This is a genomic window from Pseudolabrys sp. FHR47 (assembly GCF_005153485.1).
In the GTDB taxonomy this organism is placed as follows: domain Bacteria; phylum Pseudomonadota; class Alphaproteobacteria; order Rhizobiales; family Xanthobacteraceae; genus Pseudolabrys.
In genome coordinates this window covers 4373049-4428835 of record NZ_CP039740.1, presented here as the reverse complement: position 1 = coordinate 4428835, position 55787 = coordinate 4373049, and the positions used below count along the sequence as shown (strand labels likewise).

General features: G+C 63.2%; 58 protein-coding genes and 1 tRNA gene (2 of these 59 cut by a window edge). 28 read left to right on the top strand and 31 right to left on the bottom strand.

Annotated features, from left to right (window positions below):
• Positions 1 to 326, bottom strand: partial view of an efflux RND transporter periplasmic adaptor subunit gene (locus tag E8Q40_RS21430; protein ID WP_137046434.1) — the 5' portion only. The gene continues 955 nt to the left of window position 1, outside the view; only the first 326 of its 1281 coding nucleotides appear in the window; it begins with the start codon at positions 324 to 326; its stop codon lies beyond the left edge, outside the window.
• Positions 327 to 595: 269 nt separating this feature from the next.
• Between E8Q40_RS21430 and E8Q40_RS22140 the strand changes: the two genes are divergently transcribed.
• Positions 596 to 1180 carry a BA14K family protein gene (locus E8Q40_RS22140; protein WP_246662953.1) on the top strand — a complete coding sequence of 195 codons (585 nt, stop codon included), beginning with the start codon at positions 596 to 598 and terminating at the stop codon, positions 1178 to 1180.
• Positions 1181 to 1195: 15 nt separating this feature from the next.
• Here the strand turns inward: E8Q40_RS22140 and E8Q40_RS21420 are convergent, their stop codons facing one another.
• The 4 genes from E8Q40_RS21420 to E8Q40_RS21405 all read right to left on the bottom strand — a co-directional run bounded on the left by E8Q40_RS21420 (position 1196) and on the right by E8Q40_RS21405 (position 5827).
• The gene (locus tag E8Q40_RS21420; protein ID WP_370455271.1) at positions 1196 to 2251 is read right to left on the bottom strand and encodes an alpha/beta fold hydrolase; all 1056 of its coding nucleotides are present in this window, start codon (positions 2249 to 2251) and stop codon (positions 1196 to 1198) included.
• Between the two features lie 97 nt (positions 2252 to 2348).
• A complete protein-coding gene (locus E8Q40_RS21415) occupies positions 2349 to 3380 on the bottom strand; it encodes a lytic transglycosylase domain-containing protein (protein ID WP_137046432.1) in 1032 nt (343 codons plus the stop codon).
• Positions 3381 to 3643: 263 nt separating this feature from the next.
• The gene (locus tag E8Q40_RS21410; RefSeq protein ID WP_137046431.1) at positions 3644 to 4756 is read right to left on the bottom strand and encodes an S-(hydroxymethyl)glutathione dehydrogenase/class III alcohol dehydrogenase; all 1113 of its coding nucleotides are present in this window, start codon (positions 4754 to 4756) and stop codon (positions 3644 to 3646) included.
• Between the two features lie 159 nt (positions 4757 to 4915).
• On the bottom strand, positions 4916 to 5827 hold the full coding sequence (locus tag E8Q40_RS21405; RefSeq protein ID WP_137046430.1) for a LysR family transcriptional regulator: 912 nt from the start codon (positions 5825 to 5827) through the stop codon (positions 4916 to 4918).
• A 117-nt stretch (positions 5828 to 5944) separates the two neighbouring features.
• Here E8Q40_RS21405 and E8Q40_RS21400 point away from each other — a divergent pair, with 117 nt between their 5' ends.
• On the top strand, positions 5945 to 6682 hold the full coding sequence (locus tag E8Q40_RS21400; protein ID WP_137046429.1) for an SDR family oxidoreductase: 738 nt from the start codon (positions 5945 to 5947) through the stop codon (positions 6680 to 6682).
• A 77-nt stretch (positions 6683 to 6759) separates the two neighbouring features.
• Here E8Q40_RS21400 and E8Q40_RS21395 read toward each other — a convergent pair whose 3' ends face one another.
• Complete coding sequence (locus E8Q40_RS21395) at positions 6760 to 7779, bottom strand: DUF3313 domain-containing protein (protein WP_246662952.1); 1020 nt, start codon at positions 7777 to 7779, stop codon at positions 6760 to 6762.
• A 9-nt stretch (positions 7780 to 7788) separates the two neighbouring features.
• Entirely contained in the window at positions 7789 to 8826 is a 1038-nt protein-coding gene (gene obgE, locus E8Q40_RS21390; protein ID WP_137046872.1) for a GTPase ObgE, read from the bottom strand.
• 127 nt (positions 8827 to 8953) lie between these two features.
• Between obgE and E8Q40_RS21385 the strand changes: the two genes are divergently transcribed.
• Positions 8954 to 9892, top strand: coding sequence for a DMT family transporter (locus E8Q40_RS21385; protein ID WP_246662951.1), 939 nt, complete (start codon positions 8954 to 8956; stop codon positions 9890 to 9892).
• On the opposite strand, the gene E8Q40_RS21380 is transcribed toward E8Q40_RS21385, so the two are convergent.
• The 5 genes from E8Q40_RS21380 to rplU form a co-directional block, all read right to left on the bottom strand.
• Positions 9889 to 10284, bottom strand: coding sequence for a RidA family protein (locus E8Q40_RS21380; RefSeq protein ID WP_137046428.1), 396 nt, complete (start codon positions 10282 to 10284; stop codon positions 9889 to 9891). The genes E8Q40_RS21385 and E8Q40_RS21380 overlap by 4 nt on opposite strands.
• Positions 10285 to 10382: 98 nt before the next feature.
• On the bottom strand, positions 10383 to 11024 hold the full coding sequence (locus tag E8Q40_RS21375; protein ID WP_137046427.1) for an FMN-binding negative transcriptional regulator: 642 nt from the start codon (positions 11022 to 11024) through the stop codon (positions 10383 to 10385).
• An 18-nt stretch (positions 11025 to 11042) separates the two neighbouring features.
• Positions 11043 to 11633: a GNAT family N-acetyltransferase gene (locus tag E8Q40_RS21370; protein ID WP_168197971.1), complete on the bottom strand. Its 591-nt coding sequence runs from the start codon at positions 11631 to 11633 to the stop codon at positions 11043 to 11045.
• 155 nt (positions 11634 to 11788) lie between these two features.
• Complete coding sequence (gene rpmA, locus E8Q40_RS21365; protein WP_056913254.1) at positions 11789 to 12061, bottom strand: 50S ribosomal protein L27; 273 nt, start codon at positions 12059 to 12061, stop codon at positions 11789 to 11791.
• Between the two features lie 91 nt (positions 12062 to 12152).
• Positions 12153 to 12605 (bottom strand): 50S ribosomal protein L21, encoded by a 453-nt coding sequence (rplU, locus tag E8Q40_RS21360; RefSeq protein ID WP_137046425.1) that lies wholly within the window; start codon positions 12603 to 12605, stop codon positions 12153 to 12155.
• A gap of 305 nt (positions 12606 to 12910) precedes the next feature.
• Between rplU and E8Q40_RS21355 the strand changes: the two genes are divergently transcribed.
• Together E8Q40_RS21355 and E8Q40_RS21350 are read left to right on the top strand one after the other, a co-directional pair.
• Positions 12911 to 13213 carry a DUF1778 domain-containing protein gene (locus E8Q40_RS21355; RefSeq protein WP_137046424.1) on the top strand — a complete coding sequence of 101 codons (303 nt, stop codon included), beginning with the start codon at positions 12911 to 12913 and terminating at the stop codon, positions 13211 to 13213.
• Positions 13210 to 13740, top strand: a complete 531-nt coding sequence (locus tag E8Q40_RS21350) for a GNAT family N-acetyltransferase (protein ID WP_137046423.1) — start codon at positions 13210 to 13212, stop codon at positions 13738 to 13740. The genes E8Q40_RS21355 and E8Q40_RS21350 overlap by 4 nt, the downstream gene beginning before the upstream one ends.
• 66 nt (positions 13741 to 13806) lie before the next feature.
• Here E8Q40_RS21350 and E8Q40_RS21345 read toward each other — a convergent pair whose 3' ends face one another.
• Together E8Q40_RS21345 and E8Q40_RS21340 are read right to left on the bottom strand one after the other, a co-directional pair.
• Positions 13807 to 14541, bottom strand: coding sequence for a response regulator (locus tag E8Q40_RS21345; protein ID WP_137046422.1), 735 nt, complete (start codon positions 14539 to 14541; stop codon positions 13807 to 13809).
• Positions 14534 to 16228 (bottom strand): DUF4118 domain-containing protein, encoded by a 1695-nt coding sequence (locus tag E8Q40_RS21340; protein WP_137046421.1) that lies wholly within the window; start codon positions 16226 to 16228, stop codon positions 14534 to 14536. Before E8Q40_RS21340 ends, E8Q40_RS21345 begins: the two co-directional genes overlap by 8 nt.
• Before the next feature lie 19 nt (positions 16229 to 16247).
• Here E8Q40_RS21340 and E8Q40_RS21335 point away from each other — a divergent pair.
• Positions 16248 to 16337, top strand: a tRNA-Ser gene (locus E8Q40_RS21335).
• A gap of 366 nt (positions 16338 to 16703) precedes the next feature.
• Here E8Q40_RS21335 and E8Q40_RS21330 read toward each other — a convergent pair.
• Complete coding sequence (locus E8Q40_RS21330; protein WP_137046420.1) at positions 16704 to 18122, bottom strand: hypothetical protein; 1419 nt, start codon at positions 18120 to 18122, stop codon at positions 16704 to 16706.
• A complete protein-coding gene (locus tag E8Q40_RS21325; RefSeq protein WP_137046419.1) occupies positions 18119 to 20602 on the bottom strand; it encodes an HAD family hydrolase in 2484 nt (827 codons plus the stop codon). The genes E8Q40_RS21330 and E8Q40_RS21325 overlap by 4 nt, the downstream gene beginning before the upstream one ends.
• Positions 20603 to 20962: 360 nt before the next feature.
• On the opposite strand from E8Q40_RS21325, the gene E8Q40_RS21320 reads away from it, so the two are divergent.
• Positions 20963 to 21544: an RNA polymerase sigma factor gene (locus E8Q40_RS21320; RefSeq protein WP_246662950.1), complete on the top strand. Its 582-nt coding sequence runs from the start codon at positions 20963 to 20965 to the stop codon at positions 21542 to 21544.
• Between the two features lie 141 nt (positions 21545 to 21685).
• Positions 21686 to 22510, top strand: a complete 825-nt coding sequence (locus E8Q40_RS21315; protein WP_137046417.1) for a flagellin — start codon at positions 21686 to 21688, stop codon at positions 22508 to 22510.
• A 42-nt stretch (positions 22511 to 22552) separates the two neighbouring features.
• Here E8Q40_RS21315 and E8Q40_RS22370 read toward each other — a convergent pair whose 3' ends face one another.
• Positions 22553 to 22675 (bottom strand): hypothetical protein, encoded by a 123-nt coding sequence (locus E8Q40_RS22370; RefSeq protein ID WP_255473859.1) that lies wholly within the window; start codon positions 22673 to 22675, stop codon positions 22553 to 22555.
• On the opposite strand from E8Q40_RS22370, the gene fliD reads away from it, so the two are divergent.
• The 10 genes from fliD to E8Q40_RS21265 all read left to right on the top strand — a co-directional run bounded on the left by fliD (position 22674) and on the right by E8Q40_RS21265 (position 31357).
• Positions 22674 to 24251, top strand: coding sequence for a flagellar filament capping protein FliD (fliD, locus tag E8Q40_RS21310; protein WP_205995622.1), 1578 nt, complete (start codon positions 22674 to 22676; stop codon positions 24249 to 24251). The two genes, E8Q40_RS22370 and fliD, sit on opposite strands and share 2 nt — an antisense overlap.
• Before the next feature lie 11 nt (positions 24252 to 24262).
• A complete protein-coding gene (fliS, locus tag E8Q40_RS21305) occupies positions 24263 to 24673 on the top strand; it encodes a flagellar export chaperone FliS (protein ID WP_137046415.1) in 411 nt (136 codons plus the stop codon).
• Between the two features lie 106 nt (positions 24674 to 24779).
• On the top strand, positions 24780 to 25241 hold the full coding sequence (locus E8Q40_RS21300) for a hypothetical protein (RefSeq protein ID WP_137046414.1): 462 nt from the start codon (positions 24780 to 24782) through the stop codon (positions 25239 to 25241).
• 17 nt (positions 25242 to 25258) lie between these two features.
• Positions 25259 to 25717 carry a periplasmic heavy metal sensor gene (locus E8Q40_RS21295; protein WP_137046413.1) on the top strand — a complete coding sequence of 153 codons (459 nt, stop codon included), beginning with the start codon at positions 25259 to 25261 and terminating at the stop codon, positions 25715 to 25717.
• 197 nt (positions 25718 to 25914) lie between these two features.
• Positions 25915 to 26568, top strand: coding sequence for a flagellar hook assembly protein FlgD (locus tag E8Q40_RS21290; RefSeq protein WP_137046412.1), 654 nt, complete (start codon positions 25915 to 25917; stop codon positions 26566 to 26568).
• Positions 26569 to 26597: 29 nt separating this feature from the next.
• Complete coding sequence (gene flgE / locus E8Q40_RS21285; protein ID WP_137046411.1) at positions 26598 to 27836, top strand: flagellar hook protein FlgE; 1239 nt, start codon at positions 26598 to 26600, stop codon at positions 27834 to 27836.
• Positions 27836 to 28168, top strand: a complete 333-nt coding sequence (locus E8Q40_RS21280; RefSeq protein WP_137046410.1) for a hypothetical protein — start codon at positions 27836 to 27838, stop codon at positions 28166 to 28168. Before flgE ends, E8Q40_RS21280 begins: the two co-directional genes overlap by 1 nt.
• Positions 28169 to 28184: 16 nt before the next feature.
• Positions 28185 to 28652, top strand: a complete 468-nt coding sequence (locus tag E8Q40_RS21275; protein WP_137046409.1) for a flagellar protein FlgN — start codon at positions 28185 to 28187, stop codon at positions 28650 to 28652.
• Positions 28653 to 28670: 18 nt separating this feature from the next.
• Entirely contained in the window at positions 28671 to 30431 is a 1761-nt protein-coding gene (gene flgK / locus E8Q40_RS21270) for a flagellar hook-associated protein FlgK (RefSeq protein WP_137046408.1), read from the top strand.
• A 20-nt stretch (positions 30432 to 30451) separates the two neighbouring features.
• Positions 30452 to 31357 (top strand): flagellin, encoded by a 906-nt coding sequence (locus E8Q40_RS21265; protein ID WP_137046407.1) that lies wholly within the window; start codon positions 30452 to 30454, stop codon positions 31355 to 31357.
• 22 nt (positions 31358 to 31379) lie between these two features.
• Here the strand turns inward: E8Q40_RS21265 and E8Q40_RS21260 are convergent, their stop codons facing one another.
• Both E8Q40_RS21260 and E8Q40_RS21255 read right to left on the bottom strand, forming a co-directional pair.
• Positions 31380 to 32990 carry a GMC family oxidoreductase gene (locus E8Q40_RS21260; RefSeq protein ID WP_137046406.1) on the bottom strand — a complete coding sequence of 537 codons (1611 nt, stop codon included), beginning with the start codon at positions 32988 to 32990 and terminating at the stop codon, positions 31380 to 31382.
• Positions 32991 to 33088: 98 nt separating this feature from the next.
• Positions 33089 to 34591 (bottom strand): PLP-dependent aminotransferase family protein, encoded by a 1503-nt coding sequence (locus tag E8Q40_RS21255; protein WP_246662949.1) that lies wholly within the window; start codon positions 34589 to 34591, stop codon positions 33089 to 33091.
• A gap of 180 nt (positions 34592 to 34771) precedes the next feature.
• Between E8Q40_RS21255 and E8Q40_RS21250 the strand changes: the two genes are divergently transcribed.
• The 7 genes from E8Q40_RS21250 (at position 34772) to E8Q40_RS21220 (ending at position 42811) form a co-directional block, all read left to right on the top strand.
• Positions 34772 to 35875 carry a mandelate racemase/muconate lactonizing enzyme family protein gene (locus tag E8Q40_RS21250; RefSeq protein ID WP_137046405.1) on the top strand — a complete coding sequence of 368 codons (1104 nt, stop codon included), beginning with the start codon at positions 34772 to 34774 and terminating at the stop codon, positions 35873 to 35875.
• A gap of 113 nt (positions 35876 to 35988) precedes the next feature.
• Complete coding sequence (locus E8Q40_RS22320) at positions 35989 to 37359, top strand: aldehyde dehydrogenase family protein (RefSeq protein WP_246662948.1); 1371 nt, start codon at positions 35989 to 35991, stop codon at positions 37357 to 37359.
• A gap of 20 nt (positions 37360 to 37379) precedes the next feature.
• The gene (locus tag E8Q40_RS21240; RefSeq protein ID WP_168197698.1) at positions 37380 to 38675 is read left to right on the top strand and encodes an FAD-binding oxidoreductase; all 1296 of its coding nucleotides are present in this window, start codon (positions 37380 to 37382) and stop codon (positions 38673 to 38675) included.
• 188 nt (positions 38676 to 38863) lie between these two features.
• The gene (locus E8Q40_RS21235) at positions 38864 to 39922 is read left to right on the top strand and encodes an ABC transporter substrate-binding protein (protein WP_137046402.1); all 1059 of its coding nucleotides are present in this window, start codon (positions 38864 to 38866) and stop codon (positions 39920 to 39922) included.
• 74 nt (positions 39923 to 39996) lie between these two features.
• Positions 39997 to 41076, top strand: a complete 1080-nt coding sequence (locus E8Q40_RS21230) for an ABC transporter ATP-binding protein (RefSeq protein WP_137046401.1) — start codon at positions 39997 to 39999, stop codon at positions 41074 to 41076.
• A 6-nt stretch (positions 41077 to 41082) separates the two neighbouring features.
• Entirely contained in the window at positions 41083 to 41991 is a 909-nt protein-coding gene (locus tag E8Q40_RS21225; RefSeq protein ID WP_137046400.1) for an ABC transporter permease, read from the top strand.
• Between the two features lies 1 nt (position 41992).
• Entirely contained in the window at positions 41993 to 42811 is an 819-nt protein-coding gene (locus E8Q40_RS21220; RefSeq protein WP_137046399.1) for an ABC transporter permease, read from the top strand.
• A 109-nt stretch (positions 42812 to 42920) separates the two neighbouring features.
• On the opposite strand, the gene E8Q40_RS21215 is transcribed toward E8Q40_RS21220, so the two are convergent.
• From E8Q40_RS21215 to phnG, 12 genes are all read right to left on the bottom strand, one after another.
• Entirely contained in the window at positions 42921 to 44084 is a 1164-nt protein-coding gene (locus E8Q40_RS21215) for an iron-containing alcohol dehydrogenase (RefSeq protein WP_137046398.1), read from the bottom strand.
• 38 nt (positions 44085 to 44122) lie between these two features.
• Positions 44123 to 45508 (bottom strand): aldehyde dehydrogenase family protein, encoded by a 1386-nt coding sequence (locus tag E8Q40_RS21210; protein ID WP_137046397.1) that lies wholly within the window; start codon positions 45506 to 45508, stop codon positions 44123 to 44125.
• A 54-nt stretch (positions 45509 to 45562) separates the two neighbouring features.
• Complete coding sequence (locus E8Q40_RS21205) at positions 45563 to 46936, bottom strand: glutamine synthetase family protein (protein WP_137046396.1); 1374 nt, start codon at positions 46934 to 46936, stop codon at positions 45563 to 45565.
• Between the two features lie 261 nt (positions 46937 to 47197).
• Entirely contained in the window at positions 47198 to 47554 is a 357-nt protein-coding gene (locus E8Q40_RS21200; protein WP_137046395.1) for a hypothetical protein, read from the bottom strand.
• 151 nt (positions 47555 to 47705) lie between these two features.
• Complete coding sequence (locus E8Q40_RS21195) at positions 47706 to 48845, bottom strand: alpha-D-ribose 1-methylphosphonate 5-triphosphate diphosphatase (protein WP_137046394.1); 1140 nt, start codon at positions 48843 to 48845, stop codon at positions 47706 to 47708.
• A gap of 7 nt (positions 48846 to 48852) precedes the next feature.
• Entirely contained in the window at positions 48853 to 49548 is a 696-nt protein-coding gene (gene phnL / locus E8Q40_RS21190) for a phosphonate C-P lyase system protein PhnL (protein WP_137046393.1), read from the bottom strand.
• A gap of 9 nt (positions 49549 to 49557) precedes the next feature.
• On the bottom strand, positions 49558 to 50346 hold the full coding sequence (phnK, locus tag E8Q40_RS21185; RefSeq protein WP_137046392.1) for a phosphonate C-P lyase system protein PhnK: 789 nt from the start codon (positions 50344 to 50346) through the stop codon (positions 49558 to 49560).
• Positions 50343 to 50813 (bottom strand): GNAT family N-acetyltransferase, encoded by a 471-nt coding sequence (locus E8Q40_RS21180; protein WP_137046391.1) that lies wholly within the window; start codon positions 50811 to 50813, stop codon positions 50343 to 50345. The genes phnK and E8Q40_RS21180 overlap by 4 nt, the downstream gene beginning before the upstream one ends.
• Positions 50806 to 51699 (bottom strand): alpha-D-ribose 1-methylphosphonate 5-phosphate C-P-lyase PhnJ, encoded by an 894-nt coding sequence (locus E8Q40_RS21175; RefSeq protein WP_137046390.1) that lies wholly within the window; start codon positions 51697 to 51699, stop codon positions 50806 to 50808. Before E8Q40_RS21175 ends, E8Q40_RS21180 begins: the two co-directional genes overlap by 8 nt.
• The gene (locus tag E8Q40_RS21170; protein WP_137046389.1) at positions 51696 to 52799 is read right to left on the bottom strand and encodes a carbon-phosphorus lyase complex subunit PhnI; all 1104 of its coding nucleotides are present in this window, start codon (positions 52797 to 52799) and stop codon (positions 51696 to 51698) included. The genes E8Q40_RS21175 and E8Q40_RS21170 overlap by 4 nt, the downstream gene beginning before the upstream one ends.
• 3 nt (positions 52800 to 52802) lie before the next feature.
• On the bottom strand, positions 52803 to 53396 hold the full coding sequence (gene phnH / locus E8Q40_RS21165; protein ID WP_137046388.1) for a phosphonate C-P lyase system protein PhnH: 594 nt from the start codon (positions 53394 to 53396) through the stop codon (positions 52803 to 52805).
• Position 53397: 1 nt separating this feature from the next.
• Positions 53398 to 53880, bottom strand: a complete 483-nt coding sequence (gene phnG / locus E8Q40_RS21160) for a phosphonate C-P lyase system protein PhnG (RefSeq protein WP_137046387.1) — start codon at positions 53878 to 53880, stop codon at positions 53398 to 53400.
• 128 nt (positions 53881 to 54008) lie between these two features.
• On the opposite strand from phnG, the gene phnF reads away from it, so the two are divergent.
• The 3 genes in view from phnF to E8Q40_RS21145 are tightly spaced (at most 50 nt apart) and all read left to right on the top strand, a layout consistent with a single transcriptional unit that may run on beyond the window.
• Positions 54009 to 54776, top strand: coding sequence for a phosphonate metabolism transcriptional regulator PhnF (phnF, locus tag E8Q40_RS21155; protein WP_137046386.1), 768 nt, complete (start codon positions 54009 to 54011; stop codon positions 54774 to 54776).
• A 50-nt stretch (positions 54777 to 54826) separates the two neighbouring features.
• Positions 54827 to 55468, top strand: coding sequence for a DapH/DapD/GlmU-related protein (locus E8Q40_RS21150; RefSeq protein WP_137046385.1), 642 nt, complete (start codon positions 54827 to 54829; stop codon positions 55466 to 55468).
• Between the two features lie 8 nt (positions 55469 to 55476).
• Positions 55477 to 55787 carry the beginning of an alpha-D-ribose 1-methylphosphonate 5-triphosphate diphosphatase gene (locus E8Q40_RS21145; protein ID WP_137046384.1) on the top strand. The gene runs 829 nt beyond the window's last position, so the window shows 311 of its 1140 coding nt (coding positions 1–311); its start codon is at positions 55477 to 55479; its stop codon lies off the right edge, out of view.

Below are 55787 nucleotides of genomic sequence, written 5' to 3'. Positions count from 1 at the left end.
TTCACCGGCGAATTGTAGTCGACCAAGACGTTGCGGATTGTGCCGGACAGTTCGCTTGAAACGTCGACCTTCTTGGTCGGCTGCACCGATCCGGTGGCGGTGACGATGACCGTCAGGTTGCCGCGCGTGACCGGTTCGGTGACGTAAGTCACACCGCTGTCGTTTCCGCCGAACATCCAATACGCCCCCAGAAGCGCGAGCGCGGCGAGGCCGGCCGCTGTCAGCAGCGGCTTGCGATACTTCGCCCAGCGTGACGCGGGCGCGGAATCGAGGCCGAGCACGGCCTGGATATCGAGGTGTTCCTTGGGATCGAGGGGCTTGGTCATCGGGGTGTTTGTCGTTCGGGCCAATGCCATTGTTTATTGTGTTCGATCGCGGTTGGAGTGTGTTGATATTGGTCAACGGCATGGCGACTGCGTAACAGTCTGTATCCTGGTTTATACGGCTCGCCGTTCCGCGCCAGGCGCCCAAGTTCCCGCAAAAGCCACTGATTTTCTTAGGAAATCACCTCTTTCAACCAGGCCCCGGTCTCACTATATTTCAGAAACAATTCCATCCTGGCCCGGTTGGGCGCGGCGGCTCTATGAAGTATCTCGTGGCATTCATCGTTCTCGCGATCTCGGCGGGCAGCGTCGTGTTCGGCGTCGAGTGGATGTCGGCGCCGATGACGCCGATGCCGGCGAGTCCATACCAGTTGCGCGCGGCCGCCCCGCCGGCCGTGCAGCAGGCCGTGACTAAACCGGTGGACGTCGTCACACCGGCGAGCCCGCCGGCCGAGACAGCGGGCAAGGCTGTGTCGTCTGCACCGGTCGCCGCCGCGCCGACGCCACCTGTTCAGCCGACTCCGGTTGTTGCCGCCGTCGCGCCAGAACCTACGCCGCTTGTCGTGCCGGAGCCCGTCGCGCCGGCCACGGCGGCCGCGCCGCTGTGCGATATCCAGGCGTGCGAGCGCGCCTATCGTTCGTTCACCGCGTCCGATTGCACCTATCAACCGAGTGACGGGCCGCGCCGGCTCTGCACGCGCGGTACGCCGCCGGCCGCGGCCAGCGCGCCGCGATCGGATATCCGCGCGCAGGCGACCTGCAATATCGCCGCCTGCACCAGCGCTTACATCTCCTTCACCGCGTCCGATTGCACCTACCAGCCGAGTGAAGGCCCGCGCCGCTTGTGCGAGAAGTAAGCGGCGCCGTCGTTCTTACATGCCGCGCTGGGGCGCGGTCTTGAGCAGGTCCGCCACCGCATCCTTGTAGAGCTTGGCCATGCTGCCGGTGGTGCCGTGGCCGCGCGTCTCGGTGCTGGCCGGAATCAGATAGACCTTGCCGTTCTTCACGCGCTTCATGGCCTGATCGAGGATGCCGGTCTCGGCCGGGTTGCGTTCGTCATCGGCCGAGTTGATGACCAGCACCTGCGCTTCGATCTTGTCGAGGTCCTTTGACACGTCGAAGTCCTGTGATGAGCCCCATTGGTAGAGGAAGTCGTTGGCATCGGCCTTCATCGGCGCGGCCAGCGCCTTGTTAACGAACTCCTCGGCCTTGGCGTTGGTCGGCGCCAGTGCCTGATAGCGCAAAGTGCCGCCATTGGTGCCGATGCCGAAGAACACATTGGCGATCTTGAGCATCGGCGGCTGCTCGGTGTAGTCGCCATTCTTGTAGGTCGGGTCAGCCTTGATGGTTTCGATCAGCATGCGCCGCATCATCCAGTTGCGCGACGCCATCGGTGTCGGTTGCGAGGCCATCGGCACTGCCGCATCCATGTAGCCCGGATATTTGGTCGTCCATATCCAGGTGTGCATGCCGCCCATCGAATTGCCGATGACGAGGCGCAGATGCTTGATGCCGAGGCCTTCTTTCAACAACAGATACTGCGCCGTGACCATGTCGTCGTAATTGTAACGCGGGAATTTGGCGCGTAGTCCGTCCGAAGGCTTTGCCGATTTGCCGGCGCCGAGCGCGTCGGGAATGATGATGTAATATTTGCTGGCGTCGAGTGCCTGGCCGGGGCCGAACAGCTCGCCGGCAAATCCGGCGCCGAGCATGCTTTGCGCCGAGCCGCCGGTGCCATGCAGCACCAGGACCGGCTGGCCTTTCGGATCGCCGATGGTGGTGTAAGCGAGCTTCAGTTCCTTCATCACCTCGCCGGTGTGAAACTTGAAGTCCTTGGCGATCCATTCGCCTTGTTTCGGGGCGGGATAGTCGGCGGCAAACGCAGGCGTGATGGCGGCCGCAAAAGCGAGCGCGGCCATGGCTTTCATGAGCTTCATGGGTGTCCTCCCAGACGGCTTCGTTCGTCGCGCTCTGACGGCGCTGAGTACGAAGCCTAGCGCAATGCGGGTCCCGGCCGGAAGGTCTTCAACGTTGTGCGATGCGCTCGCGTTTCGTCGTGGTTGGCTTGGCCGTGGCTGCGGTCGGCGTAGCGTGGTCCTTCTTGGGCTGCCCACGACTTGTCGTGTCCTCGGCCTTTGCGGTCTTTGCTGGCTTCGGCTTCTTGTCGGCGGGTTTATCGTCGGCAACCCGGGTGTTCGCGCGCAGCGGGGACGCCACCGGCAGCGGCAATTCATCTGGGCCGGCCGCGGCCAGCAGGCCGGCGACGTTCTGGCATGGCGCTTCTTCCGGCAGCTTCTGCGCCGGATGACGCGCGCCGGCCGTGCTCCAATGCTCGACCGGCTTGCCGGTGATCGTCTTGACGTAGCCTTGCGTTTCTTCCGGCAGCTTCGATTTGCCCTTGGCGGCCAGCCAGTCGGCGACGCGTTTCGGCCCGGCATTGTAGGCCGCTGCGGCGAGACCGAGATTGCCGAACTGCTTGACGAGATCGCGCAGCAGGCGCGCCGAAGCGGCAATGGCCTGAACCGGATCGTACGGATTATCGAGACCCATTTGATCGGCCGTTTCCGGCATGAACTGCGCGATGCCCTGAGCACCGGCATGGCTGACGACTTCGGGCCGGAAGCGGCTTTCCTGAAACAGCAGGCGGATGAAGAATGGCGCTGGCACATCGTTCTGCTGCGCCGCCGTGGTCAGCGCATGACAGACTTCTTCCTCGCTGCGGTCGACGACTGGCTTCGGCCGTGGCGGCAGCGGAATGCCGATGGGAATGCCATTATTGATCACGACACCCGACGGCACCGGATATTCGGCGGCAAGATCGGGAGCGAGCGCGGTAAGCTCGGTGAGATCCGGCACAGAAGTCTCCGCCGCGGGCGGCTGCGTCTCCTCGCGCGGAATCGCAACGACTGCGCTCGCGGTTTCTTCCGGTGGGATCGCGATGTTTCCGGACACCTGACGCTTGCTGGTGAATTCTTCGAGCGTCAGGCCGGCGTCGGAACTGGTCGCGCCCGACCAAGTTACCAGACAGATGCACGCTGGCAGAAATAGCTGCCGCATGTCGGCTCTTCTCCAATCGTCTCACCGCGACTCTTTCTGGAGGCGCAGTGCGCGCTTTCTTTCTGAAAGAACGAGAATTACCCACCGATGCAACGCTTCATGCGATGCGATCGCGACGATATTGGGATGCGCGCGGGTTTGAAATAAGGCGATGTCTGCCGCGGCTTTGCCGCAGTTCCATCGAAAGCGTTTATCGGTATAAACGAATATTATTTAAGGCGCGGCCATGGGTGAGGCCGCGCGTTCTGTCGTGCTTCAAAAGCTCAGTAAACAACGACGCTTCTGATCGACTTGCCCTCGTGCATCAGGTCGAAGGCGTCATTGATCTTGTCGAGCGGCATGGTGTGGGTGATCAAATCGTCGATATTGATTTTACCTTCCATGTACCAATCGACGATCTTGGGCACATCGGTGCGGCCGCGCGCGCCGCCGAAGGCGGTGCCTTTCCAGACCCGGCCGGTGACGAGCTGGAATGGCCGTGTCGCAATTTCCTGCCCCGCGCCGGCGACGCCGATGATGATCGATTCGCCCCAGCCGCGGTGGCAGCACTCGAGCGCCTGACGCATCACTTGAGTATTGCCGATGCATTCGAACGAGAAGTCGGCGCCGCCGCCGGTCAGATCGACGATCGCCTGCACCACCTTGTCGCGGCCGACTTCGTCGGGATTGATGAAATGCGTCATGCCGAATTTCTTGGCCATGGCGACGCGCTCGGGATTGAGATCGATGCCGATGATCTTGTCGGCGCCGACCATGCGCGCGCCCTGCACGACATTCAGCCCGATGCCGCCGAGGCCGAACACCGCGACATTGGCGCCGGGCCACACCTTCGCGGTGTTGATGACGGCGCCGATGCCGGTCGTGACGCCGCAGCCGATGTAGCAGATCTTGTCGAACGGCGCGTCTTCACGAACTTTTGCCAGCGCGATCTCCGGCAGAACGGTGAAGTTGGCGAAAGTCGAGCAGCCCATGTAGTGGAACACCGGATCGGCGTCGCAGTGGAAGCGCGAGGTGCCGTCCGGCATCAGGCCCTTGCCCTGCGTGGCGCGGATCGCGGTGCAGAGGTTCGAGCGCTGCGACAGGCAGGTTTTGCATTGTCGGCATTCCGGCGTGTAGAGCGGGATGACGTGATCGCCCGGCTTGAGCGACGTCACGCCGGCGCCGACCTCGCGCACGATGCCCGCGCCTTCATGGCCAAGAATGGCAGGGAAGATGCCTTCCGGGTCCGCGCCCGACAGCGTGTAATAGTCGGTATGGCAGACTCCCGTTGCCTTCACCTCGACCAGCACCTCGCCGGCCTTCGGCCCGTCGATGTCGATGGTCTCGATGGTGAGTGGGGCGCCTGCTTTCCAGGCCACGGCAGCGCGGGTTTTCATGGGGGCTCCATTTACTCGTCATGCCCGACCTTGTGCCGGGCATCCACGTCTTCATTGCCATGTATCAAGACGTGTATGGCCGGGACAATAGGTGTTCTGAAAGAACGCCGTTCTTCGAACGGCTATGCCCGGCCATGACTGACGGCCGCCAGCCCGTCGTTAATTATCGACGCGCGAGCGCACCTTGCCCTGCGGAAACAGGCTCACCACCCAGTCGATGAAAACGCGCACGCGCGGCGATAGGCCGCGCGACTGCGGGTAGAGCACCGACAGCGGAGTCGGCGACGGCGGAGTTTTCGGCAGCACTTCGACCAGCCGGCCGGCCTTCAGATCTTGGGTGACGTGGTAGCGCGGTGTCTGCACCAGACCCAATCCAAGGCGTGCCAAAGCCATGGCGGTTTCGCCGCCGGTGACATCGATCGTCGACGGCAGCGTCACCGTCTCGGGCTTGCCCTTGACCATGAATTCGAGCGGCAGAACGTGCCCGGCGGCTGACGAGACGAAACCGATCATGCGGTGGCCGTCGAGATCGCTAAGGTTCCGCGGCGTACCGTGCGCGCGAAGATAGGCGGGGCTGGCGACGGTCACTTCCTCCATCAGCGCGATCTGCCGTGCGACCATGGCCGAGTCGCGCAAGGTTCCGGCGCGGATCACGCAATCGATGCCTTCGCGGACGAGATCGACCAGCCGGTCGCCTTCGCCGATATGCAGGCGCAGATCGGGATAGGTTTTCAGAAAGCGCGGCAGCTCCGGCACCAATACGCGGCGCAGCATCGAGCCGTGCACGTCGATGCGCAGTTCGCCGCGCGGCTTCACGCCGCCAAAGGAGCTCTCGGCGTTCTCGACATCGGCGAGAATGGCGAGGCAGCGGCGATAATAGGCCTCGCCTTCGAGCGTCGGGCTGACATGGCGCGTGGTGCGGGTCAGCAACCGTACACCGAGCCGGGCCTCGATCTCCTTGATCGCATCGGTGACGGTGGAGCGCGGCACGCCGACATCCTGCGCGGCGCCTGTAAAACTGCGCCGTTCGACGACGCGCGTGTAGAGCCGCATGGCGTCCAGCCGGTCCATAACTGTTCGTATAAACCGGATAGTCATGCCGAAACAAGGCAGATTATACGAACAATCCGATGGCCTATCTCCGACGGCATCGGGGCGGTGCGCCCCTTCGCACAAGGAGAACGGCCCATGACACAGACAACGATTAAGACCGCCATCGTCACCGGTGGCTCGCGCGGCATCGGCGCGGCAATTTCCCGGCGGCTGGCCGCGGACGGCTGTGCCGTCGTCATCAACTATGTCGGCAACGCGAAAGCGGCCGACGACGTCGTCAAGGCGATCGAAAAGGCCGGCGGCCGTGCGGTCGCGGTGCAGGGCGATGTCAGCGACCCCGCCGCGATGCGCGCGCTGTTCGATACGGCGGAGCACACTTTCGGCGGGGTCGATGTCCTCGTCACGAGTGCCGGCATCCTGCCGACAGCGCCGATCGGCGAGGCGACGGACGCGGACTTCGACCGCATCGTCGCCGTCAATCTCAAGGGCACCTTCAATGCTCTGCGCGAAGCGACCAAGCACATGCGCGACGGCGGCCGCATGATCACCTTCTCGACCACGGTCGTTGCGACCAAGCTGGAGACCTACGGGCTCTACACCGCGACCAAGGCGGCGGTCGAAGCACTGACCGGTATTCTCGCCAAGGAAATGCGCGGCCGGAACATCGCGGTGAACTCTGTCGCGCCAGGGCCGGTGGGCACCGACCTGCTCGCGGGTCGCTCGCCGGAGGTGCTCGCCATGTTCGCGAAAGCGGCGCCGATGGAACGGCTCGGCACGCCGGACGACATCGCGGGGCTGGTGTCGTTCCTCGCTGGGCCGGATGGCGGCTGGGTCAACGGCCAGACGATCCGCGCCAATGGCGGACTGGCGTAAGGCCCGGCATCAAGATGGACACTGCGACGCCCGGTCTTGTGCCGGGCGTCGATCCGGGTCGCAGATCGCCAATTTACTTATTTGGTTTCCGCCGCGCCGTCGTCGGTCCACTCCGGCGGCATGCCGAGAGCGTTGCCAGCCATGCCCTTGATGCCGGGGCTTCTGCCGAACATTTCACAGACGGAATTCTTTGGTTTCGTGCCTAACGCCGCGCCTATTTTCTGCATGGAGGGCAGCGACACCTCATCGAACGGACTTTTGCCGGTGACGAGAAGCTGGCTGAAATCGCTGCCGAACGACGACGCCAGATTGTAGGCGTCCGCGGCGGTCGATATTTGCGCCCTATCGGTGACCGAATTGGCGCCGCGCGCCCAGATCATGGCCGCCTTCTGCTCGCCGGTCGGGCCTTGCGCCTCCGCTTCCACCGACAGGCTGCCGAGGCCGATGGGAATGCGCGGCACCGGCACCGGCACGCCGACGCTCAAGGCTGCGGGGATGAAACCGACCACCTTGGACGCGCCGGCGGCGACTTTGTCGGTTACTTTTGCGTCGGTGACGACGGCATGCACCGTTAGATCGGCAGGCGCCCATGGCGGCACGATGCTGTAGCGTTCGCTGAGTCCGAGACAGAGCGAGCGGTCGATCGCATTGCCGATCAATTTGCGCTGTTGGTCGGTGAATTTCACCTGCGCCGCAGATTCCGAAAATCGCGTTGGCACGATCTTCGCCGTTTTTGCAGCCAGCACGTCGTCTCGCTCGACACGCAGCATCGACTTGGTGATCTGGCCATTCGCGGGTTTCAGATCAGCGTAGGAGCTGAGCGAGCCGCCCTCCGTCAGCGGCGCCGCCGCGCAGCCGGCCATCAGCAGGCTCAAGACCGCAGGGCGCAGCAGAACGGCGATTGGACGCCGTCGCAGTGTTCCCGGTTGGACGGCTGTGAATTTCAACGGATGTACTTTTACTTTGAACGCGCGGACGCTGCGCCGGGAACCGAAGACTGAGTAGTCCAGTTGCCGGAAGATTAGTACCGGAATTTCTTTTCCGGGTGTTTCTGAATCACCTTGCCGCCACGATTGCGGCGTGAGGCGTGCAGCCATCAAGGACGGTCAAGGCTGCCAGGTCGCGGCGTGCTTTGCCTTTGCGGTTTCCGCCTTGCTCGCTTTGCCAACGATCTTGAACAGTTCGCGCAGGACTTCGGTGACACCGGCGCCGGTCGCCGAGGACAGGACGAACGGCGTCTTGCCGCAGGCCTTTTTCAGTTTCGCCGACTGCTTCTTGATCTGGTCCGGCGTCATCGAATCGGTTTTCGACAGCGCGACGATTTCCGGCTTGTCCTCGAGGCCGTTGCCATAGGCTTCCAGTTCGTCGCGCACGGTCTTGTAGTCGCGGCCGGCATCGTCGGAATTGCCGTCGACCAGATGCAAGAGTACGCGGCAGCGTTCGGTATGGCCGAGAAAGCGGTCGCCGAGCCCGACGCCCTCATGCGCGCCTTCGATGAGGCCGGGCAGGTCGGCGAGTACGAATTCGCGATCGTCGACGCGCACGACGCCGAGCTGCGGATGCAGCGTGGTGAACGGATAATCGGCGATCTTCGGTTTCGCCGCGGTGACGCGGGCGAGGAACGTCGACTTGCCGGCATTGGGCAGACCGACGAGACCGGCGTCGGCGATCAGTTTCAGCCGCAGGCGGATAGTGAGCTCTTCGCCGGGCTGGCCGGGATTGGCATGGCGCGGCGCCTGATTGGTCGAGGATTTGAAATAGGCGTTGCCGAAGCCGCCATTGCCGCCCTTGGCGATGGTGACGCGATCGCCGACCGCGACCAGGTCTGCGATCAAAGTCTCGCCGTCCTCGTCGTAGATCTGGGTGCCGGCCGGCACCTTGAGCACGATGTCCTTGCCGCCGGCGCCGTGGCGGTCCTTGCCCATGCCGTTCTCGCCGCGCCCGGCCTTGAAGTGCTGCTGATAGCGGTAGTCGATGAGCGTGTTCAGGCCATCGACGGCTTCGACAATGACGTCGCCGCCCCGGCCGCCGTCGCCGCCATTGGGGCCGCCGAACTCGATGAACTTCTCGCGCCGGAACGAGATGCAGCCGTTGCCGCCGGCGCCGGACGCGATATAGACCTTGGCTTCGTCGAGGAATTTCATGCCCCCGATATAGGTCATGGCGGGGCCGAAAGCACCTGTTCCTGGGCGAAATCGCCGAATTTGGCCCGAGGGCTTCGCAAAGCGGCTTGCGCCCGTATATACCGGGGCTGCCGGAGACCCATTGGAAATGACCGCCCCGACGACGGACGCGCCCGCGCGTCCCGCCACGACACAGCCCGCCAAAGATCACACCCTCGCCGGCATCGCCTTGATGCTGGTCGGCATCTTCTTCTTCTCGGTCAACGACACGATGGGCAAATATCTGGTCGGCACCTATGCCGTCGGCCAGATCCTGCTGATGCGCAGCGCCGCGGCCCTCGTCTTCCTCGCGCCGTTCATCAGGCGCGAAGGCCTCTCCGCATTCCGCTACGCCCCGCGGCCGGGGCTGCAGATCCTGCGCGCCGTCTTCGCGACGCTCGAGGTATTCTGCTTCTACTGGGCGCTCACCGGCATGTCGCTCGCCGACACCATGACGTTCTATCTCGCCGGCCCGATCTACGTGACGGCGATGTCGCCGTTCCTGCTCGGCGAGCATGTCGGCTGGCGGCGCTGGCTGGCGGTGCTGGCCGGCTTCGTCGGCGTCATGGTCGCGCTCAGCCCGAGCGGCGGCGCGTTTTCGCCGCATGCGCTGGTGGCGATCGCCGGCAGCCTGATGTTCTCGGTCTTCATGGTATGCACGCGGCTGGTGCGCGGCACCTCCGACGTGGTGCTGGTATCGACGCAGGTGGTGGCGGCGCTCATCTTCGGCGCGGTCACGGCGCCATTCACCTGGGTCGCGGTCGGCCTGTTCGATGGCGCGCTGCTGGCGCTGCTCGGCGTCGTGGCGATGATCGCGTTTCTCTGCATCAACCGTTCGCTCAGCGTCGCGCCGGCCTCGGTGGTCGTGCCCTATCAGTACACCGCCATCGTCTGGGCGGTGCTGCTCGGCTTCATCTTCTTCGGCGATATTCCCTCGACGCAGATGCTGATCGGCGCCGGCATCATCATCGCCGCCGGCATCTACATCTTCATTCGCGAGCAGCAACTCGCGAAGCCGCCGGCCTTCACCGAACCGCCGCCGGCTTAGCTTTCGTCAGGCACGATGGCGTCCGCCTCGATCTCGACCAGCCAGCCGGGATCGATAGCCTGCACGATCTGGATCATGGTCGAGGCCGGGCGGATATCGCGGAAGAATTCGCCGTGGGCGCGGCCGGCCTCCTGCCAGTTCGACATCTCCTTGAGAAAGATGCGCGTGCGGATGACGTGCTCGCGCTTGCCGCCGGCGTCGTTGATGGCTTTCTCGATAATCGCGAGACAACGCAAGGTCTGGCCGTAAAGATCGCCGGGGCAGGCAACGCCGCCGCCGGGCGCGATCGGCGCGGTGCCGGACACCGCGATGTGCTGCCCGACGCGCACCGCGCGCGAGAAGCCGATCTGCGTTTCAAAAATGGCGCCGGACGAGACGAGTGTGCGTTGCATGGAATGCCTTCGTTGTTGTTCGTAGCCCGGATGAGCGCAGCGAAATCCGGGTGGTCTGTCCCGGGTTCCGCTGCGCTTCACCCGGGCTACAGGAATTTTTAGATCGCGGCCTTGCCCCGCGCGGCTACTTCGCGGGCCATCAGGTCGGCATCGTCGCCAAGGCCACGAAGCCCATTGATAACGCCGCTTTGATCCACGGCCGGCCGGTTCTGGCTGACCTTCCATTTGCCTTCGAGGCGCGTGATCGGGATTTCGACCCCGACAATGCCTTTGATCTGCGCTGCGATGAAAGCATCCGGCGCGTCGGAAACGTTCCACGGCGCCGCCTGCGGCCGTTCATTATGCCGCGTCAGCGCGTCGATCTGCCGACGGAGCCAGTCGGCATCATCGATCACGCGCGGCGCACCCCAGGCATGCACCGTGATGTAGTTCCAGGTCGGCACGACTTTGCCCGTCTCGCGTTTGGTCGGATAGAGCGACGGGCTGATGTAATGCTGCGGGCCCTGGAACACGGCCAGACATTCGGAAGCCGCGGCGAGCTCGCCAAGCTGCGGGTTCGCGCGCGCTAAGTGCGCACGTAATGTGCCGCGCTCCGACGCCGCGGCATCGATCAGGAAGGGGATCGGATTGGCTTGCAGTCCGCCCGGTCCTGACGTGATCAGGAGGCCGAGCGGGTGCGCCGCGATCAGCGCGTGCTGAACGTCGAGCCGATCCTCGCGAAAGTGGGGAGGCTGATACATGACATCACCTTCCCACCCTCACGAGACGCGCTTCATCGGCGCCCAGCCCTTGAGCGCGGACCAGATGCCGTGATCGAGCCGGAAGCGGTCGATCGGCGCCGACGACTTGATCGAATGGATCCGGTAGAGCCCGACGCCGGTCCACTGAAAGCCGCACTTTTCCAGCACCCGGCGCGAGGCCGGATTGGTCACGCGTGCGCCGGCATGCAGCGCCGTGTGCCCTAGATCGGTGAATGCGTAATCGACGAGCGCGTGCACCGCCTCGGTGGCGTAGCCCTTGCCCCAGTGCTCGACGCCAAGCCAGTAACCGATCTCAATCGCGCCATCCTGCTGCGCGATCCCGCAGGCGCCGATCACCGTCTTGGCGCGGGTAATGAGATAGACGCATTCGCCGCCGGGCTTGTTGGCACCGGTAATGAAATTCTCGGCATCCGCCAGACGGTACGGATGCGGAATACGCGCGGTATTTTCGGCAATACGACGGTCGGCTGCGAGCATCGATACTGCTTTAGCGTCCGCGAGACGCGGCGCGCGCATAGTCAGCCGCTCGGTCTCGAGGACGGGGATACTCGCTTCGCGAAAGCTCTCGCTTGGTATTTCTTCCAGCAGGGTCATGGCTCAGGCTCCAGTTTCGAACCCAGGCCAGCCCCGGGCTCTGAAATGCGAAGAGGGGGAGCCGGTTCACCCGTCTCCCCCTCTCAGAGCCCTATGAGCCCTGCCGGTTTGACTTGGTGACCGGCAGACCTCGATATTTGGTCTACCGTTTATTCAGCCGCTGCTTCCATCGTCGGGACAACCGAAATGTACGTGCGGCCTTTGGCTTTGGTAGCGAACTGAACTTTTCCATCGACGAGTGCGAACAGCGTGTGATCCTTGCCCATGCCTACATTACGGCCGGGATGCCACACGGTGCCGCGCTGACGCGCAATGATGTTGCCGGCGGTCGCGAGCTGACCACCGGACTTCTTCAGACCAAGGCGGCGACCGTCAGAGTCGCGACCGTTGCGGGATGAACCGCCTGCTTTCTTGTGCGCCATAACTAAAGCTCTCTCGAATTCCGTTACTTGCTACACCGATTCCTTGTCGGAATCACGTCACTATTTCTTACCTAAGGCATCAGCCTGCCGCTTACGCGGCAGATTTGGCGGCCTTCTTGCGGGCGGCGGGCTTTTTCGCCGCTTTCTTTTCGCCTTCAGCGCCTTCGGCCGCTTCCGGCTTCGGCTTGGCGACCCGCTTGGGGCGCTCCGGCGGCGTCTTGGACGGCTTCTTGCCGTCGGTCAGGATTTCGGTGATGCGGATCACCGAGAATTCGTGACGGAAGCCGCGCTTGCGGCGCGAATTCTTGCGGCGGCGCTTCTTGAACGCGATGACCTTGTCGCCGCGCTCGTGGCTCAGTACCACGCCGGCCACGGTGGCGCCCGACACGGTCGGCGCGCCGACCTGCGGGTTGTCGCCGCCGACCAGCAAAACTTCGCCAAATTCAATCACATCGCCCGGTTCGCCCGCCTGGCGGTCGATCCGGATCACATCTTCAGCCACAACGCGGTACTGCTTACCGCCGGCCTTGATGACTGCGAACATCGTTTTTTTCCTTCGTGTTCAAACCCGCGCCTCAAGGCCAAGCGGCCCCGGACCGGCTTCTTGTCAGTCTGGTTTGTTGTTTGTAATCAAGGGCTTGTGCCCTCGAACAAAGGTGCGAGCCTAAAAGGCTCGCATTCCGGCGGCTTTATGCCGGGGAAAGCCGGCAAATGTCAAGGAAACAGGCGGGTTTGGGCTTGTTGCCGACGTCGGCAGGGGCGGGCCTGAGCAGTCGAGCATCGTCAAAATCCGGCATCGCGGCTTGATATGTACGGAAATTGCCGTACATTTGACGCAGGAGAAGTCACATGCTGCCGTACAGAGCAGATCAAAGCGTCCGCGGCCTGAAGTCCGCGCGGATGGAGCAGCGGACCACGCAGGAAGCCAAGGACCTCATCGAGAAGGCGGCCAGCCTGCTTGGTGTGAACGCCTCCGAGTTCACGGTGGCAGCGGCAGCGAAGGCGGCGCGGGATACGCTTCGTGATTACGAAGTCACGGCCCTGCAGCCGTCGGCGCACGCCGCTTTCGTCGCAGCTCTGGAAGCAACCGAGCCGAGTGAGAGCCTGACGGACCTGATGACGCTCCATGCCGAGGTCGCGAAGCCGAAATGATCGATCGCGCTTTCCTCGCGCGCATCCGCATCGAGCCGCTCGATCGCAAGAAGCACGATCGGGCGGCTTTTTCGTGCGGCGAGGAGCGCCTCGATAATTTTCTCAAGAGCATGGCGGCGCGGCAACAGGACGATGACCACACTCGGGTCTATGTCGCCTGCCTCGATGCGGGCCCCGGCATAGCCGGCTTTTACGCTCTCAACTCACATGCGATCGACGCCACTACTCTCCCGCCAGATCAGCGCAGGAAGCTGCCGTCCTATCCGACGATCCCGGCAATCTATTTGTCAGTTGTAGCGGTAGCTCGCGACCAGCAGGGCAATGGGCTTGGAAAGCTGTTGCTTGCGGATGCTTTCAAGCGCTGCGTCGTGGTCGCCGATCAGATCGGCGCGCATTTCATTGTGCTCGATGCGCTCAACGAGCGCGCGGCCAAACTGTATCGGGAGCTTGGGTTTGTCGACCTGCCGGGTCACGAGCCGCGCATGCTGATCAAGATGGAGGTCGTGCGGCGGGCGATCAAAACCTGAAGCGCAGCAACGCAAATCCCCGGCGCCTAGACGCTTGAAATAGCACGGTGGGAGTGCGGCTATCTCTCACCCCGCCGTCACCGGGGCCGCCGCTCCGTTCTCCGCCTCGGCGGCATGCGCCAGCCGGTAGCCGACGCCCAGCTCGGTCACCAGGATTTTCGGCGAATCCGGCGTTGGCTCGATCTTCTGCCGCAGCTTGCGCACGAAGATGCGCAGGTAATGTGTGTCCTGAACATGGACCGAGCCCCACACTTCCTTCAGCAGATGCTGATGGGTAACCACGTTACCGGCATGCTGCGCCAGCACCTGGAGCAAGCGATATTCCTTCGGCGTCAGCGTCAGGCGCTGTCCGTTGAGGGTCACGGTGCGCGCAGCGAGATCGATGGTCAGTGGCCCAATTGTCACCGACGGCTCGCCGGACGCCGCGCGTGACTGCCGGCGCAGCGCAACGCGCACGCGGGCGAGCAACTCGGCGATGCCGAAGGGCTTCACCACGTAATCGTCGGCGCCCATTTCGAGGAGTTGCACCTTCTGCGTTTCGGCCGAGCGCACCGACAGCACGATGATCGGCACTGTCGACCAGGAACGCAGGCGTGTGACCACCTCGGCGCCATCCATGTCGGGGAGCCCAAGATCGACGATCACGATATCGATCGGCCGCATCGCCGCGGCGCGGATCGCCTCGGCGCCGGTACCGGACTCGTGTACGACAAAGCCGTTGAGTTCAAAGCCGGTGCGCAGGAAGCGGCGGATCTGAACCTCGTCGTCGACAATCAGTACGATAGGCGAAACTTCACTCATCGCGGTCGCTTTCCGTTGGATAGACGGCGGCCTGAGCCACCGGCAATTCGATCGCCATCGTCGTGCCTCGGCCAAGGCCGTCGCTGACAGCGTTCATTTTACCGCCATTGGCGTCGATAAAGGATCTTGCGATCCAGAGGCCGAGCCCCGAACCGCTGGTCTCCGTTGCTGTCCGCCCGCCGCGCGCGAAGCGATCCCAGATGCGCGGTAGCTCGGCCGCGGTGAGACCCGCGCCTTCGTCGCTGACATTGAGAATCATGCGGCCGTCGCGGGCGCGCGCCGCCACCGTGATGGTCGAACCGGGCGGCGAATATTTCGCGGCATTGTCGAACACTTGCACGAGCGCTTGCTTCACCAGCACCGGGTCGACGTGAATGAGGGGCAGATCCTGCGGCAGGTTGAGCGTGAGTTTGTGCTGGGCCAGCCTTTTCCGGCAACTTTCCAGCGCGGTGTCGAGAATGTCTGCGGGGTCGGCCCATTCCATGCGCGGCTTGACGGTATCGCTGGAAATGCGCGTGGCGTCGATGAGATTCTGGATCTCGCTGTTGAGCCGTTCCGCCTCGGAGCGCACGTCCAGCGCCAACGCCCGCAGTTTCGGCTCGGCGGCCAGCGCCGGGGCGGTGCTCAGAACGGTGGCGGCGCCCAGGATCGAGGCGAGCGGTGTGCGCAGTTCGTGGCTCACCGACCCGATCAGCGCATCGCGCAATTGGTCGGTTTCCGCGCGCATGCGTGCTTCGTTGATCGCCTGAGCGATGCCGAGGCGGTCGAGCGTGGCGGTGGCATCGGCGAGCACGGCGTCGACGCGGACCCGCATGTCATCAATATTGCCCTGAGACGGATGCCCGAGATTGACGGCGACGACGCCGAATTCGGGACTCTTGGGCGAAACCGCCCGTACCAGCCAAATTTCTTCATCGCCGGCCATGACGCTGGCGGCGGCGGGATTCGTTTTGCCTTCGGCATCCGACGCGTCGATGGCCGCGATCCGGGCATAGACATGTTGCGGTACGGTTGCGCCGGCACGTTTTTCGGCGGCGATCGCCGCGTCGCGTGCGCTGGCGAAAAGGAGCACCTCGCGCTGAATGACCGTGGTGAGGTGATCCTCGATTGCTGCCTGGATTTCGGCGACGTCGAAGGCGACGGCGATGCGCCGCGAGAAGTCGTAAAGGTCGCGCAGGTCGATCTCGCGCTGGCGCGAATGCTCGAGTTCCCGTTTGAGGCGGCTCGCGAGCTGGCTCACCGTCACGGCGACGATAGCTTGAATCAGGAGGCTGACGAGGTCATGCGAACTGTCGATTCGGAACGAAAAGAGTGGTGGAAGGACAAGGAAGGCGTTAGCGGCTACGCCGCAGGCCGACGCGAACAGCGCCGCCACCAGGCCCCAGCGAAGAGCCGCGATGAGGACTGGAACAAGGTAGATAATGGAGACGCGGGTCAGCCCGAGGTACCAGATGACGCCGAGGGCGAACACCGTCGCGATGCCGACGAGGCCCAGCGTTAACAGGAGGCTCCGCAATTCCCGGCGCAGGCTGGTTAGCGAAATGGCAGTCGGCATGTCCCTTGCGCGGACGGTTCTCTTAAGCCCCCCTGCCCATATACCCTGCCGCCCCTTGTTTGTCCCGGCCATGTTGGCTAGATAGCCCCGGCCCGGCCGGGCCGTCGTGACGAGGGCGTCAGCCCGATTCATGACCGAAGGTCAGGGTTCCGGAGAGGTGGCTGAGCGGTTGAAAGCACCGCACTCGAAATGCGGCATACGGGCAACCGTATCGGGGGTTCGAATCCCTCCCTCTCCGCCAATTTTACCATTAAGTCATTGTTTTATATAGATATTTTGCCTAAGGATTATTCATCCGCCCGAGCTCTACGCAGGGTTGGGACCTAGGACTCTGCTGACTTTGCCGACGTGCACATTTGAAACATCTAGGGGATTCACGTCTCTTGGCTACGCAAGTTGGCGCGGAAGACAAAGCAGGCAGGGCCCGACGAAAAGGCAGCCTTAAGACCAAGGATATCGCCGAGGCTAAGCTTAAGTTCACTGCTGCTCAGTTCACTGCCCCGCACCTGTCGAAAATCGGTCAGGAGCGGACAGCCCTCCGCCAAACCATGCTTAATGACAGTCTCGATGTCGAGACGGAGACTTAATGCTGCCGGGCCGGGAGACCTTATTTTACCTGCCGAAGCACTTGCTTGGCGACCTTGGCTTTGGTGCCGAAAAAATGCTGCGCGCGGCCGAATGCGATCGTCGATCGCGTCAGGACGATGTCCTGTCCCGTTTGGGTCATCGTCGCCTCGCAAGTTTTCGTGCCGAAGTAAGAGATGCGGTCGCTCGGACCGAAACGCGACAATTGTGCGAATAAGGTCGGCTCGATCGGCGTGTCTGGGCGCGCATGGAGAATAAATGAATCCCCGGCGGCGTTGATGGTCTCCGCCATTTCGCGGATGTCCCGGCAAACAACGGTAGCGAGCGACCCGAAGGCGCCTTGGTCACGATCGAAAGCGTCAAAAACCGCCTCGATCAAGGACGCGATGCTGCGAGCAGGATAACCGTCGGCCACCGTGACAAAGGTCAGCGGAGCGCCGCCGGAAAAGCGGGCCTTGGCGATGCATTGCGGTTCGGGCGCGCCCGCGCGTCCCGCGCGACGGGCGGATCTAAAGCCGGCACTGCGACACTCGACCTCCCCCTGCACGACCAGACTCGGTGCGACTGGCTGCTTGCGTGCTTCCGCCAGCAGCGGTTGGCAATTCCGTGCCGAAAGCCAGCGTGTCACCAGGGGTCTTTGCGCGGAGATCATCGCCCAGGCGGTGTCGAGAACGAAGCTCGTCGGAAGATAGGGAAACTCGGCGCATAACTTATTCCAGTGAACCAGCAAATCGTGCGCTGCCGCCGAACGCCCGAAGTAGAGCATGGCGGTCGAGAAGCCGTGTTCCGGCTCGTAAATCGCGGCAAAGTCAGCGCGGTCGAACGACGGCTCGATCGTCGACAGATCGAAATTGCCGATAGGATCAAGCCAAATCAATGGCTTCTCGCTGGCCTGCCAAGCTCGAAGCAGGCTCTCACTACGGATGACAGAGCGATCGTCGCAATAGACATGCGTTTCGCTGAGATCGAAGCTGTAGGAGACGCCAAGCGTCGCCAGCGCTCTGCAAAGGTCCAGTGCGTTACGCTCCTCATGCGTATGCCGCCGCACGCAGGAGACGATATGGGCGTTGCGCAGCCCGTCGCCGAGTTTGCCTGCCTTCGCTGGCTTTCGTCCGCCCCACCACACCAGGTGCGGAGCATCGACGCCCGATGCGCCGAGCGTGCCATGGCAATGCAGGTGATGCTTGACCGCGTCGAATTGCGGGTTCTCGCCGAACGGAATCACGACGACCGCCTCAGCCGGCAGCGCGCGGAGAAGAAGGTCCACGGCAATTCCGGCAGGTGCCTCATCGAGCAGGACAATGGAGGCTTCGACGAGGCTGGTGCCGGGTGTCCAGCGGGTTGCGGAGCCGTCGCCGATCTGGTTCCTGAGAATATCGATCTGTCCCGTCCCGAGCTTGATGGCGTGCCGGTGGACGAGTTGATAGAGATCATCGGTCATGCGGCGGCGTGTCGATTTGTGTTGGCTTGAGCCGAATCGGCGGTTTCCCCGACGTCAAACTCGATACAAAGAACGCCGACAGGTTGCTGTGACGCCGGCAGGTTGATGATGAGATAGGACCTATCGGGGTCGGCGGCGTTGAAGGCCTTGCCGGCATGCGAGACGCCGGCGAAGCTCAATGCTTCGTCCGGCATGCGCCGCGCATTGGCTGATGCCAACGCGGTGCGTGCATCCTGCCCGGACATGAGCGTAGCGCTCGTCACGGTACCGCTCGCCGCGATCTGGCCGATCGAAATGGCAATGGCCGACAGCGCCATGGTATTCAGCGTCGGCACTTGCAGGCGGACGCGGCCATCGACGCTGCGATAGATGTTGACACGGACTGGCCGTGCGTTCTGGCCGGCAATCAAGGCGACATCGATTTGACCGATGGCCTGACCGGCCAGTAGCGTCGGCGGCAGATGGCCCGCGCCAAACATGCCGTAGAGAATTCCGTTGAGCGGCGAGATATCGGCCATGCTGCCGCCGAGCCACATCGGCAGCTCGGCGAGGCTCATGGCCATGCCGAGCCCGCGTGACGACCTGACGGAGTTTACCAGGGCCGTGTCGGTCATCGGCGCAAGCGCCTGGGTGCCGAGATTGACGTCATGTTTCAGCGCCGCCAGCAACCTCAGCTCTTCCGCGGACGGCAACAGGAGCATGCGGGCGAGTAGAGCAGCGCACCAAGACGACGCGACGAGACCGTCGGCGAATGGATCAAGACGATGGCTATCGAGGGTTTCGGCGAGGCACTGGGCGAATGCGAGGGCGCCCGACTGGATGTCCGCGCATAAGGCAAGGTGCGGCGCAGATCGTGGATCACGTTCATGCTCCACCTTACCGTTCGAATAGTCGCGTACCGAGCCTTCCGGCGCCGCGCACATTTGCTCGAGCACGGCAATATTGCGCAGAAGCGCGCGCTTGGCATGCGGCGTGACGACGAGGTCGGAGATGAAGCCGGTGATGGTGTCGTCGCCGGACGGCGCATCGACCGCGTCATCGAGGGTCAGAAGATAGAGGCCGTGCAGGCGCGTCGTTATCCCGGCGAGATCGAAGACCTGACGCAGACATTTCTGCACCGTCGCCGAATAGCCAAGATCGACCAGCACCAGGTCGGTGACATCATCGAAGTTGGGGATGGCGTGCCGCAGGTAGACGAGCATCTGCTCGCGCATGGCCGCGGCATGCGAGGCGATATCATCCGATCTGAAATGCGCCGCAAGCGCGGCTGAGAAGCGTTTGCCCGTCATTGTCGGCTTGCCGTGCTTCTCGAAGATGCGGTCGATCAGTGCGGGCTTGAACTTGAGCATGGCCTTGGCAGCCGTCGCATTGATCTCCCGGATCGAGGTGAACAACCTCGAAAGCTGATCCGCCGATGTCGCCGAGGCGATCAGGCTCACGCGCCGATTGATCTCGACATAATGCGCATCCAATTCACCGCGTTGGGCCGCGATCCGCCAGGGCAGGAAACCGTCGCGGCCGAGATAGGCGGTGGCGACCTTGCGTCCCTGCTGCTTCGCAAGAGCTTCGATATTTTGGCTGACGAAGCGGTCGAAGCCCGCCATCACCGGGCCTAGCACGCGGCGGCCGTACTCATGATTTACATGAGCGGCGGGCAATCGCTTGTCGACGGCGCGTCGCAGGCTGCGCAAACCGCCATCCAGCCGTGTGCTTTGCCGGTCCTGACCGCAGAAAGTCTTGAACGCAAAGCTTTCGGTGTCGAAACCGGACCGCAAGGTCTCGGATGCCTGAGCGTAGTGCAAGGTTTCGAGGCCGGCGCGCTGTCCGCCTTTGATATCCGAAGCTTCGTTGTCGCCGATATGAAGCGCGGTGGCGGTGTGAACGCCCTCGCCTTTGATAAAGAGAGGGAACAGACGCTCGGCCTTGCCTGTACTGCTTTCGCTCGACACGTAAAGGAAGTCGTAGGCGAGGTCAGGCTGGCAGGAGATCAGAAGCCGATGAATATGATGCTTGTGCCAATAAGTGTCGGAGAGGAAGCCGACCTTGACGCCGGCACGCTTCATCGCGTCGAACAGGCGCAGCATATCGGGGTTGACAAAGCAGAGTGCAAGCTCGGCTTCGAACTCGGCATCGATCAGTGTCCCGATTTCATCGCCGACAAAGCCAAAGAGCCGTACCGGGAAGCGCGCATAGATATCTTCGATGCTGACTTCCGCGGAATCGCGTGCTTCGCCGGCCTCCCGCCGGACTTTGGCCTCTGCAAGAATGCGATGCTGAACGAAAGACTCGACCGGCAGAGCCGTGCTGCGACGGCTGGCGAGCAAACGCGCCGTCAGTTCATAGACTCCTTCCGGAGTCGTCGTGCGGCGAAAAAGGAATGTGTCGAAGATGTCGAACGAGCATGTCGTGAGGCGCGGGATGCGGTCATAGGCGTCATCGAGCGGCCCCCCGGCGGCCGCCGCCGTGAATGCGGTCTGCATGTCTGTTGTACGCGCCGGCCGGCATTCTCAGGCGCGGTAAAAGGATACATCGGAATTCCCGCCGACAGGCGCGGTCGCCGGCAACCGTCCCGGCAAAAAATGCCCAGCTCCAGGCGGCAAAAAATGCCGACTAAGTATATGAAAAATCTTACAAAAATGAAAAATAGGCCGCCTGATCTTTAAAGCCCCTCCGTGTAAGGAATGAAGGCCAGAGTTTGTATCGCGTACAGGCCTTGATCGCAGGCCTCTCCGGAGACGCAGATGAACCAAGTTAGTATAAGCCTCGGATCAGCAGGCGCCCTTGTCGGGGCCGCGGATTTCGGGTCGAGTGCTGCATCGTCGGGGACGGTCGGGCGCGTAATGGAGGGCCCCCTGACGTCAGATTCCGACGATCTCCTGTTGGAGCGGATCGCGGCCAACGACCAGAACGCATTTCGCATGCTGGTCGAGCGTCACATCGACCGCGCCTATGCTCTCGCCCTGCGCATTCTCAACAATCGCGCCGATGCCGAAGACATCGTGCAGGACACGCTGCTGAAGGTCTGGCTGCACCGTGGTCGCTGGGAACCCGGGCGCGCCAAGTTCTCGACCTGGCTGTACCGGGTCGTCACCAATCGCTGCATCGATATCCGCCGCATGCCGCGCAGTGAGGATATCGAGCAGGTGCCGGAAGTGCCGGACGAAAAGCCGTTGCCGCTCGCCGATCTGCAGAAGACCGAAGTCGCCAGCATGCTGGAGACGGCGATGTCGCGTCTGCCCGAGCAGCAGCGCATCGCGCTGATCCTCTCCTACAACGAGGGAATGGGCAACGGCGAGATCGCCGACGTGATGCAAACGACAGTGCAGGCTGTCGAGTCTTTGCTGAAGCGCGGCCGTCAGAAGCTGCGAGACCTCCTGCGCCGGTCCGAGAACGATATTCGTGACTCGTTTACCAACGATTAAACATAAGAAACTCGTTCCGAAAAAACTTCGCCCGTGATTTCGCAATGCGCCGTTCAAGTTTGCAGACGGCGGTCGTTCCGCGTCTGCTCGGTCCTTGCGTAGTGCGGGACGGAGGGCCCTAATAACTCAAGGAGCGCTGCAATGCCTGTCATTTCCACGAACACCGCGGCCGATACCGCCGTTCGTTACCTCAATCAGAACGCCTCGTCGCAGTCGTCGTCTCTCGCCAAGATCGCCAGCGGCTCGCGTATTACCAAGGCGTCGGACGACGCCGCCGGCCTTGCCATCGCCGCGAAGATTTCCTCCGACATCACCTCGCTGCAGCAGGCATCGACCAATGCCACCCAGGCGACCGCAGTGCTGCAGACCGCCGACGGCGGCGCGTCCAACATCAGCGAAATCCTCACGCGTATGAAGTCGCTGGCGTCGCAGTCGTCCTCAGGCACGGTGACCGACACCGAGCGCACCTATCTCAACGACGAATTCGCACAGCTGCAGGACGAAATCGACGGCATCGCGACGGGCACTCGCTACAACGGCGTCAGCCTTCTCGATGGCACCAGCAGCTTCTCCTCCGGCGTGAGTGTACTTGTCGGTACCGACGCGGCGGATACGATCGATATCAAGATCGATAATCTCAGCACCACTTCGCTGGGTGTTGGCTCTCTCGACATCAGCACCCAGAGTGGCGGCGACGCGGCGATCACCGCTATCGATACGGCGGTCAGCACGGTCTCGTCCGCCCGCGCCAAGATCGGTGCGCAGGAGTCGCGGTTCGAATTCCGTTCCAACCAGATATCGACTTCGGAAGAAAATCTGAGTGCGGCGAAGTCGTCAATCTCCGACGTCGACGTTGCGGCTGAGCAGGCGAAGCTGTCGTCGGCGGAAGTGAAGACCCAGGCCGCGGTCGCCGCGGCGGCGTCGGCGAACCAGATGCCGCAGTACCTTCTGAGCCTGCTGCAGTAAGAGTGAAGTGCCGGGTCGGCGTTCGCCGCCGACCCGGACAATTCAGCGGGGCAGCATTATGGCGACCGTGTCGAGCACGACATCGACGACTTCGTACACGACCAGCTCCTCCAGCACGAGCGCGGCCAGTTCGACCGTCGATTGGGACGGTCTGATTGAGGCCATGGTTCAGACCAAGCTGGACAAGGCCGACTCGATCGACACCAAAATAACCAGTAACGAAACGAAAATTTCGAGTTATCAAAGCCTGCAGACTCTGCTGCAGGATCTGACGACCAAGGCCAAGGCGCTCAGTAATCCGTCGGGCATATCGAACCAGAGCGTCAATGTTTTCGCTGCCCGCGCCGGCTATCTGACGGCGAACGGCGACGTTACGGCGAGTTCCGTGGTGTCGGTTGACGTCGACAGCGGCACCCAGACCGGCACCTACGATCTCGAAATCAACCAGGTGGCCACCGCTCAAAAAGTGTCGAGCGGCGCGGTCGCCAGTTCGTCGGACGATCTTGGCTACACCGGGGTCTTCACAATCGGTACCGAGGATGGCACCAGCGCCAGCATCGACGTGACCAGCGATATGTCGCTAAGTGATCTTGCCGACGAGATCAATGACGCGACTTCGACCACCGGCGTGAAAGCGACTCTTCTGAAAGTATCCGACAGCGAGTATCGGCTCGTCTTGTCGACCAGCGATACCGGCAAGACCATCACGACCAGTACAACGTCAGGCGACGACGTTCTCACCAATATCGGCGTGACCGATTCGTCCGGAGCTTTCGCCGATGAAATCCAGGCGTCGCAGAAAGCCATCATCACGCTCGATGGCGTACAAATCACGCGCGACACCAATGACATATCGGATGTGCTCGATGGCGTAACCTTCCATCTTTACGCGACAACTCCGACCGATACGTCGGTATCGGTTCAGGTCGCGGAGAATCTCACCGATATCCAGACCGCGATCAGCGATTTCGTCACATCCTACAATGCGTTGCGCGACTTTGTCGCGACCCAGAGCGCTACCGCGTCGGACGGAACAGCCTCGTCGGATGCAGTTCTGTTCGGCGATGCGACCTTGCGATCGATCGATATTCTGCTTCAGCAGGATCTCAATACGATGATCGACGGAGAGTCGCTCGGCAGCATCGGCATCAGCTTCAATAGCGACAACGAACTCGAAATCGACTCGACGACGTTGCAAAACGCTCTGAACAATAATCTCGCCGACGTGCAGAAGGTCTTTGCCTTCAACATGACGTCGACATCTTCCGACATTTATCTGTTGGCCCGTGGCTCCAAGGCGCCGTCGTCGTTCACGCTCGATGTCAACGTCGATGCGTCGGGTGCCGTCACATCGGCGTCTGTCGGCGGCGACGCGTCGCTCTTCACGATCTCCGGAACGCGCATCGTCGGCAACGCTGGCACGGCCTATGAAGGATTCTCATTTTCATTCTCCGGGAAGTCATCGCAGTCGATCGACATTACGCTCAGCTATGGTCTTGCCGAGAAGGTGCGGGCCGACAGCGACGCCGTCGGCAACGCGACCAGCGGTACCCTGACGTCGACAATCCTCAATATCGAGGAACAGGACACGGATTTGGCAGCTAAAAGCGATCTTATCCGGTCGCAGGCTGAATCCTATCGCACGCAGCTCACGCAGCGTTATGCGAGAATTCAACAGCAGATTCTCGAGGCCAATTCCACGATCAGCTACCTTGAGCTCCTTACCAGCAATTCAGATTAGTAGAAGGTGCCATGAGTCAGAACTTTCAACACGGTCTTGCGCACAATGCCTATCGGTCCGCCGCGATAACGACATCGCCGCTGGCTGCTATCGTTATGCTGTACGACACGGCGATCGCGCGGCTGGGTCGAACGGTTACGTTGATAGAGGACAAGCAGTTCGAGGAGGCCTTCATCAACCTCGAACGGGCGGTCGCGATCCTGCGCGGTCTTTGCCACAATCTCGATTTTGAGAAGGGTGGCGCCTTTGCCGAGCGGATGCGGGATACCTATCTGGCCCTGATCATGTCGGCCCTCGGTGCGTTCCGGAAACCGGATGCGCCAGCGCGCTTCAAACGGCTCATCGAGGCGCTGACCGGTTTGCGCGATGCATGGGCCGATGTCCGGGTGCAGATGGCGCAGAAGAAATTCACAAGTCCTTGAATGTGCGTTGATTCTTCGCCTTGCTGCTGCTGCATTGGGGGGCTATAGGTGCGAATACGCATTACGGGGGCAGCCGTGAGCGTGCGCAACGGTGTCGGGTGGCGCCATGAATTTGGAAACGTTCCAGGACCTGGTCGACCGCTGTGGCGAAAGCAGTGCGGGCTGGCCTGCCGATATTCGCGATGAGGCGGAGCGCTTTCTTGCGTCTTCCGCCGACGCACAGGACGTTGTCGCCCAAGCCAGGATGATGCGGGAGTTGCTGTCGCAGCCGCTGGCTGAGCGCGCGCCGGCCCATCTTGCAGGGCGAATCGTCGCTCTTGCCGAGCGGATGGATGAGCACCGGCCGTCTATCAATAGAAATCTACGCCACGAACGCATTCGGACTCGTGGTGGCGAACGGCCCGACCGGACGACCCCCGCCGCACCGTTGATTTGGGTCCCCCCGCAAAAAATGTATGTGTGGCTCGGCGCGGTATTTCTGTCGGGTGTGGCATTCGGCGTCGGTGGCAGCCTGATGACCAGCCGCGCGTACATCGACTTTTCGAGTTTGTTCGCGGTGCTCAGCTGAGAGCGGCGGGATAGCGAATGACCCAGAACGACAAGCCGGAAGGCAAAGCCGGCATCGGCAAATGGCTCGCCGTTTCTCTGGCTGCCAACCTTTTTCTTGCCGGCATCGTGGCGGGCACCTTCCTTGTCGGTCCACCGTTCCGTGGCGGTCCGCCGCCGCGTCCACCCATGCAAATGATGGTGATGGAAGCCTCCGGAAAGCTGAGCCCGGAAGGCCTGCAGAAGCTACAGGATTTTGCGGACGAGTTCGAGGACAACTTCCGCAAGACCTTGGCGAGCATGGATAGCCAGCGCGAGAGCATTCGCGTCGCCTTGTTGCGCGAGCCGTTCGATGCCGCTGAGTTCTCCCGGGCACTCGACGATATGCATGTGCATTTCACGCAAAGCCGGACCCAGATCAACCAACGCTTTTCGGATGTCGTTTCCTCCCTGTCGCCCGCAGACCGGAAGCGGCTCGCGACTGTCCGCTTCCCCTGATCCCGATCTTTAATAAAAGATAAATAGCGCGCCTGCGGGCGCGTGTTTGCCTTCGCGCATTTTGCAGAGTTGGCGCGGCCATTCCGCGCCTGATTTGCCGCGCCGGGACGTATTAACTCCCGAAGCCATCAACGATCATCGTTGTGCTGAACACAAGCCGCGCGGGGCAGCCCGCCGCAGCCAGGGTCCTTATTGCCATGACGATCTCGGCCGTCAGCTCCGCCGCCACCACGACAACGAGCGCCACCTCGAGCAGCACGTCGGCGCTGTCGACGGATGACTTCCTGCAGCTTCTGGTCACCCAGCTTCAGAACCAGAATCCGCTCGATCCGACCGACACCACCGAATTCATGAATCAACTTGTGTCTTACGCGAGCTACAGCACGCAGCAGGACATGAACAGCAGCATCCAGCAGCTTGTTACGTCGATGAACAGCATGCTGGCCAGTAACGGCATCGGTTACATCGGCCAGACTGTCGAAGCCCAGGGCGACACCACCACTCTGCAGAACGGGCAGGCGAGCTGGGGCTATTCGCTGTCGAGCGCCGCCGCCAGCACCACCATCACGGTGAAGGATCAGAGCGGCAACACCGTCTACAGCACCAGCGGCGACACGTCCTCCGGCTCGCACACTTTCACCTGGGACGGCACGACCAACTCGGGCGGCAAAGCTGCCGATGGCGACTACACAATCTCGGTATCGGCCACCAACGCCAGCGGCACCTCGGTGCTCGATTACACGACCGTCATCGGCAAAGTCTCCGGCGTCGACAGCACGAGCGGCACGACCAAGCTCGTGATCGGCAACACCACGGTCGATCTCACCAGCGTTATCAGCATCAAGTCGTAAGCGGCGACCCTGTTCACGGAGTTTGAAAGATGAGTCTCACCGGTGCCTTGAATTCGGCGGTGTCGTCGCTGTCGGCGCAATCGCAGTCGATCGCGATGGTCAGCGACAACCTCGCCAATACGTCGACCTACGGCTACAAGACGACGACGGCGTCATTCGCGTCGCTGGTCACCGGCGCGTCCTCCGCGGGCTACTCATCAGGCGGCGTGCTGGTCAGTTCCCGCTCCAATATTTCCGAGCAGGGGCTGCTGACCACGTCGACCACGGCGACGAACCTGGCGATTTCGGGCAACGGGTTCTTTGTCGTCAGCGGTACGACGAATGGCTCCGATGTCGGCTATACGCGTAACGGCGAGTTCTCGACCGACAACAATGGCTACCTCGTCAACAACGGCAATTATCTGATGGGGTGGCGTACCGACGCCGACGGCAACGTCATCGGTAGTGAGAGCAGCGCTAACCTATCCGCCGTCGATACCGATATTGTTTCCGGCATAGCTGGCGCGACGACGACGATGTCAATCCAGGCGAATTTGCCGGCCGACGCGATAGCGGGCGACGAGTTCACGACCGATGTTTCGGTCTATGACTCGCTTGGTACCTCTCATTCCCTCGAGGCGACCTGGACCAAAACCGGCGACGACACTTGGTCCGTGAGCTTTGGTACCGATGCGGGCACCGTGACATCGTCTGCGATCACGGTCACCTTCAACAGCGATGGCACCTTGGCGAGCACGTCGCCGTCGCCTGCAACGCTCTCCATCGGCGGCTGGAGTACCGGCGCCGCCGACAGCACGATCACGCTCAATTTGGGATCTGCCGGCAAGGCCGACGGCCTGACGCATTACACAACCGGCGCGACGTCGCCGTCCGTCGAGGTCAACAATGTCACCTCCGACGGCATGGCCTATGGCACGCTATCGGGCGTGTCGATCGGCGACGACGGGATTGTCTCGGCGAGCTACAGCAACGGCAAGACCATCGCCATCTACAAGATACCGGTGGCCACTTTCGCCAACGCCAACGGTCTCTCCGCGGAAAGCAACGGCATCTACAAAAGTACGGCCGCCTCCGGTAGCGCGCTGCTCCATGAATCGGGAGCCGGCGGTGCCGGTGACATCATGGGAGGTACGCTCGAAGCCAGCACGGCGGACTCCAGCGAGGAGTTCAGCGTGATGATTGCGGCGCAGCAGGCCTACTCTGCCTCTTCGCAGGTCATTTCAGCCGTCAACGAGATGTTTGACACGCTGCTGAGCGCGGTGCGCTGATGTCGGAGAAGCTCGCGGCAGAAGCTGCCGACGAAGATGCCGCCCTGCGGCGCACGACTCACGTCATGGCGGCTGTCACGAGCCGGCTGCGGGCTCTTGGCCTTTACGGCGTCGATCCTGGTTCCAAAGAGGCAGCCAGTATCACTCCGGAAGGCCGCCGCGAACTCCTCATGTTTCTCTCCGAACTCGAGGAAGCGGTGAAGATCATGCAGTCCTTCGCCGACGATCTGGCATCCAACATCACGCAGCACAATCGAAGGCATAGCGCCGCGGCTGCCTACATCCAGACAAGCGCGGCATGCCGGCAGTACGGCCGGCGGCGCGGGCATTGAGCAGAGAGAAGAAGCGATGAGCAATCCATTCGCCAGCAAAAACGTGTCAGCCCGCACTCTCGGCGGCGACACGACAGCAAAGGCGCTGATCGCGCTGATCGATGAATTCATCGCGGTCGTGCGGGAGGAGAATGCCATGTTGGCGGGAGGGCTGCCCGCCTCCTTTGCGCCGGTTGCGAAGCGCAAGGCCGAACTGGCGGATGCCTTCGAAGGCTGGGTCAAGGCCGCGGTCGCCCGCGAATTCTCCGCCAATGCGGCATCGCCCGCGGTGAGTAAGGTGTTCGTCGAGCGCCTCACTTTATTCCAGCAGGTGATGAGCGAGAACATGACGCGTCTTCAGGCCGCCATGGAGGCGAGCCGCCGCCGTATCGATTCGCTGATGTCCGTCATTCGCGACGAGATGGCCGGCACGTCGTCCTACGGCGCCAATGGCAGGACCTACACGGTCGGCAGCAAACCCGGACTGCGATCCGGTTACGTCTGATTGCATTGAGGGATTCCTATGTCGTTGTCGATCGCCCGCTATGCCGCGTACTCGGCGCTGACCACGACGCAGTCGCAAATCAGTGTTTCCTCAGCGAACATCGCCAACGCGGATACCGACGGCTACACGAAGAAAACAGCGACGCAGGCGTCGACGACATCGAACGGCATTGGCACCGGCACGACGATCACCGGAATTACAAGCAACGTCGACAAGCTTCTGCTCAAGCAGCTCAACCAGGCCGAATCCGCGCTTGGGGCCGCGACGGTGACAGACAGCTATGCCAGCCAGCTCCAGTCAGCGATGGGCAGCGTCAGCGGTTCCGACGGCACCGGCACGTCGATCGCCAATAGCCTCGCGTCGCTTGCCTCGGCGCTGTCGCAGCTCGCCGACACGCCGGAGAGCACGACGCTGCAGTCGCAGTTCGTCACCACGCTCGACGATCTTGCGGCGCAGCTCCGAGACACGTCGGCCAGCATTCAGGACTTGCGGTCCAGCGCGGACCAGGAGATCGGATCGGACGTCGATGAGGCCAACGACCTGCTTGACACGATCGACGATCTCAACAAGCAGATTATGTCCGCATCCGCGAGCGGCAATTCGACGGCCGATCTCGAGGACCAGCGCAACCAGGCGCTGAAGAGCCTGTCGTCGCTGATGGACATCAACTACTACAGCACGTCCAGCGGCGCCGTTCAGGTCTATACCAGCGGCGGCACCGCGCTGCTCGACGGTACCGTGCATCATATGAGTTTTGACGCCGCGGGCACGGTGACCGCAGCCTCGACTTACAGCGCATCCGGTTCGTCGGCGTTGAGCGGCATCACGGTTGACGGCAAGGACATCACCGGCGAGATCAAGTCCGGATCGATTGCCGCGCTGGTCGAACAGCGCGACGAGACGTTGCCGGCGGTACAGGCCGAACTGGACCAGCTCGCGGTGCAGCTTGCCAATGCGCTCAACAGCGTCGCCAATACGGGCAGCGCCAGCCCGCCGCCAAACAGCCTGACCGGCAGCACCGCGGTGTCGGCGGCCGATGCGTTCAGTGGCACCGGTACGGTGCGCATCGCTGTGACGGACGACAGCGGCAATCTGGTCTCGTATCAGGACCTTGATCTTTCGAGCTACGCGACCGTCGGCGATCTGGTTTCGGCGCTCGATAATATTTCCGGTGTATCGGCCAGCGTCGGCGCTGACGGGCGCGTAACGATCGCGGCGGAAAGCGCAGGCAATGGTATTGCCATCAATGAATTGACCAGTGCGGTTGGGGCGGACGGCGAGGGGCTTTCTTCATGGCTTGGCCTCAACGACATCGTGTCGGCAACCGGCGCGTCGGATTTTGCCGTGAAATCCTCGCTTCTGGCCGATACCAGCTTGTTACCGGTATCGACCCTGGATGACACCGCCACGCTCGCTACCGGAGCGCAGGTCGTGGCCGAGGGGTCGTCGACCATCGCGCAGCAACTGTACGACACGCTCACCGGTAACCAGGCATTCGACGCCGCCGGCGATCTGTCGGCGCGCAAGACATCTTTCTCGTCCTATGCTTCGACCATCATCTCGGAAGTGGCCGCCGATGCGACCAGTGCCGCCACCGCGCTGACGACCAAGCAGACGATCGAGAGCAATCTTGCGACCTCCATCTCGTCGGCGTCGGGCGTCAATATCGACGAGGAAACGGCCAGGCTGAGCCAGTTGCAAAACGAATATGCCGCCGCGGCGCAACTGGTGCAGATCCTCAACAGCATGTTCGAATCGCTGCTCGGCACATTGGAATAATAGTCGCGGGAGATTTCATCATGATCGGCCGCGTCGCGACCTTTGCTCTGAGCAACAGCATGATCGATGCCGCGCTCCTGACGCAGGCCAAGGTGGCGGAAAAGCAGATGCAGAGCGCGTCCGGCCTCATATCGTCCGACTATGGCGGTCTTGGCGGCGCGACGTCGCAGAAGGTTCTCAGTCTTCAGGTGTCGCTGACGCAATCGCAAGCCTATTCGGATGCGGCCAGCAGCGCCAATGACCGCGTTCAGGTGATGTATTCGACGACCGGTTCGATCGTTGATCTGCTCAACAATTTCAAGTCGACGTTGACCTCGTCTGTATCGGCCACCGGCACCGATGCCGATACCTTACAGGATACGGCAGCCTCGGCGCTGAGCGATCTGGCTTCGCTGCTCAATACGCAATATGGCGGGCGTTACCTTTTTGCCGGATCGGCGACCGAGACCGCGCCGGTGGATCTGTCGAATTATTCGGCGACCTCGACCTCGTCCGTGGACACATCGTACTATCAAGGCAATAGCGATCTCGCCTCGGTGCGAGTATCCGGCAGTCGCACCATCACCTATGGCGTGACGGCGGACAATTCGGCATTCGAGCAGGCCATGCGGGCGATCAGCTCGATCGCCAATGGCGGGACCATCGACAATGACATTATCTCGAGCGCGCTCGATCAGACGACTAAGGCCATCGACTCGGTAATCGGTGTGCAGACCCAGCTGTCGCTGACGTCGTCGCAGCTTGAACGCAGCATCGACGTCCAGACCGATTTCCAGGATGCGGCGAGTACGGTGAGCTCATCCCTTACTGAAGTCGACGTGGCTGCCGTCACAGCCCAACTGACGACATACCAGTCGCAACTGGAAGCTTCCTATGCGGCAATTTCAAAGATTCAGGGGCTAAGCCTGGTCAATTACTTGAGTTGATAAAGCGGCTTTTGGAGCGCAGCTAGCCTCTCAAAATCAGCTCGGCCGCTTTCGCACCCACCATCATGGCCGGAGCATTGGTGTTGCCCGACGGCACGGTTGGAAAAATGGAGGCGTCGGCGACCCGTAAGCCTGTGATGCCGTGGACCCGCAAGGCCGGATCGACGACGCAGCCGGCCGGGTCGATGCCCATGCGGCACGTTCCGCTGGGATGGAACACCGAATAGGCGCGCTGCCGGACGTCGTCGAGGAGATCGGCATCGGAGTGCCGATTCGGTCCGGGCGCCAGTTCATCTTTCACGAGGCTTGCGAAGGTGGGTGTCCGTGCCAGCGCGCAGAGAAACCGCGCGCCATGAAGCAGCGTGTCGATATCGTCCGGATGCGACAGGTAATTCGGCACGATCGCCGGCGCGACCGTGGGGTCGACTGAGCGGATGGCAACATGGCCGCGACTCTTGGGGCGGCACGGTGACACGCTTGTCGAGAAGCCGGAGAACGGATCGGGCTTCATCAGTGCGCGGACACGCGGCGGCGCCTTGGTATAGCTCAGCGGGGAGAAGTAGAGCTGGATGTCGGGCCGTGCCACGTTCGGCCCAGACCGATAAAAGCCGCCACCCTGGTTGACGCTCAGCGACAGCGGGCCCCGGCGGCCGAGCAGATAGGACAAACCGACGCGCAGTTTTCCGGAGAGCGGCAAGAGATCGTCGTTCAGGCTTGGCCGCGTTGATTTGTAGACGTGGTCATAGCAAAGATGATCCTGGAAGTTCTGGCCGACGGCGGGACTGTCGCTGATGACGTCGATGCCGTGCTCATTCAACAAGTGGCCGGGGCCGATGCCGGATAGCTGCAATAGCTGTGGCGAGTTGAACGCGCCGCCGCACAATATGATTTCCGCGTTGGCGTGATACCGTTTCACTTCGCCGTGCTGCCGGCATTCGACGCCGATGGCGCGGCGGCCGTCGAACAGGATGCGCGTTACCAAAGTCTCGGCTTCGACGCGCACTCGTCCGGTGCGCAGGGCCGGGCGCAGGAACGCGCGCGCCGCGGATTCGCGGATGCCGCCGCGCGTCGTGATCTGATAGGTGCCGATGCCTTCGGTCGTCGCGCCGTTGAGATCGGGATTGAACGGAAGGCCCGCTTCGGTGCCGGCCTTGATGAACAGCGCCGTCAGGGGATGCGCCGTCCTTGCTATGTCGGTGACATGCAGGGGGCCGCCGGCGCCATGCCATTCGGATGCGCCGAGATCATGATCCTCGATGCGGCGATAGAGCCGCAGCACATCCGACCAGCCCCAGCCACGGTTGCCCAGCGCTTCCCAGCCGTCATAGTCCTCGGCCTGGCCACGCGAGTAGACCATGGCGTTGATGGCGCTCGAGCCGCCGACGACCTTGCCGCGCGGTTGATAGATGCGCCGGTTCGCCAGGCCGGGCACCGGCTCGGTCTCGTACATCCAGTTGACGGCAGGATTATAAAACATCTTGCCGTAGCCGATCGGCAGATGAAGCCACGGGCTGCGGTCGCTCGGACCGGCTTCGAGGACAAGGATTTTTCCTTTGCCGGCGGCCGCCAGTTCGCCGGCGATCACGCAGCCTGCGGAGCCGGCGCCGATGATGATGATGTCAAACGAATCCAAACAGCATCCCTCCGTCGTGCGCGCGGACTTTAGGCAGGTCCGCTGCCGCTGCAGAGGTCCATTCTCGGGTTAGCGTCGGTCCAGTACCGGAGAAGACGTCATGCCGATTTCGCGCAGGCGGCAGGCGAGAGCTCGGCAAAGACATCCTTGAGCGTCGCGATTCCGGCCTCGATCTGCGCCGGTGAGAAGCCGCTGAAGCCGAGGGCAAAGCCCTGCCGGTCGTTGGGCGCGATGCAGAAGCGTCCGATCGGCGTGAGGGTGACGCCACGTTCCGCCGCGCGCCGGGCGACAGCCTCGGCGTTGAAGCCCGGTGCGAGGTAGGCGACCGTGTGCATGCCCGTGGTCGCCGGCCTGATGTCCAGAACGTCACCCAGATGCTTCTGCACGCCGTCGTAAAGCGTCTGATAGCGCTCGTGATAGGCCTTGCGCATGCGGCGGATGTGCGTGGCGAAATGCCCTTCGACAATGAAGTCCGCGACGATCGCCTGGATCGCTGTCGGCACGCCTGGCAGGAAGGCTTCGAGGCTGGTTCGGAAATGCTCGGTCAACGCTGGTGGTGCGAGGATGAAGCCGAGACGCAGTGACGGGAACAGCGATTTCGAGAACGAGCCGACATAGATGACGCGGCCAGCCTGATCCATGCTTTGCAATGTCGGCATGGGCAAGCCCGAGAAACAGAATTCGCCGTCCCAATCGTCCTCGATGATCCAGGCCCCTCGTTGTTCGGCGGCGGCGAGCAGGGCGACGCGCCGCTCCAGCGCCATGCTCACGCCGAGTGGCTGTTGATGCGACGGCGTCACGAAAGCGAGCCGGAAGTCGGGCGCCTTGCGCAGCGCGTCTTCGACATCGAGCCCGTCGTCATCGACCCGCACCGGCACCAGATCGGCGCTGGAGACGACAATGCTATTGCGGGCGCCGATGGCGCCGGGGTCCTCGAACCAGACCTTGTCGCCGGGATCGATCAGTGTCGACGCGATGAGCTGAAACGCCTGCTGCGCGCCGGCGACGATGAAAATCTGCTGCCAGTCGCACCGGATGCCGCGGTTGGTGCGCAAATGGCCGGCGATGGCTTTGCGCAACAGGTCGTGGCCGTGCGGGTCGGGATAGCCGAGCACGTCCTTGCGCGCCTCGCGCCAGTGCTTGCCGGAGAGACGCGCCCATTGTGCCATCGGGAAGGCATCATAGGCCGGGATAGCCGTGGTGAACGCTCGCGGCTCATGCACCAGACGGGGTACGAAACGGCTCGATGCCGACGCCATTGATTGGGCCAGCCGCGCGCTCTTTTCCGATACGACCGGCCCCTGAGGTGCGACGGGCGGACGCTCGGTCTTCAGCGCCTGGCTGACATAGGTACCGGCGCCGACGCGGGACTCGATGAGGCCCTCGGCGGCGAGCTGATCGAAGCATTCGACGATGGTAGCCCTGGCGACGTTCAGTTCGTTTGCCAGCGTCCGCGTCGAGGGCAGGCGCCCGCCGCCCTCGAGCGAGCCGGACATGATGAGCTCGCGCAAATGGGCGCAGATCTGAACGCTAAGGCCGTGCGAGGCCTCGCGATCGATGGCGATCGACTGCAGTAACGCGCCTCCCGCCCGCTTAACCACCGTTTTTCCCCGCTGTGCCGATCCAAACTGGGCCAATGGCCCCGCTAAAAAGCGGAGTGGCCTTCTTATTCGGTCAGAATGGACCTTAAGAGCAGACCATTTCAACTCTAAAAATCCGGCACGACGGATAAAGAACGCCCATCGCGTCGCTTCCGCCGCCAGTATCGAATGGCGAAGCCAATGAAGATCACGAAGCTCGAGACCTTTTCTACCCAGCATATCGGCTTCGTTCGTGTGACGACGGAGGATGGTGCGCAAGGTTGGGGCCAATTCTCCCCTTATAATGCCGACATCACCGCTGCGGTCTTTCATCGCCAGATTGCGCCATGGTCTCTCGGCGCTGACGCCTTCGATATTGAGGCTCTGGTCGAGACCATTCCCGAGCGCGAGCATAAATTTCCGGGCTCGTATCTGTTCCGCGCACTAACCGGGCTCGACACCGCGCTGTGGGATCTGCGCGGCCGCGTCGAGAAGAAAAGCGTTTGCGAACTTCTCGGCGGCAAGCCGCGGCCGTTTCCCGTTTATGCGTCCAGCATGAAGCGCGGCGAGATCACGCCGGAGGCGGAGGCGGAGCGTCTCAAGCGGCTGCAAGGGGAATTCGGCTACACGGCGTTCAAGTTTCGCGTCGGCAAGGAATGCGGGCACGATGTCGACGAATGGCCTGGCCGGACCGACGCCATCGTGCCGCAGGTCCGTGATGCCCTCGGCGACAAGGCGCGGCTCCTGGTTGACGGCAACAGCGCCTATACGCCGGCCAAGGCCATCGAAGTCGGCCGCATGCTGGAAGATCACGGCGTCATCCATTTTGAGGAGCCGTGCCCCTATTGGGAGCACGCCTGGACGGCGGAGGTCAGGCGGGAACTGGACCTGGACGTGACCGGTGGCGAACAGGACTGCGACCTGACTTTGTGGCGCTACATCATCGACAACAAGGTCGTCGATGTCGTCCAGCCGGACGTTTGCTATCTTGGCGGGGTCACGCGGATGCTGAAGGTGGCGCGTTGGGCCGCGGCCGCGGGGCTGCCCGTGACGCCGCATTCGGCCAATCAGTCGCTGGTCACGACATTCACCCTGCACATCATGGGCGCGATCCCGAATGCCGGGCCTTACGTGGAATTCTCCATTGAGGGCCGGGACTACTATCCATGGGAGGAAGGGCTGCTCCTCAACCCGCTGCAGGCCAAGGACGGGGCGGTCGACATACCTGCCGGTCCGGGTTGGGGCATCGACATCAACCCGGCCTGGCTTGAGGCCTCCAACTACATCTTGAGCGAACGGTCGTGAGCGGGGCGTCCTCAGCCTTGGTCGCGGAGGTCCTGACGACCGGTACTCTGACGGGGCTGCCGCAGGGGCATTTTATCGGAGGTCGGATTATCGGGCCTACATCCGGCAACACGATGGACAGCTTCGACCCCGGCCGTGGCCGAGCGTTCGCCCGCTTTGCCGCCGGCGATGGTGCCGACGTTGACGCCGCGGTCGCCGCCGCCAGGACGGCGCTGCGCGGCCCATGGCGGCAGATGGGACCGGCCGAGCGCGGCCGTATCCTCGCCAAGGCCGCCGCGATGTTGCGCGAGCGCGCGGCGCGCTTTGCGGTGGTCGAAAGCCTCGACAGCGGCAAGAGGCTCTCGGAAGCCGAGGGCGACCTGCGCGGCGTCGCCCGTGCCTTCGAATATTATGCCGGCGCGGCGGACAAGCTGCATGGCGAGGGGCTGCCGCTTGGGCGACTGTATGTAGGTTTCACCTCCCAGGAGCCGGTCGGGGTCGTCGCCCAGATCATCCCGTGGAACTACCCGTTGTCGACCGCCGCCCGGGGCATCGCGCCGGCTTTGGCGGCCGGATGTACAGTGGTGGCCAAACCCGCCGAACAGACCCCGTTCACCGCCTTGATGCTGGCCGAACTGCTGCATGAGGCCGGCCTGCCCGCCGGCGTCCTCAATGTTGTCACTGGCACGGGCGCCGAGGCCGGGGCGCCGCTGGTCGCCCATCCGGACATCGACCACATCACCTTCACCGGCTCGGTCGCGACCGGCAGTGCGGTCATGCGCTCGGCCGCCGACAACGTGACGCGGCTGGTCCTCGAACTCGGCGGCAAATCGCCGCTGGTGGTCCTCGCGGACTGCGACATGAACGCCGCCCTCAACGGTGTCGTCGAGGCGATCTACGAGAACGCCGGGCAGATCTGCTCGGCGGGATCGCGCCTCGTTCTCGACCGGTCGATCGCCGATGTCTTCCTCGGCCGGCTCGTCGCGTGGGTGGAGAAATTCCGCATCGGCCATGGCCTGACCAATCCCGATCTCGGCCCGGTCAATTCACGACGCCAACTCGACATTATCGACGCTCACGTGCGACGCGCGGTGAAGGCGGGCAACCATGTACTCACCGGCGGCGCCATCGCGACAAGTGACGCGGGCGGCTGGTTCTACCAGCCCACCATCATTTCGGCGCAGAGCGCGGCGGACCCGCTGGTGCAGGAAGAAATCTTCGGTCCGGTACTGGTGGTGCAGATCGTCGATGGGCCGGACGAGGCACTCACCGCAGCGAATGCGACGTCTTATGCACTCGTTGCCGGCATCTATTCGCAGAACATCACCGAAGCCTTGCGTTTTGCCCGCGATGTCGATGCCGGACAGGTATTCATCAACGAATGGTTCGCCGGCGGCATCGAAGTGCCTTTCGGCGGCAACCGGAAATCGGGCTTCGGCCGGGAAAAAGGCATGGCGGGCCTGCGCAGCTACTGCAAAATGAAAAGCGTCGTCGCGCGCATCTGACGACAAACGGGGCCGGCCACGTGAACGCAGCACTCTTCACCAACGACTTCAAACCGGCGCCGTACTGGTGGGATCACGTGCCGCGGCCGGCGCTCGAGGCCAAGGCGCCGCCATCGCACGCCGATGTCGTCGTCATCGGCTCCGGCTATACCGGTCTGCATGCCGCCATTCAGACGGCGCGCGGCGGCCGCCACACCGTCGTGCTCGATGCCGAGGCGGCCGGCTTCGGTTGCAGCACCCGCAATGGCGGACAGGTCTCGACCAGCATCAAGCCGTCCTATGACATGTTGGCGCGCCGCCATGGCGCGCAGCGCGCCTTCGACATCCTCAAGGACGGTCAGAACTCACTGCGCTTCATGGCTGACTTCATCCGCGAGAATGGCCTCGACTGCGATTTCCATGTCGTCGGGCGTTTCCACGCCGCGCACAATGCCGCGCAATATGAAGCGCTGGCCGAGCGGGTGAAGAACCAGCCCAAGGGCCTCGAAGTGGGCGCCCATATGGTGCCGCGCACCGAACAGCGCCGTGAGATCGGCTCTGACGGTTATTTCGGCGGCGCCGTCTATGAGCAGCACGCCTCGGTCGATCCGGCGCGCTATCATCAGGGCCTGCTCGACCTCGCCATCGCCGCCGGTGTTAAGGTCGTGGCCCATTGCCCGGCGCTGTCGATCGAGCGCAGCGGCGACCGGTTCATCGTCAAGACGGTGCGCGGGACGATCGACACGCGTGACGTGGTCATTGCCACCAATGGCTATACTAGCGATCTGACGCCATGGCTGAAGCGGCGCGTCATCCCCATCGGCAGCTACATGATCGCCACCGAGTTGCTCGATCGATCGCTGGTCGATGAATTGATCCCGCAGAACCGCATCGTCAGCGATACGCGCCGCGTCATCTATTACTATCGTGCATCCCCGGATCGCCGGCGCATCCTGTTCGGTGGCCGCGTGTCGCTGAACGAGACCGACCCGATGCTCAGCGGCCCCAAGTTGCACGCCGACATGGTCGCGATCTTTCCGCAACTCGCGTCGACGAAAATCAGCCATTCGTGGTGCGGCTTCATCGCCTACACCTTCGACGAGCTGATGCATGTCGGCCAGCGCGACGGCATGTATTACGCCATGGGATATTGCGGCGCCGGGGTCGGGACGGCGAGCTATTTCGGCATGCGGGTCGGACAGAAGGTGCTGGGCCTGGCCGAGGGGCGCACTGCGCTCGACGGCCTGAGCTTCCAGACGCGGCCGTTTTACACGGGAAACCCTTGGTTTTTGGCGCCTTCGATCCTGTATTATCGCTGGCGCGATGGGCGCGGCTGAGCGATGCCGGATGACCGATAAGGCCGTCCGGGGGAGTGGACCCCTCCTATTTCCAGACTGGCTCTTCTGTCCCGCCTGGGAATACGGACCGATACGGTATGGGTTTAGGATCGGCGATAAGACCAATCAAATAACGGTCGCCCCTGACAACCCAGGCTGACATTCATGACCAGGGTGAGGAGCTCAGAATGACGCGCAATCGATCCAAATTAGCCTTCGCATCACTTGCCATCATTGGCGCCGTCGGCCTCGCTAGCACGACCGTCGGTGCGCAGGAGCTGACCGTCGTGTCCTTCGGCGGCGCCTATCAGGAAGCCCAGAGCAAGGCGCTGTTTCAGCCGGCTGCCAAGGCGCTCGGCATCAAGATCAAGGAAGAGACCTACACCAGCATTTCCGACGCGGTGGTCAAGGTGAAGGCCGGCGCGATCACGTGGGACGTCGTGGCGAGCGGCTCCGGCAGCGCGGCGCGCGCCGGCGCCGGCGGCTACCTCGAGAAGCTCGATTATAACGTGATCGACCGCTCGACCTTTGTGCCGAATACCAGCCAGGACTATTGCGTCGGTGGCGACGTGTTCTCGACCGTGATGGCCTGGAACACCAAGACCTACGGCAATAACCCGCCGAAGTCCTGGGCCGATTTCTGGGACGTCAAGAAATTCCCGGGCAAGCGGTCTTACCGCAAGGGCGTGGCCGGAGCGCTCGAGCCGGCGCTCATGGCCGATGGCGTGCCAGCCGACAAAGTCTACGAAGTGCTGTCGTCGCCGGGCGGCATCGAGCGCGCTATCAAGAAGATCAAGGAGCTCAAGCCGCACATCAGCGTGTGGTGGTCGTCGGGTGCGCAGCATGCGCAGCTGATGAAGGACGGCGAAGTCGACATGATCACCGGGTGGAACGGCCGCTTCGACGTGGTCGCCAAGGACGGCGGCAAGGTCGCCTACACCTTCAATCAGGCGCTGCTCGACTATGATTGCTACGCCATTCCGAAGGGCGCGCCAAACAAGGCTCTGGCGATGAAATTCCTCGCCGAGATGTCCAAGCCGCAGTACCAGGCTGAATTCACCAAGTACATCACCTACGGGCCGACCAACAAGAAAGCCTACGAGATTGGCGCGATCGATGCGGCCTATGCCAAGAAGCTGCCGTCGCACCCCGACAACGTCAAGAACCAGTTGTCGGTCAATCTCGAATGGTACATCAAGAACGAAGAGAAGGCCGCGGCCGCGTACCAGAACATGCTGACCGAGTAACGCACACCGGCCGGGACGCGACATGATCTGCGCCCCGGCCATTCGCTTCATGACAATCGACAGTCCCCGGCTACATGGCATCCGCATCGGCACTCGACATTCACGTCCGGCAGGTCTCCAAATCCTACGGGGCTGTCGCTGTGCTCGATCGGGTCGATCTGCACGTTCAGGCTGGTGAATTTCTGACCCTGCTCGGTCCGTCCGGCTCGGGGAAGACCACGCTGCTGATGGTGCTCGCGGGCTTCACCCGCCCCGATTCCGGCAGCATCCTGTTCGGTACCCGGGAAGTGATCCGTCTCGCGCCGCAGAAGCGCGATCTCGGCATGGTGTTCCAGAATTACGCGCTGTTTCCGCACATGAACGTTGCGGCCAACATCGCTTTTCCGTTGCGGCTGCGGAAAGTCGGGGCCGCCGAGTCGGCGAAGCGCGTCGAGGCTGCGCTCGATATGGTGCAACTCGCCGGCTACGGCGCCCGCGGCATCCACGAACTCTCCGGCGGCCAGCGCCAGCGTGTCGCGCTCGCCCGCGCGCTGGTGTTCGAGCCGCGCATTATCCTAATGGACGAGCCGCTGTCGGCGCTCGACAAGCAACTGCGCGAATTAATGCAGCTCGAACTGCGCCGCCTGCACGAGAAGCTCGGCACCACCACGATCTACGTGACGCACGATCAGCGCGAGGCGTTGACCATGTCCGACCGCATCGCGGTGATTGACAAGGGCAAGCTGGCGCAGCTCGATACACCGCAGCGCATCTATTCGAAACCGAACAATCGCTTCGTCGCCGAATTCATCGGCGAGTCGACATTCCTGAGCGCCACGATGACGAGCGGCGTCTGCCGTTATCGCGACGTGGTCATCAAGGCCGACGGCGCGCCGTTGCGCGATGGCCGTTGTCTCATGATGATCCGGCCCGAGCAGCTCCAGATCGTCGATGGCGCGGCGATGGAAGACATGAACCGCTTCAGCGGCCGCATTCTCGGCCGCGTGTTTCAGGGCGACACGATGCGCATCGAGGTCGATCTCGGCGACGGCGACATCGTGACACTGCGTGTGCCGGCCAATAGCGCCGGCCTCCAGTCGCTGCCGGCGGATGGCGGTACGATTACGCTCGGCCTCGCTGTTGCGGATACGACGCTGCTGCCGGATGAGGGCTGAGCGGCCATGAGCGCGACCGTCCAGGCAACGGCTTCACTCAGCAACGACCACGCCGCCGCTTTGAGCAAGGACCGACTGATCGAGCGCTGGCTGATGCTGTCGCTCGCCGCGCCCGCGTTGCTGCTGGTGCTCGTGTGCCTGCTCGTCCCGGTGGCCTGGCTGTTCTACATGTCGTTCTACACCGACGGCGGCCAGGCGACTTTGGTCAACTATCAGCGGCTTGTCGAACAGCCGTCCTACGCACGGATCTTCTGGACGACGTTTGAGGTGAGCGTGCTCACCACCGGCATCTGCGCCGTGCTGGGTTATCCTTTGGCCTATTTCATGTCGCAATTGTCGACCCGCGCCGCCAATCTGTGCATGATCGCGGTGCTGCTGCCGTTCTGGACGTCGCTGCTGGTGCGCACTTATGCGTGGCTGGTGCTGCTGCAGCGCTCCGGTCTGATCAACAGCTGGGGCATGCAACTCGGCCTGTGGTCGGAGCCGCTGCCGCTGGTCAACAACATGGCGGGCACGCTGATCGGCATGGTGCACATCATGCTGCCGTTCATCGTGCTGCCGCTCTATGGCAGCATGCGTGCCATCGACCGCACGCTGCTGCAGGCCGCGGCCAATCTCGGCGCCGGCCCGGTGCAGAGCTTCTGGCGGGTGTTCCTGCCGTTGTCGCTGCCGGGGCTGACGGGCGGCGTCCTTATTGTTTTCATTCTCTGCCTCGGCTTCTACGTCACGCCCGAGGTGCTCGGCGGCGGCCGGGTGATCATGGTGTCGAGCCGCATCGCCAGCGATATCGACACTTTCCTCAATTGGGGTTCGGCGAGTGCGCTCGGCGCGGTGCTGCTGGTGTTGACGTTCCTGCTGCTGTGGATCGCCTCGCGGGTGGCGAAGGGCTTCTCGCTGTTCGGAGCGGGGCACTGACATGATGTGGCTCGACCGGCCCGCGACGGACACGCAGATCACGCACCGCTCACGGCTGTGGCTCTACGCTCTGGCCGTCGTGCTGTTCGCGTTCCTGATCGTGCCGACGCTGATCGTCATTCCGATGTCATTCTCGGAATCGCAGTATCTCGAGTTTCCGCCACGCAGCCTGTCGCTGCGCTGGTACGAAACCTATTTCAACTCGCGCTCGTGGATGCAGGCGACGGCGACGTCGTTCAAAGCGGCGGCGCTGACCGTTGTGGTGGCGACGCCGCTCGGCACCATTGCGGCCTATGGGCTCTATAACGCCGAGCTGGCGACGGCGCGGCTGGTGTCGCTATTACTGGTCACACCGATCGTCATTCCGGTCATCCTGGTCGGCACGGCCATCTTCTACGCCTATGTGAAGCTGAAGATGGTCAATTCGCTGATCGGGGTCGTGCTGGCGCACAGTATCCTGGCGATCCCGATCGTTATCATGATCGTGACATCGGCGCTCAAGAGCTTCGACATGAATCAGGAGCGCGTCGCGCGCAGCCTTGGCGCCTCGCGCATCGAGGCTTTCTTCATGGTCGTGCTGCCGCAGATCAAGTTCGCGATCCTCACTGCCGCGGTGCTATCGTTCCTGACGTCGTTCGATGAGGTCATTGTCTCGCTGTTCGTGTCGGGCGGCGAGAACTCCACCCTGACACGCAATATGTTCGCGGCGTTGCGTGATCAGATCGACCCGACCATCGCCGCGATCTCGACGATGATGATCGTTGTCACCAGCGTGCTACTGGCGCTGGCGCAGTTGTTCGGCCAGCAGAGCAAACGCTAGACCATGATCCATTCGGATTGAATCTAATCATGGTCTAGCTTTTTTTTGAGCATGATCTTTTCCGAAAACCGGTTCCCACTTTTCGGGATCATGCTCTAGCGACGAGGTTTCACACCTCGCCGCGATAGGCCTTGTCGAGCAGCGCGCGCGCGGCCGTGTCAGTCACGGGCACGGGATTGCCGCCGGCGGTCGGATCTTCCGGCGCCATCGCCGCCACCAGGTCGAATTTCGAATCGTCGACGCCGAATTCCTTGAGCGTGTGCGGCACGGCGAGCGCCTGGCGCAGTTCCATGACCCAGGCGAGGAAAGCGTCGAAGGTTGGCGTCAGTCCGAGATAGGCGGCGAGCCGCGCGATCTTCGTTTCGATTTTCGGCCGGTTGAACACCAGCACGTAAGGCATGAACACGGCGTTGGTCATGCCGTGATGCGTGTCGTACAGCGCGCCGACCGGATGCGACAGCGCGTGGATGGCGCCGAGGCCTTTCTGGAACGCGGTGGCGCCCATCGCTGCCGCCGACATCATGTGCGCGCGGGCTTCGATGTCGTTGCCGTTCTTGTAGGCACGGGGCAAATACTCCTTGACGAGGCGCATGCCCTCGACGGCGATGCCGTCGCCCATCGGATGATAGGACGGTGCGCAATAGGCTTCGAGGCAATGCGCCAGCGCGTCCATGCCGGTGCCGGCGGTGATCTTCGGCGGCATGCCGACCGTCAGTTCCGGATCGCAGATGGTGACTTTCGGCATCATGCCGGGATGGAAGATGACCTTCTTGGCATGGGTTGCCTGCTGGGTGATGACGCCGGCGCGGCCGACCTCGGAGCCGGTGCCTGCGGTGGTCGGCACCGCGATGACCGGCGCGATGCCTTTGGGATCGGCGCGGGTCCAGAAATCGCCGATGTCCTCGAAGTCCCACATCGGCCGTGTCTGTCCGGCCATGAAGGCGATGACCTTGCCGGCGTCGAGCGCGGAGCCGCCACCGAAGGCAATGACGCTGTCATGCGCGCCGGCCTTGAGCACCTTGAGGCCGGCCTCGACATTGGCGTCGTTCGGATTGGATCTGACATCGGAGAACACGCCGATCCCGAGCCCGGCGGCGCGCAAGGCGTCGACCGTTTTCTGCGTCATAGCTTGCGCGGCGAGGAATGGATCGGTGACCAGCAGCGGCTTGGCAAAGCCGAGCTCGTTGCAGATCCGCGGCAGTTCCTTGATACGGCCGGCGCCGAAACGAACGGCGGTCGGATAATTCCAGTTGGCGGTCGGGGAGGAGGGCATGGCGAACTCTGCTGGGTGTGCGAATATGAAGGGAGCGCTCAGGACAAGGTCCGGAGGTGATAACTCTTGGCGCGGGTGAGCATGTCGTAACCGATCTCTGACAGGCTGACGCCGCGGCCGGTGTCTTTGACGCCGGTCCAGGCCAGCGCCGGATCGAGATAATCGCAGCGATTCATGAACACCGTGCCGGTCTCGACCTGCCGGCCGATCGACAGCGCGGCTTTCTCGTCGGAGGTCCAGATCGCGGCGGTGAGGCCATAGGCGCTGTCGTTCATCAGCCGGATCGCCTCGTCGTCGCCCGAGACCTTCATGATGCCGACCACCGGGCCGAAATTCTCGACGGTCATCAGCTCCATCGTGTGATCGACGTTCGTCAGCACCTGCGGCATGATGTAGGTGCCGCGGCCGTCATCGGCGGGAAATAGTTTCGGATCGATGTGGCTGCGCGCGCCTTTGGCGACGGCGTCCCTGATCTGGCGGCGCACGACCTCGGCGCCACGCGGCGTCGCCATCGGCCCGAGCGTCGTCGTCTCATCGAGCGGATTGCCGAGCTTGTAGGCGCTGGTCAGTTCGACGAAACCGGAGACGAAGGCGTCATAGAGCGACTCGTCGACATAAATGCGCTCGATGCCGCAGCAGCACTGACCGGAATTGAAGAACGCGCCATCGACCAGGTTGTCGACGGCGTGCTTGAGATTGGCGTCGGCGCGCACATAAGCGGGGTCCTTGCCGCCGAGCTCAAGGCCGAGCGTCGTAAATGTCCCGGCGGCGGCGCGTTCGATGGCCTGGCCGCCGGCGACCGACCCGGTGAAATTGGCGTGATCGACCGCGCCGCTCGAGAGGATGCGCGCGGTGTCGTCATGCGTCAGCACGAGATTAGCGAACAGCCCGGCCGGCAGGTCGGCGGCGCGCATCGCCTTTTCGAAGCGCTCGCCGACCAGGATCGTCTGCGCCGCGTGCTTGAGGATCACAGCGTTGCCCGCGACCAGCGCCGGCACGACGCTGTTGACCGCGGTGAGATACGGATAATTCCACGGCGCGATGACCAGGACGACCCCGGCCGGCGTCTTGTCGATGAAGCGTGTGAAGCCTTCGATGGGCTTAGGCACATGCGGCTTGAGCGCGTCCGGCGCGATCGCGATCATGTGGCGGGCGCGCTCCTCGAACGGCCTGAATTCGCCGCCCCATTTCACCGGGCGGCCCATCTGCCGGGCGATTTCCGGCACGACCTCCTGGTTCATCGCCAGCATGGCGTCGACGAAGGCGGTCATCTTCGCCATGCGTTCGGCGAGCGGCACTTGCGCCCATTGCTTCTGCGCGCGCCGAGCCGCCTGCAACGCGGCGTCGATGGCGGCGGCGCTGGCCGAAGGGTGGCGCGCGACTTCGCTGCTGTCGATGGGAGAAATGCAGACAACGTCAGGCATGATGAGATCCAAAGGGGAGAGAGGAGTCGGGAGCGAGCGGCGGTCGTCGCCCGCTCAGATGATTTCGAAGTAGCGCTGCATTTCCCAGTCGGTGATGGCGCGGCGGAATTCGCGCTCTTCCCACTCGCGCGACGCGGCGTAATGCTCGACGAAGGCATCGCCGAACAGCGCGCGCGCCGGCTGCGACGCTTTCAGCCGTTGCGCGGCGTCCCACAAGGTGCGCGGCAGCGCGCGTTCGTCGGGCAGTTTCACTTCGTAGGCGTTGCCTGTCAGCGCCGCGCCAGGCTCGATACGATTCTCGATGCCCCACAGGCCCGAGCCGATCGCCGCCGCCATCGCGATGTACGGATTGATGTCAGCCGCGGCGACGCGGTACTCGACGCGCTGCGATTTCTCCGAACCTTCGATCACGCGCAGCGCCGTGGTGCGGTTGTCGACCGACCAGGCGGAGTCGGTGGGCGCCCAGAACCCGGGGATCAGCCGCGTATAGCTGTTCACCGTGCAGGCCACCATCGCCAGCAGTTCCGGCATCAGCGCCTGCTGGCCGCCGACGAACCAGCGCATGATGTCGGACATGCCATGTGGCTTTGCGGCATCGTGGAACACGCCCTTGCCGGTCTTGCTGTCCTGCAACGAGGTGTGCAGATGACCGGACTGCCCCGGCCAGTCATGCGATGACTTGGCCATGAACGAGGCGATCCAGCCGCGCTTCTGCGCCAGCACCTTGGTGTAGGTCTTGAACAAAGCCGCCTTATCGGCGGCGATGAGCGCTTCATCGACGCGGATCGCGGCCTCGAGCACGCCGGGCCCGGTCTCGGTGTGCAGGCCCTCGATCTCGAAGTTCATGCCGCGCGACAGGTCGAGCAATTCGCGATAGAAATCGGCATGCACCGATGAGCGGAGCATCGAATAGCCGAAGAATCCGGGCGTGATGTTCTTCAGATTGCGGTAATTCTTCTCGCGCACCGAATGCGGGGTTTCCTCGAACAGGAAGAATTCGAATTCCGCCGCGGCGCTGACTTTGAAGCCCATATCAGCGGCGCGCGCCAAGACCCGGCGCAAGGTGCCGCGCGGACAAACTTCTTCCCACTTGTCGGCGAACTCGCACAGGAACAGCGGCAGGTCGTCCTCGAGCGGAAGCACGCGCATGGTCTCCGGCAGGAGACGCACCGCCGCGTCGGGATAACCGGTGTGCCAGCCGGTGACCTTCACATTGTCATAGAGCTGGTCGTTGCTGTCCCATCCGACGACGACGTCGCAAAAGCCAAGTCCCTTCTCGATCGAACTCTCGAACTTATCGCGGCCGATGTATTTGCCGCGAAAAACCCCATCGACGTCGAACAGGCCGACGCGGACATAGGGCAGGTCGCGCTGGCGGACGTAATCGACGGCTTCCTGCGCGGAAGAAATGGCGGGTATTTTTCGCATGATTGCCCCTGAGAAACGCGAGGGAAATCATAGCGGAACCGGAACGCCCGGAACAGTAAAAAACGGGACGATTCAGTTACTTAGGACGCAAAATGGTCTTGCGGGGGCCGGCAGAATGGTCTGCCGTTCGGCCCAAAGAACGCGCGAATTCACGAAGCAGCATGCCGCCAAACCCCCGCGATCGCGCGGCGATTTATTTCAGCGTGCGCGAAAACCGGCCGCGCGACCATGGCCGCGCAGCCGGATTTGCGGCACCCGCGCCTAGCAGCTCGGGAGGTTCGCCGCCGCGGCGCCGGCGCCAGCCGTTGAGCCGGAGCCCGTGGGGCTACCCGACGCGGCAGAGTTCATGCCGGTCTGGCCGCTCATGCTGCCCTTTGTTCCGGACGCCGAGCCGCTGGCCCCGCTGCCGGTCGTCGCCGCACCGCTACCCGACTTACCCGACTTACCCGACATGGCGCTCTTGAGTTGCACCTGGCCGTTGGCGTCGCGGCAGTGCGTCGCCGCCGAAACCTTGCCGGATGCGCCGGTGGTTGAATTCATGTTGGACTGAGCCGAGGCCCCGGCGGTCATCATGAGCGTGGCGGCCGAAGCGATGAGCGCGAGTTTCGCAGCATTCATGGAACATCTCCTGGTGTGGCGCCACCCAGCGCCTCAACAATGAAGCGTGCGCGCCATCGTTCCGGCCAGAGACGGAATATCTGCGAAAGGTCAGACCTGCTTGCCTAGTTGCGGCGACATTTGCATCGCCGCGCCGCAAGCCCGCCAAATATCAGGCGACGCGGCGGCCGGCGCTCCACACCGCGCGCACTGCCGCGCCGTCCGGCGTGACATGAACGCGAATGGCATCGGCGCGCTTGCCGACCGCGATCTCGCCGCGATCGCCGAGGCCGACGGCCTCGGCCGGCGTCTTCGACACGGTGCGAATGGCCGCGGGCAGATCGTAATTCGGTGCTTCTTTCGGCAGCATCAACGCCGCGAGCAGCAGACTCGACGGCACATAGTCCGACGACATGAGATCGAGCAGGCCGGCGCGGGCCAGTTCGGCGGTTGCGACATTGCCGGAATGCGAGCCGCCACGCACGAGATTAGGCGCCCCCATCATCACCTTGATGCCATTGGTGTGCAGATCTTGCGCCGAGGGAACGTTGGTGGGGAATTCCGCAATGGCGACGCGATCCTTGACTGCCTGATCGACGTGCTCGGGCGTGGTGTCGTCGTGGCTGGCCAGTGGCGTGCCGAATTTGCCGGCGAGCTCGACCAGGCCCTTGTAGTTGTCGGCGGCGTATTTCTCCGACAGCTCGATTCGCCGGTTGAACATCTCGTCCAGCTCGGCGTCGTTCATGCCGCTCTTACCGCGATAATACTCCCGGAGCTTCTGCGGATCCTGAAACTGGCGCTGGCCCGGCGTGTGATCCATCAGCGACAGCAGCCGCACGTCAGGGCGGCCGATCAGTTCGGCGGTGTCGACAACGACCTTCGGCATCGGCACCTCGCAGCGCAAATGCAGATAATGGTCGATGCGCAACAGGCCTGCGGCGCGCGCCTTGTCGATGGCGCCCGACAGTAGCGCCGCCTGACCGTCGGCGGCCTCCGCGCCTTCCTCGCGCCAGACGCGCAGCGAGTCGAGCACCGTGGTGATGCCGCTGGTGGCGATCTGCGCGTCGTAGGACACAACGGCGGACACGGCGTCCCACTGTACTTTCGGCCGCGGCTGCACATGGGCCTCGAGATGGTCGGTGTGCAGTTCGACGAGGCCGGGCAGCAGCAGATCGCCCTCGGCATCGACGCCTTTCTCAGGCGCCTTGCCTTCGCCGATCTCGGCAATGCGGCCACCATCGAAGGCGACATAGCCGCTTTCGATCACGCGGTCGGCGAGGACGATGCGGGCGTTTTCAATGATATCGGACATAGCTTCTCTAGGCGGCCGTGGCAAAACGGGTGACGTCAACGGCGACGTCGGCGATGTCGTCGCGGACCTGCTCGTCGTGAACGATGGCGACGATCGCGGCGCCGCGGCTTTTCCGCTCGCGCACGATATCGACGACCACGGCGCGGTTCTTCGCGTCGAGCGAGGCGGTCGGCTCGTCCAATAGCAGGATCGGATGCTCCGGCAACAGCCCGCGCGCCAGATTGATGCGCTGCTGCTCGCCGCCGGAGAAGGTGGCCGGGGGCAGGCTCCACAGCCGCTCCGGCACGTTGAAGCGCTTGAGCATGGCGGCGGCGCGCGACGTGGCCTCGTCGCGGGCGACGCCCTTGGCGATCAGCGGCTCGGCGACAATGTCGAGCGCCGAGATGCGCGGCACCGCACGCAGGAACTGCGTCACGTAGCCTAGCGCGCGCTGGCGCACGGCGAGGATGCGGCGCGGCGCGGCGGTGGCGAGATCGACTTGCGCCTCGCCGTCGCGCACCAGGATGGCGCCTTCGTCAACGCGGTAGTTGCCGTAGATCAGCTTCAGGATCGACGACTTGCCGGCGCCGGACGGACCGGTGAGCACGACGCAATGGCCGGCCTCGGCCTTGAAGCTGACGTCGCTCAACACCGGCAGCTTCAACCCGCCTTGCAGATGCATGACGAAAGTCTTGGCGACGTCTTTGAGTTCAAGCGCGGGCATTGGGATCGCTCACACCGGCAAAATCGAGGACACGAGAAGCTGCGTATAAGGCTGATGCGGATCGTCGAGCACCTGATCGGTCAGGCCAGCCTCGATCACCTCGCCGCCTTTCATCACCATGATGCGGTTGGACAGCAGCCGCGCCACGGCGAGATCATGGGTGACGATGATGGCCGCGATGCGCATTTCCGAAACGATACGGCGCAGCAGATCGAGCAGGCGCGCCTGCACCGAGACGTCGAGGCCGCCGGTCGGCTCGTCCATGAAGATGAGGCGCGGCGCGGTGACGAGGTTGCGCGCGATCTGCAGGCGCTGGCGCATGCCGCCCGAATAGGTGCGCGGCGTGTCGTCGATGCGGTTCTCCGGAATTTCGACGCGGCCAAGCCAGTCGGCGGCGGTGGCACGGATGCCGGCGTAGTTGCGCTGACCGATGGCCATCAGCCGCTCGCCGACATTGCCGCCGGCGGACACGCCCATGCGCAGGCCGTGCTGCGGGTCCTGATGCACATAGCCCCAGTCGGTGCGCAGCAGGAACCGGCGCTCCGGTTCGCTCATGTCCCACAGGCTCTTCATGCCGCCATCGCGCATGCGATAGAGAATGCGTCCCGAGGTTGGCTCGATTTGCGTCGACAGCATCTGCAGCAGCGTCGATTTGCCGGAACCGGATTCGCCGACCACGGCCATCACTTCGCCCTCGTAAAGTTCGAACGAAGCGTCGCGGCAGCCGAGTTGGCGGCCGTAATATTTGGTCAGGCCTTCGGCGATCAGCAGGGGCTTGTCATCTTCGAACGGCGTCATGCGCTTGCCTCGCTGAAGACGACACGAAAGCTGTAGCCGTGGCGCTCGAAACCGATGTTCTCGTAGAAGGCGTGCGCCCGCTCGCGCTTGGCGTTCGAGGACAGCACGATCTTGTAGCAGTGCTTCTCTTGCGCCCGCTCCATGGCGAAAGCCATCATGGCGCGGCCGACGCCGCGGCTGTGCAGAGATGGCCCGACGGCGACGTCCTCGACCACCGCCGACGGCGCGCCGAGATGGCCGAGATTGTCCATGATCAGTAGCGCGAATGTGCCGACGATGCGGCCTTCGAGTTCCGCGACATAGAGCGTGTAGTCGGGATAGCGCGCGAAGCGATCGAAGATGCGCTCGGCATCGATCGTCGGCAGCACATTGCCGTCATCGAGATCGGGCTGCGCATACAGCGCCAGCACGCCGGGCAGGTCGCGCTTCTCCGCCTCGCGGATGGTGATGGCGTCGAGCTCAACCATGCGCGGCCTCGTTCGGGCCCGCCGCCGCGGGGTCATCCTGCGGTCCATGATGGCCATCGGCGCGGCGCTGTTCGCAGAAATCTGTGTCGGAGCAGACGAACATGCGGCTGCCCGCGTCGTCGGTGATGACCTCGTCGAGATAGGAGTTGGCCGCGCCGCACAGCTCGCAACAGGCATCATGCCGATACGGCTCGAACGGATGGTCGTCGAAGTCGAGCGATTTCACATGCGTGTAAGGCGGGATGGCGTAGATGCGCTTCTCGCGGCCGGCGCCGAACAGTTGCAGCGCGGCGCTGTCCGACAGCTTCGGATTGTCGAACTTCGGAATCGGCGAGGGGTCCATCACATAGCGGCCGCCGACCTCGACCGGGTAAGCGTAGGTCGTCGCAATATGGCCGTGCCGCGCAATGTCCTCATACAGTTTCACATGCATCAGGCCGTATTCGGACAAAGCATGCATGCGCCGGGTCTCGGTCTCGCGCGGCTCGAGGAAGCGCAGCGGTTCCGGGATCGGCACCTGATAGACCAGCACCTGGTTCTCGGTGAGCGCGGTTTCCGGAATGCGATGGCGCGTCTGGATGACGGTGGCGTCTTCGGTGCGCGTCGTCGTCTCGACGCCGGCGGTCTTGACGAAGAATTTGCGGATCGAGACGGCGTTGGTGGTGTCGTCGGAGCCCTGATCGATCACCTTCAGCGTATCGTCGGGGCCGAGAATCGACGCGGTGACCTGCACGCCGCCGGTGCCCCAGCCATAAGGCATCGGCATTTCTCTGGAGGCGAAGGGCACCTGATAGCCGGGTATGGCGATCGCCTTGAGGATCGCGCGCCGGATCATGCGCTTGGTCTGCTCATCGAGATAAGCGAAGTTGTAAACCGGCGCGCTCATTCGGCGGCATCCTGCATGGGTGTTTCGCTGGCAGCGTCGCGCGCGTTAAACTCGGCCTGCAGCTTGCGCAGCAAGCCGAGCTCCGACTGGAAGTCGACATAGTGCGGCAGCTTCAGATGCTCGACGAAGCCGGTCGCCTGCACATTGTCGGAATGGCTGAGGACGAACTCCTCGTCCTGCGCCGGCGAGCCGGTTTCTTCGCCCAGTTCGCGAGCGCGCAGCGCGCGATCGACCAGCGCCATGGCCATGGCCTTGCGCTCGCTCTGGCCGAAGACGAGGCCGTAACCGCGCGTGAAGCGCGGCGCCTGCGTGCCGTTCCCGGTGAACTGGTTGACCATCTGGCACTCGGTGACGCTGATTGAACCGAGCGGCACAGCGAAGCCGGCATCCTCGGCGAAGAACTCGACCTCGACCTCGCCGTACCGGATTTCGCCGGCGAAGGGATGGGTGCGGCCGAAGCCGCGCTGGGTCGAATAGCCGAGCGCCAGCAGGAAGCCTTCATCGCCGCGCGCGAGATTCTGCAAACGCAGGTCGCGATTGGCGGGGAACGACAGCGGCTCGCGTGTCAGATCGCCGACTTCCTCGGCCGGCGGATCGTCGCCCTCGATCAGGTCGCCGCCGGCCAGCAATTCCGCCACGGATTTGAAACGCGTGCCGTCCGCGGGTGCGGTGGCGGGTTCCTCGACCTCGCTCTGTTCGGCGAGCGTGTGATCGAGCAGGCGGTGCGTGTAGTCGAAAGTCGGGCCGAGTACCTGGCCGCCGGGCAGATCCTTGAAGGTTGCCGAAATGCGCCGGCGAATGTCCATGTCGCCGGTTTCCAGCGGCTCCGACGCGCCGAAACGCGGCAACGTTGTGCGATAGGCGCGCAGCAGGAAGATCGCTTCGATCAGGTCGCCGCGCGCCTGCTTGATGGCGAGTGCGGCCAGCTCGCGGTCATAGAGCGAGCCTTCGCACATCACGCGATCGACCGCGAGCGCAAGCTGGTTATTGATCTGGTCGAGCGAGATTTCCGGCACATCGCGGTCGCCACGCCGTGCGTCGGCAAGCAGCTTGTGAGCGTTGTCGATGGCGCGTTCGCCGCCTTTGACTGCGACATACATGGCTCAGCGCTCCTCCACCGTGACCGAACGCGGCAGCGCCGCGATATCGTTGCCGGCCACCAGCACCAGATCGACGCCGCGCGGGAACAGCGCGCGATTCTCCTTCATGCGGGCGGCGAAATCGGCAGGCAGGGGAGACGCCGCGAACTCGCGCGTCGTCTTGACGCCGGGGCCCTTGAGCGTGATCGCGTCACCGGTAAAGCCGTCGATCTGCACGATCACCGTCGTGGAGCGGTCGGGATATTCCGGCGTGCCTTGCGCGAAGCGGGCGAAGTCCGGCAGAGCGCAGGCATCGGCGATCAGCGCGAAGGCAGCCTCACCCGGCTCGCGCGTGATCGGCGCGCCGGTGTGAAACCTGATCCAGTCGGCGACCTTCTTCTCGGCGGCAAAGGCAGCATCGAGCCACAGCGGCGTCTCGTAATCGGCGAGACTCTTGATCAGCGCCGCGGTCGCGGGCGCAAAGGGCGTCGGGGCTTCGACGCCCTTGAGCGTGCGGATGCTGCCGGGCCGGGCCATGCAATCCATCAGGGCGCGGAATGACGCCTGACTTTCGTAGGCGGGATCGAACTCGGGCGTGTTGGCGGTGATGTCCAGCATGTCAGTCTTCCCCGCGCACCAGCGTGAAAAAATCGACCCTTGTGGCTGCGGTGCGGGCGCGCTCGAGATTCGTCTTCTCTTGCTGCCGCTGACGCAGCGGCGCGAGCACCTGTGTTTCGACCGCGTCGCGTTTGTCGTCGACCTGCCAGAGCGCGTCGCACAGCGCGACCAGCCGCGCCTTTTCGCGGTCGCGGCCGAGCACATAGCCGAAGCCGGTCTCGCCGGAGGAAAGCTGCACCGCCGCTCGGGTCACAGTCGCCTCGCCGGCATTGAACGGCGCCCCGCGCGAACCAATGCGGCCGCGCAACATGACGAGGCCGACTTCGGGTGCACGAGGTTCCGAGTAGGCGAGCCCGTCATCCAGCTGACGCAGACGGTCGGCAATCTCTTTCGAATCGGCGCGCGCCAGAACGGCCAGGGCCTTCCGCCGTTTGGCCAGTTCGGCCAAGGCGTTGGCGGAATTTCGATCGGTGTCGGGCGTCATTGGCGCATGCCTCGGGCGGGCCCATTGCGAAGTTGTCTACTTGACTAGACAAGTGTCATTTATAACTTGTCTAGCCGACTAGACAAGTTATTAATGCGCAGCCGTGACGCCGTGATGACAGGGCCGCCATGCTGACACGCACTCCCCGGGGGATTTCCAGAGGATCGTCGGACCGCGACGATCTGCTGGCGCGCGGCGTCATGCTGTGGCGCTGCATCGCTGACGACTTCGAGCAGGCGATCCTGGTCGGCAAGCACGACAACGGCTCAAAGCTGCCGACCGAGAGCGAGATCGCCGGGCGCTACGGCGTCAACCGCCACACCGTGCGCCGCGCCATGGCGGAACTGGCAGCGCGCGGGCTGGTGCGCACCGAGCGCGGCAGCGGCACTTTCGTCAAAACCGACAAGCTGAATTATCCGATCAGCCAGCGCATGAAGTTTTCTGAGATCGTGGCCGCCGCCGGCCACGAGGCGGAAGGCCGCCTGCAGGGCCATCGTCATGAAGCGGCAAGCGGGGACGTCGCGCGCGATCTCGGCATCAAGCCGGGCGACGAAGTGGTGCGTCTGGAGATTTTGCGCGCCGCCGACCGCGTGCCGATCTCGGTCTCGACCTCATGGTTGCCGGCCGACCGCTTTGGCGACGCCGCCAAGGTGTTCCGCCGCGCCCGCTCGATCACGCGCACGCTCGAACACTTCGGCGTCAAGAGCTATCGCCGCAAATGGACGCGCATCAGCGCCGGTTTCACCGACGCGGTCGATGCTGGTCGCCTGCGTTTGTCGGTGCATCGGCCGATTCTCATCGCCGAGGGTCTCAATGTGAGCGACGACGATGCGCCGATCATGCTGTCGCGTGCGCGTTTCTCCGCCGACCGCGTGGCACTGATTGTGGAAAGTTGAGCAAGCGGCGTGTGTCATGCGACTGTCGTTAATCGGGCGTCTTTAACACCATGGCCAACAAGCTCTCCACCACACCGGTCGTCGATCCGAGCGCCGAACTCACGCGCACGACGCTCGGCGCCTACACGGAAGTCGGCGAGCGCACCAAGCTTCTCGAAGTTGAACTCGGCGATTACTCTTATGTCGTCAACGACAGCGACATCGCCTATGCAACCATCGGCAAGTTCACCTCAATCGCGGCGATGACCCGAATCAATCCGGGCAATCACCCGATGCACCGCGCAACGCAATCGCATTTCACCTATCGCGCCAGCGCCTATTTCGATGGAGCTTCCGACGAGGCGGAGTTCTTCGCGTGGCGGCGTTCGTTTCACGTGACGATCGGACATGACGTCTGGATTGGTCACGGCGCCATCGTGCTGCCCGGCCGCTCGATCGGTACCGGAGCCGTGGTCGGTGCCGGCGCGGTCGTCACCAAGGATGTTCCGCCTTACATGATCGCCGTCGGCAATCCGGCGCGTGTGCTGCGTCCGCGCTTTCCGGCGGCAATCGCCGAGCGCATGATGGCGCTTGCCTGGTGGGACTGGCCGCACGAGCGGCTCGGTCAGGCGCTCGCCGATTTCCGCGCGCTCAGCGCCGAACAGTTTCTCGACAAATACGAAGGCGCGCCGGCGCTGCAGGCCGCGGGTTAAGGACAGTGATGCGTATTCAGGGCGGGCAGGTTCTGGCGGGCGGCGGCTTCGTCGAGGCCGATGTTGAGATCGAGGGCGGCGCCATTGCGTCGGTCGGCGCGAGCGGCGGTAACGGCCGCAGCTTCGATGCGCGCGGGCTCTATGTGCTGCCGGGCATTGTCGATATCCACGGCGACGCCTTCGAGCGCCAGTTGATGCCGCGGCCCGGTGTCGGTTTCCCAATCGATATTGCCTTGCAGGACAGCGACCGCCAGGCGGTCGCCAACGGCATTACAACGATGTTTCACGGGCTCACCTGGTCGTGGGAGCCGGGGCTGCG

Coding starts and splice junctions, on each gene's coding strand:
- E8Q40_RS21345 (WP_137046422.1), bottom strand. CDS start 14,541: ATGAGTGAAGTTTCGCCTATCGTACTGATTGTCGACGACGAGGTTCAG.
- E8Q40_RS21300 (WP_137046414.1), top strand. CDS start 24,780: ATGAATTTGGAAACGTTCCAGGACCTGGTCGACCGCTGTGGCGAAAGC.
- E8Q40_RS21395 (WP_246662952.1), bottom strand. CDS start 7,779: ATGGCTGCACGCCTCACGCCGCAATCGTGGCGGCAAGGTGATTCAGAA.
- phnF (WP_137046386.1), top strand. CDS start 54,009: ATGCTGACACGCACTCCCCGGGGGATTTCCAGAGGATCGTCGGACCGC.
- E8Q40_RS21180 (WP_137046391.1), bottom strand. CDS start 50,813: ATGGTTGAGCTCGACGCCATCACCATCCGCGAGGCGGAGAAGCGCGAC.
- E8Q40_RS21400 (WP_137046429.1), top strand. CDS start 5,945: ATGACACAGACAACGATTAAGACCGCCATCGTCACCGGTGGCTCGCGC.
- E8Q40_RS21250 (WP_137046405.1), top strand. CDS start 34,772: ATGAAGATCACGAAGCTCGAGACCTTTTCTACCCAGCATATCGGCTTC.
- E8Q40_RS21380 (WP_137046428.1), bottom strand. CDS start 10,284: ATGCAACGCACACTCGTCTCGTCCGGCGCCATTTTTGAAACGCAGATC.
- E8Q40_RS21210 (WP_137046397.1), bottom strand. CDS start 45,508: ATGCCTGACGTTGTCTGCATTTCTCCCATCGACAGCAGCGAAGTCGCG.
- E8Q40_RS21150 (WP_137046385.1), top strand. CDS start 54,827: ATGGCCAACAAGCTCTCCACCACACCGGTCGTCGATCCGAGCGCCGAA.
- E8Q40_RS21220 (WP_137046399.1), top strand. CDS start 41,993: ATGATGTGGCTCGACCGGCCCGCGACGGACACGCAGATCACGCACCGC.
- E8Q40_RS21235 (WP_137046402.1), top strand. CDS start 38,864: ATGACGCGCAATCGATCCAAATTAGCCTTCGCATCACTTGCCATCATT.
- E8Q40_RS21420 (WP_370455271.1), bottom strand. CDS start 2,251: ATGAAAGCCATGGCCGCGCTCGCTTTTGCGGCCGCCATCACGCCTGCG.
- E8Q40_RS21355 (WP_137046424.1), top strand. CDS start 12,911: ATGCTGCCGTACAGAGCAGATCAAAGCGTCCGCGGCCTGAAGTCCGCG.
- E8Q40_RS21205 (WP_137046396.1), bottom strand. CDS start 46,936: ATGCGAAAAATACCCGCCATTTCTTCCGCGCAGGAAGCCGTCGATTAC.
- rpmA (WP_056913254.1), bottom strand. CDS start 12,061: ATGGCGCACAAGAAAGCAGGCGGTTCATCCCGCAACGGTCGCGACTCT.
- fliS (WP_137046415.1), top strand. CDS start 24,263: ATGAGTCAGAACTTTCAACACGGTCTTGCGCACAATGCCTATCGGTCC.
- E8Q40_RS21280 (WP_137046410.1), top strand. CDS start 27,836: ATGTCGGAGAAGCTCGCGGCAGAAGCTGCCGACGAAGATGCCGCCCTG.
- E8Q40_RS21410 (WP_137046431.1), bottom strand. CDS start 4,756: ATGAAAACCCGCGCTGCCGTGGCCTGGAAAGCAGGCGCCCCACTCACC.
- E8Q40_RS22370 (WP_255473859.1), bottom strand. CDS start 22,675: ATGGCCTCAATCAGACCGTCCCAATCGACGGTCGAACTGGCCGCGCTC.
- E8Q40_RS21340 (WP_137046421.1), bottom strand. CDS start 16,228: ATGAATCGGGCTGACGCCCTCGTCACGACGGCCCGGCCGGGCCGGGGC.
- E8Q40_RS21215 (WP_137046398.1), bottom strand. CDS start 44,084: ATGCCCTCCTCCCCGACCGCCAACTGGAATTATCCGACCGCCGTTCGT.
- E8Q40_RS21200 (WP_137046395.1), bottom strand. CDS start 47,554: ATGAATGCTGCGAAACTCGCGCTCATCGCTTCGGCCGCCACGCTCATG.
- E8Q40_RS21170 (WP_137046389.1), bottom strand. CDS start 52,799: ATGTATGTCGCAGTCAAAGGCGGCGAACGCGCCATCGACAACGCTCAC.
- E8Q40_RS21195 (WP_137046394.1), bottom strand. CDS start 48,845: ATGTCCGATATCATTGAAAACGCCCGCATCGTCCTCGCCGACCGCGTG.
- E8Q40_RS21415 (WP_137046432.1), bottom strand. CDS start 3,380: ATGCGGCAGCTATTTCTGCCAGCGTGCATCTGTCTGGTAACTTGGTCG.
- E8Q40_RS21320 (WP_246662950.1), top strand. CDS start 20,963: ATGGAGGGCCCCCTGACGTCAGATTCCGACGATCTCCTGTTGGAGCGG.
- fliD (WP_205995622.1), top strand. CDS start 22,674: ATGGTTCAGACCAAGCTGGACAAGGCCGACTCGATCGACACCAAAATA.
- flgK (WP_137046408.1), top strand. CDS start 28,671: ATGTCGTTGTCGATCGCCCGCTATGCCGCGTACTCGGCGCTGACCACG.
- E8Q40_RS21265 (WP_137046407.1), top strand. CDS start 30,452: ATGATCGGCCGCGTCGCGACCTTTGCTCTGAGCAACAGCATGATCGAT.
- E8Q40_RS22320 (WP_246662948.1), top strand. CDS start 35,989: ATGGACAGCTTCGACCCCGGCCGTGGCCGAGCGTTCGCCCGCTTTGCC.
- E8Q40_RS21275 (WP_137046409.1), top strand. CDS start 28,185: ATGAGCAATCCATTCGCCAGCAAAAACGTGTCAGCCCGCACTCTCGGC.
- phnG (WP_137046387.1), bottom strand. CDS start 53,880: ATGACGCCCGACACCGATCGAAATTCCGCCAACGCCTTGGCCGAACTG.
- E8Q40_RS21375 (WP_137046427.1), bottom strand. CDS start 11,024: ATGTATCAGCCTCCCCACTTTCGCGAGGATCGGCTCGACGTTCAGCAC.
- phnH (WP_137046388.1), bottom strand. CDS start 53,396: ATGCTGGACATCACCGCCAACACGCCCGAGTTCGATCCCGCCTACGAA.
- E8Q40_RS21295 (WP_137046413.1), top strand. CDS start 25,259: ATGACCCAGAACGACAAGCCGGAAGGCAAAGCCGGCATCGGCAAATGG.
- E8Q40_RS21315 (WP_137046417.1), top strand. CDS start 21,686: ATGCCTGTCATTTCCACGAACACCGCGGCCGATACCGCCGTTCGTTAC.
- flgE (WP_137046411.1), top strand. CDS start 26,598: ATGAGTCTCACCGGTGCCTTGAATTCGGCGGTGTCGTCGCTGTCGGCG.
- rplU (WP_137046425.1), bottom strand. CDS start 12,605: ATGTTCGCAGTCATCAAGGCCGGCGGTAAGCAGTACCGCGTTGTGGCT.
- E8Q40_RS21175 (WP_137046390.1), bottom strand. CDS start 51,699: ATGAGCGCGCCGGTTTACAACTTCGCTTATCTCGATGAGCAGACCAAG.
- E8Q40_RS21325 (WP_137046419.1), bottom strand. CDS start 20,602: ATGCAGACCGCATTCACGGCGGCGGCCGCCGGGGGGCCGCTCGATGAC.
- phnL (WP_137046393.1), bottom strand. CDS start 49,548: ATGCCCGCGCTTGAACTCAAAGACGTCGCCAAGACTTTCGTCATGCAT.
- obgE (WP_137046872.1), bottom strand. CDS start 8,826: ATGAAATTCCTCGACGAAGCCAAGGTCTATATCGCGTCCGGCGCCGGC.
- E8Q40_RS21230 (WP_137046401.1), top strand. CDS start 39,997: ATGGCATCCGCATCGGCACTCGACATTCACGTCCGGCAGGTCTCCAAA.
- phnK (WP_137046392.1), bottom strand. CDS start 50,346: ATGACGCCGTTCGAAGATGACAAGCCCCTGCTGATCGCCGAAGGCCTG.
- E8Q40_RS21225 (WP_137046400.1), top strand. CDS start 41,083: ATGAGCGCGACCGTCCAGGCAACGGCTTCACTCAGCAACGACCACGCC.
- E8Q40_RS21350 (WP_137046423.1), top strand. CDS start 13,210: ATGATCGATCGCGCTTTCCTCGCGCGCATCCGCATCGAGCCGCTCGAT.
- E8Q40_RS21385 (WP_246662951.1), top strand. CDS start 8,954: ATGACCGCCCCGACGACGGACGCGCCCGCGCGTCCCGCCACGACACAG.
- E8Q40_RS21290 (WP_137046412.1), top strand. CDS start 25,915: ATGACGATCTCGGCCGTCAGCTCCGCCGCCACCACGACAACGAGCGCC.
- E8Q40_RS21330 (WP_137046420.1), bottom strand. CDS start 18,122: ATGACCGATGATCTCTATCAACTCGTCCACCGGCACGCCATCAAGCTC.
- E8Q40_RS21405 (WP_137046430.1), bottom strand. CDS start 5,827: ATGGACCGGCTGGACGCCATGCGGCTCTACACGCGCGTCGTCGAACGG.